Source organism: Pseudomonas sp. NPDC088429 (assembly GCF_044753305.1).
Taxonomy (GTDB): Bacteria; Pseudomonadota; Gammaproteobacteria; order Pseudomonadales; family Pseudomonadaceae; genus Aquipseudomonas; species Aquipseudomonas rustica.
The window spans coordinates 1-57,671 of sequence record NZ_JBIVMX010000021.1; the positions used below are offsets into that span (position 1 = coordinate 1).

At 54.0% G+C, this 57,671-nt stretch carries 47 protein-coding genes and 1 pseudogene (1 of these 48 running past the window's edge); 24 read left to right on the forward strand and 24 right to left on the reverse strand.

Features of this window, described 5'->3' with window-relative positions; translation table 11 throughout:
- The coding region (locus tag ACIP66_RS13220; protein WP_400648613.1) for an OmpA family protein at positions 1–809 on the forward strand (809 nt) is incomplete at its 5' end.
- Positions 810–905: 96 nt separating this feature from the next.
- On the opposite strand, the gene cobA is transcribed toward ACIP66_RS13220, so the two are convergent.
- The 8 genes from cobA to ACIP66_RS13260 form a co-directional block, all read right to left on the reverse strand.
- Complete coding sequence (gene cobA, locus ACIP66_RS13225) at positions 906–1,661, reverse strand: uroporphyrinogen-III C-methyltransferase (RefSeq protein ID WP_400648615.1); 756 nt, start codon at positions 1,659–1,661, stop codon at positions 906–908.
- A 14-nt stretch (positions 1,662–1,675) separates the two neighbouring features.
- Positions 1,676–4,390: a molybdopterin-dependent oxidoreductase gene (locus ACIP66_RS13230; RefSeq protein WP_400648617.1), complete on the reverse strand. Its 2,715-nt coding sequence runs from the start codon at positions 4,388–4,390 to the stop codon at positions 1,676–1,678.
- Positions 4,390–4,707: a nitrite reductase small subunit NirD gene (gene nirD / locus ACIP66_RS13235; RefSeq protein ID WP_053118721.1), complete on the reverse strand. Its 318-nt coding sequence runs from the start codon at positions 4,705–4,707 to the stop codon at positions 4,390–4,392. The genes ACIP66_RS13230 and nirD overlap by 1 nt, the downstream gene beginning before the upstream one ends.
- A complete protein-coding gene (gene nirB / locus ACIP66_RS13240) occupies positions 4,704–7,157 on the reverse strand; it encodes a nitrite reductase large subunit NirB (RefSeq protein ID WP_400648619.1) in 2,454 nt (817 codons plus the stop codon). The genes nirD and nirB overlap by 4 nt, the downstream gene beginning before the upstream one ends.
- A gap of 418 nt (positions 7,158–7,575) precedes the next feature.
- The gene (locus tag ACIP66_RS13245) at positions 7,576–9,246 is read right to left on the reverse strand and encodes a protein kinase (RefSeq protein WP_400648620.1); all 1,671 of its coding nucleotides are present in this window, start codon (positions 9,244–9,246) and stop codon (positions 7,576–7,578) included.
- Between the two features lie 7 nt (positions 9,247–9,253).
- Entirely contained in the window at positions 9,254–10,465 is a 1,212-nt protein-coding gene (locus ACIP66_RS13250; protein ID WP_053118728.1) for a NarK/NasA family nitrate transporter, read from the reverse strand.
- Between the two features lie 431 nt (positions 10,466–10,896).
- Positions 10,897–11,472, reverse strand: a complete 576-nt coding sequence (locus tag ACIP66_RS13255; RefSeq protein WP_007916390.1) for an ANTAR domain-containing response regulator — start codon at positions 11,470–11,472, stop codon at positions 10,897–10,899.
- Between the two features lie 14 nt (positions 11,473–11,486).
- Positions 11,487–12,698, reverse strand: a complete 1,212-nt coding sequence (locus tag ACIP66_RS13260; protein WP_400648622.1) for a CmpA/NrtA family ABC transporter substrate-binding protein — start codon at positions 12,696–12,698, stop codon at positions 11,487–11,489.
- 222 nt (positions 12,699–12,920) lie between these two features.
- Between ACIP66_RS13260 and ACIP66_RS13265 the strand changes: the two genes are divergently transcribed.
- Positions 12,921–13,943, forward strand: coding sequence for a quinone-dependent dihydroorotate dehydrogenase (locus ACIP66_RS13265; protein ID WP_400648624.1), 1,023 nt, complete (start codon positions 12,921–12,923; stop codon positions 13,941–13,943).
- A 265-nt stretch (positions 13,944–14,208) separates the two neighbouring features.
- On the opposite strand, the gene rmf is transcribed toward ACIP66_RS13265, so the two are convergent.
- Positions 14,209–14,424, reverse strand: coding sequence for a ribosome modulation factor (rmf, locus tag ACIP66_RS13270; protein ID WP_003223300.1), 216 nt, complete (start codon positions 14,422–14,424; stop codon positions 14,209–14,211).
- A gap of 532 nt (positions 14,425–14,956) precedes the next feature.
- Here rmf and rlmKL point away from each other — a divergent pair.
- Positions 14,957–17,227 (forward strand): bifunctional 23S rRNA (guanine(2069)-N(7))-methyltransferase RlmK/23S rRNA (guanine(2445)-N(2))-methyltransferase RlmL, encoded by a 2,271-nt coding sequence (rlmKL, locus tag ACIP66_RS13275; RefSeq protein ID WP_159815720.1) that lies wholly within the window; start codon positions 14,957–14,959, stop codon positions 17,225–17,227.
- A 145-nt stretch (positions 17,228–17,372) separates the two neighbouring features.
- On the forward strand, positions 17,373–19,754 hold the full coding sequence (locus ACIP66_RS13280) for a diguanylate cyclase (RefSeq protein ID WP_400648627.1): 2,382 nt from the start codon (positions 17,373–17,375) through the stop codon (positions 19,752–19,754).
- 191 nt (positions 19,755–19,945) lie between these two features.
- Here the strand turns inward: ACIP66_RS13280 and dacB are convergent, their stop codons facing one another.
- The 3 genes from dacB to ACIP66_RS13295 form a co-directional block, all read right to left on the reverse strand.
- Complete coding sequence (gene dacB, locus ACIP66_RS13285) at positions 19,946–21,406, reverse strand: D-alanyl-D-alanine carboxypeptidase/D-alanyl-D-alanine-endopeptidase (protein WP_053118738.1); 1,461 nt, start codon at positions 21,404–21,406, stop codon at positions 19,946–19,948.
- An 839-nt stretch (positions 21,407–22,245) separates the two neighbouring features.
- A complete protein-coding gene (locus tag ACIP66_RS13290; protein ID WP_400648628.1) occupies positions 22,246–22,590 on the reverse strand; it encodes a YggL family protein in 345 nt (114 codons plus the stop codon).
- 109 nt (positions 22,591–22,699) lie between these two features.
- Positions 22,700–23,167: a resolvase gene (locus tag ACIP66_RS13295; protein ID WP_400648630.1), complete on the reverse strand. Its 468-nt coding sequence runs from the start codon at positions 23,165–23,167 to the stop codon at positions 22,700–22,702.
- Positions 23,168–23,485: 318 nt separating this feature from the next.
- Here ACIP66_RS13295 and ACIP66_RS13300 point away from each other — a divergent pair, with 318 nt between their 5' ends.
- Genes ACIP66_RS13300 through ACIP66_RS13310 form a run of 3 tightly spaced genes read left to right on the forward strand, consistent with a single transcriptional unit; the run spans position 23,486 to position 24,779 of the window.
- On the forward strand, positions 23,486–23,944 hold the full coding sequence (locus ACIP66_RS13300) for a hypothetical protein (RefSeq protein WP_400648632.1): 459 nt from the start codon (positions 23,486–23,488) through the stop codon (positions 23,942–23,944).
- A gap of 25 nt (positions 23,945–23,969) precedes the next feature.
- Positions 23,970–24,374 carry a DUF6957 family protein gene (locus tag ACIP66_RS13305; protein WP_400648633.1) on the forward strand — a complete coding sequence of 135 codons (405 nt, stop codon included), beginning with the start codon at positions 23,970–23,972 and terminating at the stop codon, positions 24,372–24,374.
- Positions 24,375–24,422: 48 nt separating this feature from the next.
- Complete coding sequence (locus ACIP66_RS13310) at positions 24,423–24,779, forward strand: hypothetical protein (RefSeq protein ID WP_400648635.1); 357 nt, start codon at positions 24,423–24,425, stop codon at positions 24,777–24,779.
- A 745-nt stretch (positions 24,780–25,524) separates the two neighbouring features.
- Here the strand turns inward: ACIP66_RS13310 and ACIP66_RS13315 are convergent.
- The gene (locus ACIP66_RS13315; RefSeq protein ID WP_400648707.1) at positions 25,525–25,608 is read right to left on the reverse strand and encodes a type II toxin-antitoxin system CcdA family antitoxin; all 84 of its coding nucleotides are present in this window, start codon (positions 25,606–25,608) and stop codon (positions 25,525–25,527) included.
- A 112-nt stretch (positions 25,609–25,720) separates the two neighbouring features.
- On the opposite strand from ACIP66_RS13315, the gene ACIP66_RS13320 reads away from it, so the two are divergent.
- The 4 genes and pseudogenes from ACIP66_RS13320 (at position 25,721) to ACIP66_RS13335 (ending at position 28,555) form a co-directional block, all read left to right on the forward strand.
- A complete protein-coding gene (locus ACIP66_RS13320) occupies positions 25,721–26,074 on the forward strand; it encodes a hypothetical protein (protein WP_400648636.1) in 354 nt (117 codons plus the stop codon).
- Between the two features lie 80 nt (positions 26,075–26,154).
- Positions 26,155–26,256 (forward strand): annotated as a pseudogene (locus ACIP66_RS13325) (DUF4113 domain-containing protein); the annotation flags it as partial.
- Positions 26,257–26,466: 210 nt separating this feature from the next.
- The gene (locus ACIP66_RS13330; RefSeq protein WP_400648709.1) at positions 26,467–27,828 is read left to right on the forward strand and encodes an AAA family ATPase; all 1,362 of its coding nucleotides are present in this window, start codon (positions 26,467–26,469) and stop codon (positions 27,826–27,828) included.
- Positions 27,821–28,555 (forward strand): hypothetical protein, encoded by a 735-nt coding sequence (locus tag ACIP66_RS13335; RefSeq protein ID WP_400648637.1) that lies wholly within the window; start codon positions 27,821–27,823, stop codon positions 28,553–28,555. Before ACIP66_RS13330 ends, ACIP66_RS13335 begins: the two co-directional genes overlap by 8 nt.
- 188 nt (positions 28,556–28,743) lie before the next feature.
- On the opposite strand, the gene herA is transcribed toward ACIP66_RS13335, so the two are convergent.
- Together herA and ACIP66_RS13345 are read right to left on the reverse strand one after the other, a co-directional pair.
- On the reverse strand, positions 28,744–30,510 hold the full coding sequence (herA, locus tag ACIP66_RS13340; protein WP_400648638.1) for an anti-phage-associated helicase HerA: 1,767 nt from the start codon (positions 30,508–30,510) through the stop codon (positions 28,744–28,746).
- A complete protein-coding gene (locus tag ACIP66_RS13345; RefSeq protein ID WP_400648640.1) occupies positions 30,507–31,754 on the reverse strand; it encodes a DUF4297 family anti-phage-associated protein in 1,248 nt (415 codons plus the stop codon). Before ACIP66_RS13345 ends, herA begins: the two co-directional genes overlap by 4 nt.
- 634 nt (positions 31,755–32,388) lie before the next feature.
- Between ACIP66_RS13345 and ACIP66_RS13350 the strand changes: the two genes are divergently transcribed.
- The 4 genes from ACIP66_RS13350 to ACIP66_RS13365 all read left to right on the forward strand — a co-directional run bounded on the left by ACIP66_RS13350 (position 32,389) and on the right by ACIP66_RS13365 (position 34,846).
- Positions 32,389–32,739, forward strand: coding sequence for a hypothetical protein (locus tag ACIP66_RS13350; protein WP_400648642.1), 351 nt, complete (start codon positions 32,389–32,391; stop codon positions 32,737–32,739).
- A 10-nt stretch (positions 32,740–32,749) separates the two neighbouring features.
- A complete protein-coding gene (locus tag ACIP66_RS13355) occupies positions 32,750–33,703 on the forward strand; it encodes a hypothetical protein (RefSeq protein WP_400648644.1) in 954 nt (317 codons plus the stop codon).
- Entirely contained in the window at positions 33,700–34,371 is a 672-nt protein-coding gene (locus ACIP66_RS13360; protein WP_400648646.1) for a hypothetical protein, read from the forward strand. Before ACIP66_RS13355 ends, ACIP66_RS13360 begins: the two co-directional genes overlap by 4 nt.
- A gap of 109 nt (positions 34,372–34,480) precedes the next feature.
- Positions 34,481–34,846: a histone-like nucleoid-structuring protein, MvaT/MvaU family gene (locus ACIP66_RS13365; protein ID WP_400648647.1), complete on the forward strand. Its 366-nt coding sequence runs from the start codon at positions 34,481–34,483 to the stop codon at positions 34,844–34,846.
- Between the two features lie 52 nt (positions 34,847–34,898).
- On the opposite strand, the gene ACIP66_RS13370 is transcribed toward ACIP66_RS13365, so the two are convergent.
- Genes ACIP66_RS13370 through glcD form a run of 5 tightly spaced genes read right to left on the reverse strand, consistent with a single transcriptional unit; the run spans position 34,899 to position 41,333 of the window.
- Positions 34,899–37,097 carry a malate synthase G gene (locus ACIP66_RS13370; protein ID WP_400648649.1) on the reverse strand — a complete coding sequence of 733 codons (2,199 nt, stop codon included), beginning with the start codon at positions 37,095–37,097 and terminating at the stop codon, positions 34,899–34,901.
- Positions 37,098–37,130: 33 nt separating this feature from the next.
- The gene (locus ACIP66_RS13375) at positions 37,131–37,532 is read right to left on the reverse strand and encodes a heme-binding protein (RefSeq protein WP_400648650.1); all 402 of its coding nucleotides are present in this window, start codon (positions 37,530–37,532) and stop codon (positions 37,131–37,133) included.
- A gap of 16 nt (positions 37,533–37,548) precedes the next feature.
- The gene (glcF, locus tag ACIP66_RS13380) at positions 37,549–38,766 is read right to left on the reverse strand and encodes a glycolate oxidase subunit GlcF (protein WP_400648652.1); all 1,218 of its coding nucleotides are present in this window, start codon (positions 38,764–38,766) and stop codon (positions 37,549–37,551) included.
- Between the two features lie 3 nt (positions 38,767–38,769).
- A complete protein-coding gene (glcE, locus tag ACIP66_RS13385) occupies positions 38,770–39,834 on the reverse strand; it encodes a glycolate oxidase subunit GlcE (protein ID WP_400648653.1) in 1,065 nt (354 codons plus the stop codon).
- On the reverse strand, positions 39,834–41,333 hold the full coding sequence (glcD, locus tag ACIP66_RS13390) for a glycolate oxidase subunit GlcD (protein WP_394507274.1): 1,500 nt from the start codon (positions 41,331–41,333) through the stop codon (positions 39,834–39,836). The genes glcE and glcD overlap by 1 nt, the downstream gene beginning before the upstream one ends.
- A gap of 234 nt (positions 41,334–41,567) precedes the next feature.
- Between glcD and glcC the strand changes: the two genes are divergently transcribed.
- The 3 genes from glcC (at position 41,568) to ACIP66_RS13405 (ending at position 44,818) form a co-directional block, all read left to right on the forward strand.
- On the forward strand, positions 41,568–42,335 hold the full coding sequence (gene glcC, locus ACIP66_RS13395; protein ID WP_394507273.1) for a transcriptional regulator GlcC: 768 nt from the start codon (positions 41,568–41,570) through the stop codon (positions 42,333–42,335).
- A 647-nt stretch (positions 42,336–42,982) separates the two neighbouring features.
- Positions 42,983–44,134 (forward strand): MFS transporter, encoded by a 1,152-nt coding sequence (locus tag ACIP66_RS13400; RefSeq protein WP_400648656.1) that lies wholly within the window; start codon positions 42,983–42,985, stop codon positions 44,132–44,134.
- Between the two features lie 141 nt (positions 44,135–44,275).
- Positions 44,276–44,818 carry a cupin domain-containing protein gene (locus ACIP66_RS13405; protein ID WP_400648657.1) on the forward strand — a complete coding sequence of 181 codons (543 nt, stop codon included), beginning with the start codon at positions 44,276–44,278 and terminating at the stop codon, positions 44,816–44,818.
- A gap of 60 nt (positions 44,819–44,878) precedes the next feature.
- Here ACIP66_RS13405 and ACIP66_RS13410 read toward each other — a convergent pair whose 3' ends face one another.
- On the reverse strand, positions 44,879–46,102 hold the full coding sequence (locus ACIP66_RS13410) for an MFS transporter (protein ID WP_400648659.1): 1,224 nt from the start codon (positions 46,100–46,102) through the stop codon (positions 44,879–44,881).
- Positions 46,103–46,647: 545 nt separating this feature from the next.
- On the opposite strand from ACIP66_RS13410, the gene ACIP66_RS13415 reads away from it, so the two are divergent.
- The 4 genes from ACIP66_RS13415 to ACIP66_RS13430 all read left to right on the forward strand — a co-directional run bounded on the left by ACIP66_RS13415 (position 46,648) and on the right by ACIP66_RS13430 (position 51,583).
- On the forward strand, positions 46,648–48,021 hold the full coding sequence (locus ACIP66_RS13415; protein ID WP_400648661.1) for a purine-cytosine permease family protein: 1,374 nt from the start codon (positions 46,648–46,650) through the stop codon (positions 48,019–48,021).
- 218 nt (positions 48,022–48,239) lie between these two features.
- Positions 48,240–48,992 carry an SDR family oxidoreductase gene (locus ACIP66_RS13420; RefSeq protein ID WP_400648662.1) on the forward strand — a complete coding sequence of 251 codons (753 nt, stop codon included), beginning with the start codon at positions 48,240–48,242 and terminating at the stop codon, positions 48,990–48,992.
- A gap of 404 nt (positions 48,993–49,396) precedes the next feature.
- Positions 49,397–50,593 (forward strand): MFS transporter, encoded by a 1,197-nt coding sequence (locus ACIP66_RS13425; RefSeq protein ID WP_400648663.1) that lies wholly within the window; start codon positions 49,397–49,399, stop codon positions 50,591–50,593.
- A 69-nt stretch (positions 50,594–50,662) separates the two neighbouring features.
- Entirely contained in the window at positions 50,663–51,583 is a 921-nt protein-coding gene (locus ACIP66_RS13430; RefSeq protein WP_400648665.1) for a LysR family transcriptional regulator, read from the forward strand.
- 22 nt (positions 51,584–51,605) lie between these two features.
- Here ACIP66_RS13430 and ACIP66_RS13435 read toward each other — a convergent pair whose 3' ends face one another.
- From ACIP66_RS13435 to ACIP66_RS13445, 3 genes are all read right to left on the reverse strand, one after another.
- Complete coding sequence (locus ACIP66_RS13435; RefSeq protein WP_400648666.1) at positions 51,606–52,547, reverse strand: AraC family ligand binding domain-containing protein; 942 nt, start codon at positions 52,545–52,547, stop codon at positions 51,606–51,608.
- A gap of 374 nt (positions 52,548–52,921) precedes the next feature.
- Positions 52,922–53,725, reverse strand: a complete 804-nt coding sequence (locus ACIP66_RS13440; RefSeq protein WP_400648668.1) for an alpha/beta hydrolase — start codon at positions 53,723–53,725, stop codon at positions 52,922–52,924.
- 298 nt (positions 53,726–54,023) lie between these two features.
- Positions 54,024–55,052: a LacI family DNA-binding transcriptional regulator gene (locus tag ACIP66_RS13445; protein WP_103395218.1), complete on the reverse strand. Its 1,029-nt coding sequence runs from the start codon at positions 55,050–55,052 to the stop codon at positions 54,024–54,026.
- Positions 55,053–55,312: 260 nt separating this feature from the next.
- Between ACIP66_RS13445 and treS the strand changes: the two genes are divergently transcribed.
- Positions 55,313–57,379 carry a maltose alpha-D-glucosyltransferase gene (treS, locus tag ACIP66_RS13450; RefSeq protein WP_400648670.1) on the forward strand — a complete coding sequence of 689 codons (2,067 nt, stop codon included), beginning with the start codon at positions 55,313–55,315 and terminating at the stop codon, positions 57,377–57,379.
- A gap of 284 nt (positions 57,380–57,663) precedes the next feature.
- Positions 57,664–57,671 carry the beginning of a choline dehydrogenase gene (locus ACIP66_RS13455; protein ID WP_400648672.1) on the forward strand. Its footprint extends 1,648 nt past the window's final position, so only the first 8 of its 1,656 coding nucleotides appear in the window; it begins with the start codon at positions 57,664–57,666; the stop codon falls past the right edge of the window.

Genomic DNA, 57,671 nt, shown 5'->3' on the forward strand with positions numbered 1-57,671 from the left:
ACAACGTGCGTTCCGACGACGGCAAGAACGTTAAAGGCGCTAACACCGCTCTGGACGCTCTGTACCACTTCAACAACCCAGGCGACATGCTGCGTCCATACGTCTCGGCCGGTTTCTCCGACCAGAGCATCGACCAGAACGGTTCGAACAGCCGTGACCGTTCGACCTTCGCTAACGTTGGTGGCGGCGCCAAGCTGTACTTCACTGACAACTTCTACGCCCGTGCTGGCGTTGAAGCTCAGTACAACATCGACAAAGGCGACACCGAGTGGGCTCCAAGCGTCGGTATCGGTGTGAACTTCGGTGGCGGCTCCAAGCCTGCTGCTGCTCCAGTTCCAGCACCAGCTGAAGTTTGCTCCGACAGCGACAACGATGGCGTTTGCGACAACGTTGACAAGTGCCCGGACACCCCAGCCAACGTAACTGTTGACGCTGACGGCTGCCCAGCAGTTGCTGAAGTTGTTCGTGTTGAGCTGGACGTTAAGTTCGATTTCGACAAATCTGTTGTTAAAACCAACAGCTACGGCGACATCAAGAACCTGGCTGACTTCATGAAGCAGTACCCATCCACCACCACTACTGTTGAAGGTCACACTGACTCCGTCGGTCCTGACGCTTACAACCAGAAACTGTCCGAGCGTCGTGCAAACGCCGTTAAGCAAGTTCTGACCAACCAGTACGGTGTTGAATCGTCCCGCGTTCAGTCTGTTGGCTACGGCGAATCCCGCCCAGTTGCTGACAACAAAACTGAAGCTGGCCGCGCTGTAAACCGTCGCGTAGAAGCGCAGGTTGAAGCTCAAGCTAAGTAATTAGCTGCCGCTCTGAGGAAAGCCCGGCTTAGGCCGGGCTTTTCTTTGTCTGCGATTTGAGTTTCAGGTTTTCAAGATCGCAGCCTTCGGCAGCTCCTACATTGAGACCGCGTGCGGTTCGCGTACTGCGATCATTTGATCCTCCGCGTACCCAGCTACTGCGCCGATGACCAGTATCGCAGGGCTCTTCAATTGAAATCTGTAGGCCGCTTCGCTCATTGCTGTCAGAACACTCCGGCATTCACGTTGATGAGGCAGAGAGGCGTTTTCGATCATCGCCACCGGCGTATCCGCTGCCATTCCTCCGGTCAATAGCTGATCACGAATCTCGTCGAGCTTGGCCACGCCCATGTACACCACCAGCGTCGTGCCGCCCTGCGCCAGCGCCTGCCAGTTCAACTCGCTGTCATCTTGCGTGTGCGCCGTCACCAGCGTCACGCCGCGCGCGACACCGCGCAGTGTCAGCGGGATGTCGCACTGCGTTGCGCCCGCCAGCCCGGCGGTGATGCCGTTAACCAATTCCACCTCAACACCACGCTCACGCAGCCACTGCGCTTCTTCGCCACCACGGCCGAAAATGCACGGATCGCCGCCCTTGAGTCGCACCACGCATTTGCCGTGACGGGCATAGCGCAGCATCAAGCGATGGATAAAGGCCTGCGGCGTGGAACGGCAGCCGCCGCGTTTCCCCACGGCGATAATTCTCGCGTGCGGGCAGTGTTCCAGCACCGCGTCATTGACCAGATCATCGATCAGCACCACATCGGCTTCGCGTAACGCGCGCACGGCTTTGAGGGTCAGCAATTCAGGATCGCCGGGGCCAGCGCCCACCAGCCAGACTTTTGCATTCATGGAATCTTTCCTCATCAGATGACCGCGACCGGCTGCACATTGGCAGCCAGCAGGCGTTTTATTTCCGGAACGCAGGAACCGCATTGCGTGCCGCACCCCAGTTGATTTTTCAAACCTTGCAGATCGAGACCTTGGCGAATGCCGGTGCACACTGCGTCGAGGCTGACGTTTTTGCAGTTACACACCGTTTTCGCCGTCATCATTGGTGCTCCGGCATTACCCGGTGGCGCACTCATCGGCGCCAGCAGCCAGCGACGCAGTTGCTCGTCGGCGCGGCCCTCCAGCCACAGGCCTTGCAACCAATGCTGGGCGAGGGTTTCGCCGGCCAGACGAATTGCGGTGATCCGGCCGTTCTCGATGCGCACGCGTTTGCCGATCGCGCGGCGTGGGTCGTCATAGGCCAGCACCGGGCCATCGATCAGCGACAGGCAGCGGTCGATTGCACCCAGCAACTGTGGATCAGGTGCCTCGCTGCTGGCAGCGCGTATCAGCAACGCCGATCGTTCACGTCCGACAAGGCTGAGACTCACGTAGGAAAACGCCTCACAGAGTGGTCGTAGCGTCTCGAAATGCTGTTGAACATTGCCTTCGATGAGTGCGAACAGCTGCCACGGCAGATCCACCGCTTCCAGGCGCACGCCGCTGTGTTTCAGTTCCGGTTGTTTCGACAAAGGATCGAACGCCGGCAAGGTCAGGCTGTTGACGCCGCCCTTGAGAAAACGATCGCCCCAGTGCATCGGCAGAAAGGCCTGGCCCGGACGCACACTGTCATCGCTGCCAACCGCGACGATCACCGCTCCGCGTCGGCTTTTCAGATTGACCAGATCACCCGGTTGCAAGCGATGCCGACGCAATTCGTCGGGGTGCAAACTCAACACCGCTTCGCTGACATGACCGAACAACTGCGCTGCCGTGCCGGTACGGCTCATGCCGTGCCACTGATCGCGCAGGCGCCCGGTGATCAGCGTCAAGGGGAAGCGTGCATCACGTTGTTCCTTGGCGGCGCGATACGGGTCGGCGATGAATTGCGCTCGACCATTTGCCGTAGGAAAAATACCGTCGACGTACAGCCGCGCTGTGCCTTGCTGCGCGCCTGTGGGGAAGGGCCATTGTTGCGGGCCGATCTGGTCGATCAAGGCATGACTGATTCCGGATAAATCCAGATCGCGGCCACGGGTCAGCCCTTTGAACTCATCGAACAACTGCGCAGGCTGTGTGAAGGCAAACAGGCTCGATGGTTGTGGGCGCAGACGTTTCTCCAGACGTTGTGCGAAATCCACCGTAATCGCCCAGTCCGGTCGTGCTTCACCGGGTGGGAGAATGGCTTTGCGTACGTGGGAAATGCGCCGTTCGGAGTTGGTAACCGAACCTTCCTTCTCTCCCCAACTGGCGGCCGGCAACAGCAGGTCGGCGAAAGCCGCCGTCTCGGTGGTGCGAAAAGCTTCTTGCAACACCACAAATGGGCATGCCTCAAGCGCTGCACGCACCGAGCTTTGATCGGGCATGGATTGCGCAGGGTTGGTGCAGGCAATCCACAACGCTTTGATCTTGCCGTTGCCTACCTGCTCGAACAGTTCGATGGCGCTGAGGCCGGTGCTGTCGGGCAATTGATCCACGCCCCAGTAAGCTGCCACTTCGGTGCGGTGTTCAGGGTTGGCGGCATCACGATGGCCGGGCAACAGATTGGACAGGCTGCCGGTTTCCCGTCCGCCCATGGCATTCGGCTGACCGGTCAGAGAGAAAGGCCCTGCACCCGGACGGCCGATTTGTCCGGTGGCCAGATGCAGATTGATCAGTGCGCTGTTCTTCGCGCTGCCGGCGGTGGACTGGTTCAAACCCATGCACCATAACGACAGAAAACTCGGCGACGTACCGACCCATTCCGCGCATTGCTGCAATTGCTCGACACCGATCCCGCACAGTTGCGAAACCATTTGCGGGGTGTAATCGCGCACCAGACTTTTCAGTTCGGCCAGGCCATCGGTGTGTGCCTTGATGAAGTCGCGGTCGATCCAGTCTTCCCACAACAACAGGTGCAAAATCCCATGGAATAAAGCGACATCGGTGCCCGGCAGAATCGCCAGGTGCAGATCCGCGAGGTCGCAGGTGTCGGTGCGCCGTGGATCGATGACGATGACTTTCATCTGTGGGCGCAGGGATTTCGCCTCTTCCAGTCGACGGAAAAGTACTGGATGGGCGTAGGCCATATTACTGCCGACGATCATCACGCAATCGCTAAGCTCCAGATCTTCATAGCTGCACGGCGGCGCATCGGCGCCGAGGCTGCGCTTGTAGCCCACCACTGCTGAAGACATGCACAGCCGCGAATTGCTGTCGATGTTGTTGGTGCCGACCAAGGCCCGCGCCAGTTTGTTGAAGGCGTAGTAATCCTCGGTGAGCAATTGCCCGGAGATGTAGAACGCCACACTGTCCGGGCCGTGTTCGGCGATGGTCTCGGCAAAGACATTGGCGGCGTGTTCCAGCGCCGTGTCCCAATCGGTGCGGCTGCGCGCCAGACTTTTGCCCAGGCGTAATTCTGGATAAAGGGCACGGGCCGCGAGGTCGCCGGTCAGGTGCAGCGTCGAGCCTTTACTGCACAGTTTGCCGAAGTTGGCCGGATGCGCCGGATCGCCGCTGACGCCGAGGATGCGCTCGCCGTCATGCTCGATCAGCACGCCGCAGCCGACCCCGCAATAACAGCAGGTCGAGGCGGTCGTCTGGGGGCTCATCAGATGGCGTCCCGCAGAGCCAACTGCACGCGACCGTTTTCGACCCGCGCCGGGTGATGGTGCGCGCAGCCGATGTCTGGCGCTTGAGCTTCGCCGGATTCAAGGTCGATCTGCCAGTTGTGCAGCGGGCAGGCGACGCGTTTGCCGTAGATCAGGCCTTGCGAGAGTGGTCCGCCCTTGTGCGGGCAGCGGTCGTCGAGGGCGAAAACTTCGTCGTCGCTTGTGCGAAAAATCGCGATGTCACCTTTCGGCCCGGCAATGATCCGCGAACCGAGGGCGTTGATTTCTTCAAGGGCACAGATATCGAGCCAGTTCATGCTGGCACCTCCAGATTTTTCACCGAGATCACGTCGAATTCTTTCTTCAATTGCGGCTCGGCCAGACGTTCTTTCCACGGATCCTGTTCGAACGACAGGGAGAATTGCAGGCGCTCGTTCAGGGCTTTGCGGCGTTCCGGGTCTTCCAGCACGGCTTTCTTGATGTGCTCCATGCCGACCCGTTGCAGGTAGTGCACGGTGCGTTCGAGGTAGAAGGCTTCTTCGCGATACAGCTGCAGGAAGGCACCGTTGTATTCGCGGACTTCTTCGGCGGTTTTCAGCTTGACGAAGAACTCGGCGACCTCGGTTTTGATCCCGCCGTTGCCACCGATGTACATCTCCCAGCCCGAATCCACGCCGATAATTCCTACGTCCTTGATCCCCGCTTCCGAGCAGTTGCGTGGGCATCCGGAGACAGCCAGTTTCACTTTGTGCGGCGACCACATGTTGAACAGGTCATGCTCAAGCTCAATGCCCAGTTGCGTCGAATTCTGTGTACCGAAGCGGCAGAACTCACTGCCGACGCAGGTCTTCACCGTGCGAATGGATTTGCCGTAGGCATGGCCGGAAGGCATGTCGAGATCCTTCCAGACGCCGGGCAAATCCTGCTTTTTGATGCCGAGTAAATCGATGCGCTGCCCGCCGGTGACCTTGACCATCGGCACGTTGTACTTGTCGGCGACGTCGGCTATCCGCCGCAATTCCGAAGGATTGGTCACGCCGCCCCACATCCGTGGCACCACCGAATAGGTGCCGTCCTTCTGGATGTTGGCGTGCGCACGTTCGTTGATCAGGCGCGATTGCGGGTCGTCCTTGGCTTCGCCGGGCCAAGTGGAAATCAGGTAATAGTTGAGGGCAGGGCGGCAGGTGGCGCAGCCGTTCGGCGTGCGCCAGTTGAGGTAGCTCATGGTGCCGGCGATGGTCAGCAGATGTTCTTCGCGAATAGCTTGACGAATCTGTCCGTGGTTAAGGTCGCTGCAACCGCAGATGGCTTTTTCGCTTTTCGGTTTGACGTCTGCCGCGCCGCCGACGGTGTTGATCAGGATCTGCTCGACCAGTCCGGCGCAGGAGCCGCAGGAGCTGGCGGCTTTGGTGTGTTTCTTCACTTCATCGACGCTGAACAGGCCGTGTTCCTGAATCGCTTTGACGATGGTGCCTTTGCACACACCGTTGCAGCCGCAGACTTCGGCGGTGTCAGCCATGACCATGGCTTTGTCCTGGCCCTGATGTCCTACATCGCCTAACGCATTTTCGCCAAACATCAGGTGATCGCGGATCTCGCCGATGGCGTGATTCTCACGAATCTGTCGGAAATACCAACCGCCATCTGCCGTATCGCCGTACAGACACGCGCCGACCAGCACGTCATCCTTGATCACCAGTTTTTTGTACACACCGCCGATCGGGTCGGAGAGGGTGATGGTTTCCGTGCCTTCGCCGCCCATGAAGTCGCCGGCGGAAAACAGGTCGATGCCGGTGACTTTCAATTTGGTCGAAGTCACCGAGCCCTGATAACGGGCGAACCCCAGTTGTGCGAGGTGGTTGGCGCAGACCTTGGCCTGTTCGAACAGCGGCGCAACCAGGCCGTAAGCGATGCCGCGATGGCTGGCGCACTCGCCGATCGCGTAGATGCGCGGGTCGTAGGTTTGCAGGGTGTCGTTGACCAGGATCCCGCGATTGCACGGGATGCCGGCCTTTTCCGCGAGTTCGGTGTTGGGACGAATGCCCGCAGCCATCACCACCAGATCGGCGGGAATAATGTCGCCGTTCTTGAATTGCACCGAGCCGACCCGACCGTTGCCCGCGTCGTGCAGGGCTTGGGTTTGTTCGCACAGACGGAAATGCAGGCCACGTGATTCGAGGGCGCTTTGCAGTAAATGGCCACTGGTTTTGTCCAGTTGCCGTTCAAGCAGCCACTCACCGATGTGCACCACGGTGACGTGCATGCCGCGCAGCATCAAGCCGTTGGCGGCTTCGAGACCGAGTAAACCGCCACCGATGACGACCGCGTGCTTGTGGGTTTTTGCCGTGTTGATCATCGCCTGGGTATCGGCGATGTCGCGGTAACCGATCACGCCGTGCAGGGTGTTGCCCGGGATCGGCAAAATGAACGGCGTCGAGCCAGTGGCGATCAGCAGGCGATCGTATTCGGCCTCGGTGCCGTCGTCGGCGATCACTCGACGTTTGACTCGGTCGATCTCCACCACTTTGCGGTTGAGCAACAACTTGATGTGGTTTTCCAGGTACCAGTCGAGGTCGTTGAGGACGATCTCCTCGAAGGTCTGCTCACCGGCCAGCACCGGCGAGAGCAGGATGCGGTTGTAGTTGGTGTGCGGTTCGGCGCCGAAGACGGTGATGTCGTACAGCTCGTTGCTCAGTTTGAGCAGCTCTTCGAGGGTACGAACCCCGGCCATGCCATTGCCGATCATCACCAGTTTGAGTTTTTTCATCAGGTTCTCCGGGGAGCTGCGGCTGGCCTCTTGTGGGCAACAGGCCGTGCTCGAGAAATTTTGCGCAAACAAAAAAAGGCGTCCCGCTAGTTGCCTAGCGAGGACGCCTTTGTCCTGGTCCCGTTCTCTCGGGAAGCGCAGCCTTCGTCGTTGAAGGTTGGGCTTTATGTGTGTGTTGGGTGGGGTAATGCAGTGGTTGTGCCAACTACGGGAAGCGCGAATTCATTGGGTTCCGTCAGCGCTCATATCGGCTTTTATGCACTGTATCGAAGCGGGTTGATCGTTCGTGGGGCGTTCAGGCAGTTGAATTTGTGGTGATTGGGCGGGCACCTTCGCGAGCAAGCTCGCTCCCACAGGGATTTGTGAACGACACAGATCCCTGTGGGAGCGAGCTTGCTCGCGAATGGCGCGACGCGGTTCAACTGTGAAACAACAAAACCAGCAGCACCAGATTACCGAGCAATGCCAGCAACGCCATCGTCCGCCAGACCTTCAACGGCTCCCGCTCCAGCAACGGCCGAGGCCGCACGCTCAAACTGCGTCGCTCGCCCTGTTCCAACACCAACAACCATTCTTCCGCTGTTTCAAAGCGTTGCTGCGGATCAGCCGCCACGCCGCGCTGCAGACTCTGCGCCAGCCATTCCGGCAGATCCGGTCGATAACGCCCGGCACTCACCGCCAGCCCAAATCGCGGCCGCTGAAACGCTTCGATCTCGCCGTAAGGAAAATGCCCCGTAAGCAGGAAATACAAGGTCACGCCCACCGCATACAAGTCCTGCTGCGCACTCGGCGGATCACCGCGAAAGCCTTCCGGGGCGATATAACTCGGCGTCCCCGGCAACGTCGACGGTGCGTCTTCGGACAGTCCCGGGCAATACGCCAGGCCAAAATCCAGCAGCCGCAGCTCACCGTCATCCCCCCAATGCAGATTCTCCGGTTTGATGTCCCGATGCAGAATCTGCCGCCGATGCAGCAGCCCGACTGCACGCAGCAGGCGTTCGGCAATGTCTTGCCACTGCGCCAACGGTAACGCCCCGTTTTTTTGAAAAACCTGCGCCAGCGTCTTGCCGGAATATTCCCGCATTACGTAGTACAAATGCTGACGCTGATTGCACGGATGGACTTCAGGAAAATGCCGTCCGGCCACATGTTTCAGAAACCATTCCTCGGACAACAGCGCTTGCCCGGCACAGGAATCATCAGCGGAACGTGTGGGCAGGGTTTTCAACAGCCACGTCTGACCTTGGCTATCCAGCACGCGATACAGCAACGATTGCTGGCTCTGCGCGACGATGCCTTGCACCTGCCAGCCTTCAAACAACTGGCCAGGTTTCAGCGCTGGCGGCAGTGGCCATTGCTGCAAATGCATCAGCGCATCGCCAAAACTCGCCTCGCCAACCGCATCGACCCGCACCAGCAAAGCGCTGGCGTTGTCCTGACTGCCGGCCAGATGCGCGGCGTTGACCAATGTTTGCGCCGCGCTGTGCAGATCCGGCTGATCACGCAGGATCGCCGCAATCGCGGTATCGCCCAGGGTTGACCAGACGCCATCACTGAGCAGTAAAAAGCTTTCGCCATCACGCAATTCACCGTCGAGAAAATCCAGCACCAAATGTTGATCCAGCCCGAGCGCACGCTTGAGCACATGCTGCATGCCCGGCTGCTCCCAGACGTGATCCTCGCTGATGCGCTGCAACGCGTCGGCGTGCCAGCGGTATACCCGGCAATCTCCTACATGGGCGAGGGTAAAGCGCCGACCGCGCATCACCAAAGCACTGACAGTGGTGAGTAACGGTTGCCCACCGCCATTGGCCTGCAACCAGCGGTTTTGTGCGAGCAGCAAGCGGTCGAGGGCCTGCGCCACGCTCCAGGTTTCCGGGGTGGCGTAATAGTCGAGCGCCAAGGCCTGCAAGGTCGAGCGCGCGGCGAGGCCGCCATCGGCGCATTGGCTGACGCCGTCGGCGATGGCGAACAGATAACCCTTGCTCGCCGCCAGCGCCGGGGCCGGGGTGACCAGGCGCACAGCGTCCTGATTCTCCGTGCGCGGCCCGGTGGCGCTGGCTTCGGCGAAACTCAGTTGCAAGGCCATCGACGCTTCAAACCCGCGCCGCCGTCACCGCTGCCGAACCCCATGTGGTTCTCCAGCGACGCTTGACGCCGTGCAGGCCAAACCACGCCAGCACACCAAGGCTGGCGAACAACCACAGCGCCAGTTGATAACTGCCGGTGCTCTGCTTGATCGCACCCATGCCCGCCGCTAAGGCGAAACCACCAATGCCGCCGGCCATGCCGATCAGCCCGGTCATTACGCCGATTTCCAGACGAAAACGCTGCGGCACCAGTTGGAAAACCGCACCGTTGCCTGCCCCCAAACCGAGCATGGTGCAGACGAAAAGGGCCAGCGCCGCGTAGGAACTTGGCAGGTTGAACCCGACGGCTGCGATGCAGATGGCGGCAACGGTGTACATCGCCAACAGAGTGCGGATGCCGCCGAAACGGTCAGCCAGTGCGCCACCCAATGGGCGCATCAAACTGCCGCCGAACACGCAAGCGGCGGTGTAGTAACCGGCGGTCACCGGGCTCAAACCGTATTGATCGTTGAAATAGCCGGGCAGGGCGCTGGCCAAGCCGATAAAGCCGCCGAAGGTGACGCTGTAGAAGAACATGAACCACCAACTGTCGCGGTCGCCGAGGGCTTTGAAGTAGTCGGTCATGGCTTTGGCTTTTGGCCGTTCCGGCGCGTTTTTCGCCAGCCAGGCGAACAGCACCAGCGTCAGGATCAGCGGAATCAAGGCGAAGCCGAAAACATTGCTCCAGCCGTAAGCGGCGGCGAGCACCGGGGCGAGCAGCGCGGCGAACACGGTGCCGGAGTTGCCCGCGCCAGCGATGCCCATGGCTTTGCCCTGATGTTGCGGCGGGTACCATTGCGAGGCCAGCGGCAGGGCGACGGCAAACGAAGCGCCGGCCATGCCGAGGAACAGGCCGAGGATCAGCGCTTGTTCGTAACTGTGGATGCCGATTTTCCAAGCCCCGAACAGTGCGCAGATGACGATGACCTGGCCAATCAGCCCGGCGGTTTTCGGCGACAGTCGATCGGCGAGCATGCCCATGATGAAGCGCAGAACGGCACCAGCAAGGATCGGCGTGGCGACGACGAGGCCGCGTTGTTGTGTGGTCAGGTGCAGGTCGGCGGCGATCTGCACCGCCAAAGGGCCGAGCAAGTACCAGACCATGAAGCTCAGGTCGAAATAGAGGAAGGCCGCGAACAATGTCGGGGTGTGGCCGGATTTCCAGAAGCTTGAATTCATCGCGCACCTCAGCTGAAAAGAGTCTCGGAAGGAGTCATGCAACAGCAGGTGGGGCGCCGCACGGCCGCACCACCGGCCCCGGTCTGTGGGGCCAAAACGCAAAAACGCCGCTACCTGCTGCGCCGGGTGGGGCGAACGGGTGAGCGACGTCTTTGTCGTGGGTGGGGCAACCGCCGTTGGTTACCTGAGGGAATGCTTAGCGAGATTTGTGCCAACAGCGGGAAATCAAAAGCCCCTCACCCTAGCCCTCTCCCGGAGGGAGAGGGGACTGACCGGGGGATGCTCGCGAAGTACGTCGACCTGTGATTTCTGTTGTGAATCCATAATCGACTCGGTCTTTCAGGTCGATGTTTGACGCCAGACACCTAGATCAGTCCCCTCTCCCTCCGGGAGAGGGCTAGGGTGAGGGGCTTTTCAGCGGTGAAAACACCTCAACCCAACAACTCACTCATGGCAATAATCTGCTCCGCCACTTGAATCAGCTTCTGCTGCCGGCTCATCGCCTGGCGCCGCATCAGCGTGTACGCCTCTTCCTCATTGCAGTCCTTCATCTTCATCAACAAGCCCTTGGCCAGTTCAATCCGCTTGCGCTCCGCCAGCTGTTGATCACGCGCCTGCAACTGCGCGCGCAACGCCTGATCACTCTCGAAACGCGCCATCGCCACATCGAGAATCGGCTGCAACCGCTGGGCGTGAATGCCTTCGACGATGTAGGCACTGACCCCGGATTTGATCGCCTGACGCATCACCCCCGGGTCATGTTCGTCGGTAAACATCACGATCGGCCGAGGCTGGTCGCGGCTGACCAGCACCACTTGTTCCATGACATCGCGGCTCGGTGACTCGGTATCGATCAGGATCACGTCCGGGCGCACCGTTTCGACGCGCGCGGGCAGGTCGATGGTCAGGCCGGATTCGTCGATGACTTCAAAACCGGCTTCGGTCAGCGCCGCTTTCAGACGTCCGACTTTTTTCGCGGTGTCGTTGATCAGCAGAATGCGCAACATGTTCGCGTCTCCTGTCAGCGGCGGGCGAGAAGGGCTGAGTCGTCGCTCATGGCGTGCAGTTTGAAGCTGCGCGCATAAGCGGCCGGGTCGCTGCCGTCCCAGATTTTGCCGTCGAGCAACTGGCTGCTGCGCATGTCGGTGCCCCACGCGGCGACGCCGACTGCGGTGGCAGCGTCGCGATACAGATCGAGTTGCTGAACCTGACGGGCGACGGCGAGGTAATCCGGATCCTCGCGCAGCAAACCCCAGCGGCGGAACTGGGTCATGAACCACATACCGTCGGACAAGTACGGCAAATTCACCTCGCCATGGCCGTGGAAACGCAGCGCATGAGGATCCTGCCAGCGGTTGCCGAGGCCATCGGCGTAATCACCGAGAAAACGCGGTTCGATGCACGCCACTGGCGCGTCGAGATATTCCGGCGCGCTGAGCAACTGCGCGGTGCTGCGGCGGTTTTCCGGGCTTTCTTCAATGAAACGGCTGGCTTCAAGTATCGCCATCACCAACGCGCGTGCGGTGTTCGGGTATTGCTCGACGAATTCGCGGGTGCAGCCGAGGACTTTTTCCGGGTGATCGGGCCAGATGGTCTGGCTGGTGGCGAGGGTGAAGCCGAGATCCTGCTGCACCGCGCTGGCGGCCCACGGTTCGCCTACGCAAAAACCGTCGATGCGCCCGGCTTGCAAGTGCGCGACCATTTGCGGCGGCGGCACCACCACGCTGTCGACATCCTGCAGCGGATGAATGCCCTGACTCGCCAGCCAGTAATAAAGCCACATCGCGTGGGTGCCGGTGGGGAAGGTCTGGGCGAAGGTGAGTTTTGCGCGGCTTTGGTGCACGTGGCGATCCAGCGCGTCAGGACTGGTCACGCCGAGGTTCTGCAAACCGTGCGAAAGATTCAGGCTCTGGCCGTTTTGATTGAGGCTCATCAGCACCGCCATGTCGGTCGGCGCGACACCGCCGATGCCCAGGTGCACCGCGTAAATCAGCCCGTACAAACTGTGCGCGGCGTCGAGTTCGCCGCTGACCAGTTTGTCGCGCAATCCTGCCCAGGAGGTCTGGCGCTTGAGGTTCAGGGTCAATCCGTAAGGCTGAGCAAAGCCTTGCGTGGCCGCGACCACCACCGAGGCGCAATCGCTCAGGGCCATGAAGCCGAGGTTGATTGCACTCTTTTCCGGAGCATCGCTGCCGTTGACCCAGGCCAGCGGCCCTACCGAAGGTTCATTCATCCAACGCTACCTCGAAAAAAAACGCCGCCGCGGACTTTGCGCAGGCAAAACCCGGGACGACGCCATTGTCCTTGCCCGCACGCCGCCATTGGCCTGCAAGCTGATAACGATGCCGGTGCAAGGCATATGCCACTCGCCGCGATTTGCGCGTGCGCCTCGCGCGGTGGGGCGATGCCCGGCTATAATCGCCGCCTCTTTTCGCCGCCCGAGTCAAAGCCGCCCATGTACACCCTGGCCCGTCAGATGTTGTTCAAACTTTCCCCGGAAACCTCCCACGATCTGTCGCTGGATCTGATCGGCGCGGGCGGACGTTTGGTCCTCAACGGCTTGCTGTGCAAGGCGCCGGCAAAAGTCCCGGTGACCGTCATGGGCCTGGAATTCCCCAACCCGGTGGGTTTGGCGGCCGGTCTGGACAAGAACGGCGCAGCCATCGATGGCTTCGCGCAACTGGGTTTCGGTTTTGTCGAAATCGGTACCGTGACCCCGCGTCCACAGCCGGGCAACCCGAAACCACGGATTTTCCGTCTGCCGGAAGCCGAGGCGATCATCAATCGCATGGGGTTCAACAACCTCGGTGTCGATAATCTGTTGGCGCGCGTGGCGGCGGCGAAATACAAGGGCGTGCTGGGCATCAACATCGGCAAGAATTTCGACACGCCGGTTGAGCGTGCAGTCGATGATTACCTGATCTGCCTGGACAAGGTTTACGCCCACGCCAGCTACGTGACCGTCAACGTCAGCTCGCCGAATACCCCGGGCCTGCGCAGTTTGCAGTTCGGTGATTCGCTCAAGCAGTTGCTCGCCGATCTGGCCACGCGCCGTGCCGAACTGGCGTTGCGTCATGGCAAGCATGTGCCGCTGGCGATCAAGATCGCGCCGGACATGACCGACGAAGAAACCGCGCAGGTGGCGCAGGCGCTGATCGACACCGGGATGGACGCGGTGATCGCGACCAACACCACCCTGAGCCGTGTCGGCGTTGAAGGCATGGAGCATGGCGACGAGGCGGGCGGTTTGTCTGGCGCTCCGGTGCGTGAGAAGAGCACCAATACGGTGAAAGTGCTGGCGGGCGAGTTGGCTGGGCGGTTGCCGATTATTGCTGCTGGCGGGATTACTGAAGGCAAGCATGCGGCGGAGAAGATTCTCGCGGGTGCGAGTCTGGTGCAGATTTACTCGGGCTTCATCTATAAGGGCCCGGCGCTGATCCGTGAATCCGTAGACGCAATCGCCGCCCTGCGCAAATAACCCGACCCGATACGGTCAATGTAGGAGCTGCCGAAGGCTGCGATCTTTTGATCTTGATTCTAAAAAACAAGATCAAAAGATCGCAGCCTTCGGCAGCTCCTACAGGGGTAGTTGCCCGCCGATCGAAAGGTGGGGGCCGTCGATTCTGCAGGCATAAAAAAGGGCTCCTCGAAGGAGCCCCTGGGCCGTAGCCCGCCGTCCGGGAAGGACGTGCATGGTAAGTCGTTACAAATTCAGATTGTCGTGTCGGAGTAAGTGCCCTGTGTCAGCCGACGGCGTGAAGTTCGTTGAGTCTATGGATTCCCGCAGTGCCGGTCATACCGTCCCAGTTGTCGCCGCGTCCTTCTCGCCAGCCGTTAATCCAGGCTTGACGTACCGACGGTAGAGTAAATGGGCAAAGCTCCCGGGATTTGCCACCAACGCCATATTGATATCCGCGCAAAAATGCTCTTTCCAACGGATCACGCTTAAGTCTTCTCATAGGGTGTTGCCCTCACTTGTTGACTGTTTGTGTCGCGTCGACCTCAATCGAGGTCTGGCAGAAAAAACTCTGCCGTGGTGCGGCTCGCTGCCGACGTGGCGAGCCAAGGTGTTGACGCCGTTGCGACGTCAACCTGTGGTCAGTTCTAACCAATGAGTCACACCGATGGAATGACCGTTTTGTCATAAGGACGTAACGAAAAGGGTGCTATAGCGATAAGTAACCGCGTATTTATTGAACGTTTATTGAGCAAACCCCGGTATGATCGGCCCCGCGCTGGATGATGGGCTTAATTCTTTAGTGAGAATGACCCACGTTTGCGCTGGGGTACTATTCGACGAAGGGTCGCTTTAAGACTTTTTGTTACTCCAACTTTTTTATCTGTCCTTGCATCTAAGCTCTTTTAACCCGAGCAGCGGGGATGGAACGGCACACCTTCGTGCCACGCGGGCGTTCTTTTAGAAAAGCGCCTGATTGAAAACCGGATCGGCAATGCGTTGCCGATTCACTAGCCAAAGGCTTTGGAAATACCATGTCCGACAGTTTCGAACTCTTCCTCACTTGCCCTAAAGGCCTTGAAGGCCTGCTCATCGAGGAAGCCGTCGGGCTTGGCCTTGAAGAAGCGCGCGAGCACACCTCCGCCGTGCGTGGCATGGCGACCATGGAAACCGCTTATCGCCTGTGCCTCTGGTCGCGTCTGGCCAACCGCGTGTTGCTGGTGCTCAAACGCTTCCCGATGAAGGACGCCGAAGACCTGTACCACGGCGTACTCGACGTCGAGTGGCAGGATCACATGCTTAGCGACGGCACTCTGGCCGTTGAATTCAGCGGCCACGGCTCGGGCATCGACAACACCCACTTCGGCGCGCTGAAGGTCAAAGATGCCATCGTCGACAAACTGCGCACGCCGCAGGGCGACCGTCCGTCGATCGACAAGCTCAATCCGGATCTGCGCATTCACCTGCGCCTTGATCGCGGCGAAGCGATTCTCTCCCTCGACCTCTCCGGCCACAGCCTGCACCAGCGCGGCTATCGCTTGCAGCAGGGCGCGGCGCCGCTGAAGGAAAACCTCGCGGCAGCGATCCTGATCCGTTCCGGCTGGCCACGCATTGCGGCCGAAGGCGGCGCGCTGGCTGACCCGATGTGCGGTGTCGGTACGTTCCTCGTCGAAGCCGGAATGATCGCCGCCGATATGGCGCCGAACCTGCGTCGTGAGCAGTGGGGTTTCACTGCCTGGCTCGGTCACGTGCCAGCGCTGTGGAAAAAACTGCATGAAGAAGCTGCTGAACGCGCCGCTGCCGGTCTGGCCAAGCCACCGCTGTGGATTCGCGGTTACGAAGCCGATCCACGCTTGATTCAACCGGGCCGCAACAACGTTGAGCGCGCCGGTCTGAGCGAGTGGATCAAGATCTATCAGGGCGAAGTCGCCACTTTCGAGCCGCGTCCGGATCAGAACCAGAAAGGTCTGGTCATCTGCAACCCGCCGTACGGCGAGCGTCTCGGTGACGAAGCCAGCCTGTTATACCTCTACCAGAACCTCGGCGAGCGTCTGCGTCAGGCTTGCCTGAACTGGGAAGCGGCGGTGTTCACCGGCGCGCCGGATCTCGGCAAGCGCATGGGCATCCGCAGCCACAAACAGTATTCGTTCTGGAACGGCGCGTTGCCGTGCAAGCTGTTGCTGATCAAGGTCACTCCGGATCAGTTCGTCACTGGCGAGCGTCGTACGCCGGAACAGCGTCAGGCCGAGCGTGAGCAAGCGGCTTACGATCAAACCCCGGATGAGCCGCAAGAGCGCAAGTTCAACAAGAACGGCAACCCGATCAAACCGACGCCAGCCCCGGCACCGGTGATCGAGCAGCCGCGCTTGAGCGAAGGCGGGCAGATGTTTGCCAACCGTCTGCAAAAAAATCTCAAGGCGATGAGCAAGTGGGTCAAGCGCGAAGGCATCGATTGCTACCGCGTCTACGATGCCGACATGCCTGAGTACGCGATGGCGATCGATCTGTATCACGACTGGGTGCACGTGCAGGAATACGCCGCGCCGAAGTCGATCGATCCGGAAAAAGCCTCGGCGCGCATGTTCGACGCACTGGCCGCGATTCCGCAGGCTCTGAACGTCGACAAGAGCCGTGTGGTGGTCAAACGCCGTGAGCGCCAGAGCGGCACCAAGCAATACGAGCGTCAGAGCGCGCAGGGCAAGTTCAATGAAGTGACCGAGGGCGGCGTGAAGTTGCTGGTCAACCTCACCGACTACCTCGACACCGGCCTGTTCCTTGATCACCGCCCAATCCGCATGCGCATTCAGAAAGAGGCCGAGGGCAAGCGTTTCCTCAATCTGTATTGCTACACCGCGACCGCCAGCGTGCACGCAGCCAAGGGCGGCGCGCGCAGCACCACCAGCGTCGACCTGTCGAAAACCTACCTCGACTGGGCGCGCCGCAACCTGTCGCTGAACGGCTTCTCGGACAAGAACCGTCTGGAGCAGGGCGATGTGATGGTCTGGCTGGAAAGCTGCCGTGAAGAGTACGACCTGATCTTCATCGATCCGCCGACCTTCTCCAACTCCAAGCGCATGGAAGGCATCTTCGACGTGCAGCGTGATCAGGTGCAGTTGATTGACCTGGCCATGGCGCGTCTGGCGCCGGGCGGCGTGTTGTACTTCTCCAACAACTTCCGCAAGTTCCAGTTGGAAGAGAACCTGACCGAGCGTTACGCGGTTGAGGAAATCAGCGCACAGACCATTGATCCGGATTTCGCCCGCAACACCAAGATCCACCGCGCCTGGAAAATAACGGCTCGTTGACGCTTCGCCAGACTGGATCCACAGAGCCTTGATTTTTAAAGGCTCTTGGATCCAGTCAGCGCTAGCCAAATTAATGGCTAATAGCTATAACTCAACCCATGGCCAAGGGGTTTTTCCCGGAACATTGGCGTAGTGAGTTGTCCTTATGTCGTTGCACCCCGTGCGCCCGAAGATACTGGGTTTTATCAGCGAAGAAGTCTCGGCCTGGCTGGTCGCGCTGCTGGTATTGCTCGCCGGCGGGATTCTCACGGGGCTGCTCGCCTGGGCCACCCTCAACGAATTTCATCAGCAATTGCGTCAGCGTTTCCAACTGCTGACCAATGAACGTTACAGCCGCATCGAAGAACGCTTTGAAGATCAAGAGCAACGCCTCGACGGTCTGCGCCGTTTCTTCTCCAATTCTGAATCGGTGTCCCGCGCCGAATTCGACGGTTACACCCAACCTCTGTTACTGCGTACTCAAGCCTATTCGTTCGCCCTCAAGGTCAGTGGCGCCGAGCGCGCGGCGTTTGAGCAGCGCGTGCGGGATGACGGCCTGGGCGATTTCACCATTCGCGAACTGAATGCCCATGGCGAGTTGCAACTGGCCGCGCCTCGCGATCAGTACGTGCCGGTGCTGTACAGCCAGACCCAGAGCAAGCTCGGCTCGCCGCTGGGTTACGACTTGCTCGCGCAACCGATGCGCCGTGACACGCTGATGCGTGCCGATCAGTTGAACAATCTGGCGGTGTCGCAACCGTTGCACCTGGTCAGCACCGAACCTTCCTACGCGCGCGGGGTGCTTTTGGTGGCTCCCGTGATCCATGAGGGTGAGCAGCAGTCGTTCGGTTATGTCGCGGCGGTGATCAGCATGCGCCAGCTGCTCGCCGACGGTTTGCCGGACGCGTTTCATGACTATCTGTCGGTGCGCATTCTTGATCTGTCGACCAATGATCAGCACGAAGTGTTGTTCGAATCGACCAATGAGCCGGCGCCGAGTGACTTGTCTGCGACTCGCCTGTTGCGAATGGCCGATCACGACTATCAGGTCGATATCCTGCCGAGCGAAGCGTTTATGCAGGCCAACCATTCGTCGGTTGGCAGCATCGTGATTCTCGGTGGACTGCTCAGCGTTTTGCTCAGTGCGCTGCTGTATGTGCTGGTTAGTCAGCGTCAGCGCGCGGTGCGCATGGTCGAGCAACGCACCGAGGAGCTGCACGCCAGCGAACAGGAATTGCGCGGCACCCATGGTCAGTTGCGCGGGGTGCTCAACGCGGCGACTCAAGTGGCAATCATCGCCACCGACCTGCGCGGCGTGATCAGCACGTTTAATCCCGGCGCCGAGCAAATGCTCGGTTACAGCAGCGTTGACGTTATCGGCCACATGACTCTGGAAAACCTGCATCTGCCGCGAGAACTCGCCACACGTTCGGCGGAGTTGAGCGCGCGTTACGGCAAAAGCATTCCGACTTGCCACGCGATGCTGGTTGAGGGCGGCGAAGTCGGTGGTCATGAAGCGCGCGAGTGGACGTTGGTGCGCAGCGATGGCAGTCATCTGCCAGTGAACATGCTCGCCACCCCGGTGCTCGACGAGCAGGGGCTTTGGGTCGGGCATCTGGCGATCTGCATCGACATCACCGAGCGCAAGCGTGTGCACGAGGCGCTGGCGGCGCGGGATGTGTTGCTGAAGAAACTCAGCGCCCACGTCCCCGGCGGCATTTACCAGTTCAAGATGGAATTCGACGGGCGCTTTAGCGTGATCTACGCCAGCGACGGCATTCGTGAGATCTACGAGCTGGAGCCGGATGTGTTGCTACTGAATGCCGAGGCGATCTTCACCCGCATTCATCCGCAGGACACCACGCGGGTGCGCGCTTCGATCCGTGAGTCGGCGGACAACCTCAGCCCGTGGCGCGAGGAATACCGCGTGCAACTGCCTGAGCGAGGTTTACGCTGGGTGCGCGGCGAGGCGACGCCGGAAGAGCTGCCGGGCGGTGGAGTGTTGTGGCATGGCTATATTTCCGACATTTCCGACCTCAAACGCGTCGAGGAAGAACTGCGTGCGCTGTCGGTGACGGACTCGCTGACCGGCATTCATAACCGTCGTTATTTCCAGGAACGCCTGACCACTGAAATGGCCCGGGTCGAGCGTGGCGGCGGCGAGTTGTCGGTGATCATGCTCGACATCGACCACTTCAAACGCATCAACGACCAGTACGGGCATGCCGTGGGCGATCGGGTGTTGCAAGCGGTGTGCGAGCGCATTGGCCACCGGTTGCGGCGTACTGATGTGTTCTGCCGTTTGGGCGGCGAGGAATTCATGGTGCTGTGCCCAGACATCGACGGCGAGCACGCGCACATGCTGGCGGTTGAGCTGTGGCAGGGCTTGCGGGGCGCGCCGGTGGATGTGGTCGGCGTGGTCACGGCGAGTTTCGGCATCGCCAGTTGGCGCACGGGAGAGGGCGCGGATGCGCTGCTGCTACGCGCGGATTCCGGCGTGTACGCGGCAAAACAGGGCGGCCGCGATCGCGTCGAACAGATGAGCTAACGGCTAAACCCTTGTAGGAGCAAGGCTCGCCCGCGAAAGCGTCGGTTCAGTCACCCACTTCATTGACTGATACGACGCCTTCGCGGGCAAGCCTTGCTCCTACAGAAGATCAAAAGATCGCAGCCTTCGGCAGCTCCTACATGTTCACCTGTAGGAGCTGCCGAAGGCTGCGATCTTTTGCTTTTTTGCTTTTAGAGGACTGACGCAGTCTGCGGTAGCTTCGGCTGGCGATACAGATCCAGCAGCACCTGATCCAGTACCGACGAGGCGCCAAACGGGGCTTTGTCGTTGAGGATCGCCACCACCGCCCAGGTATTGCCATTGACGTCACGGCTGAAGCCGGCAATCGCCCGCACGGTGTTCAAGGTGCCGGTCTTGACGTGCGCTTCGCCGCGCATCGCTGTGGTTTTCAGGCGTTTACGCATGGTGCCGTCGGTACCGGCGATCGGCAGCGAGCTGATGTATTCAGCGGCATACGGGCTGTGCCACGCGGCTTGTAGCATGTTCGCCATTTCACGGGCGCTGACGCGTTCAGCGCGGGACAGGCCGGAGCCGTTCTCCATCACCAGGTGCGGCGCGGTGATGCCTTTCTTCGCCAGCCACTGACGGACAACGCGTTGCCCAGCCTTGGCATCATCGCCGTCGGCGTCGTTGCGGAATTTCTGGCCGAGGCTCAGGAACAGCTGCTGGGCCATGGTGTTGTTACTGTATTTGTTGATGTCGCGAATGATCTCGGCCAGATCCGGCGAATAAGCGCGAGCCAGCAGTTTGGCGTTGCTTGGCGTGGTCGCCAGGCGATCGCGGCCCTGAATGCTGCCGCCCAGTTCTTTCCAGATCGCGCGCACGGCGCCGGCGGTGTAAGTCGCGTGGTCGAGCAGCGACAGATAAGTCTGCGAGCTGCAGCCTTCGCCCAACTGGCCGCCAACGGTCACGGTCACGCTGCCATCGGCTTGCGGCACCGGGTTGTAGCGCACGCCGCCGGTGCATTGCTTCGACGGCAGGGCTTTGACGGTGTTTTCGATGTGGATGCTGGCAATCGGCGGCTCGACCGAGATCAGTACGCGGCCACCGTCGTTGCGCGCGACAAAGCGCAGGGCTTTGAGGTTGACCAGCAGCGAGTCCGGCTTGACCAGGAACGGCTTGTTCTCGTCATTGCCGTCATCGTTGAATTCCGGCAGTTGCGGCTGGATAAAGAAGTTGCGGTCGAGCACCAGATCACCGGTGATCTGCGTCACGCCGTTGGCGCGCAGGTCGCGCATCAGCAGCCAGAGTTTTTCCATGTTCAACTTCGGATCGCCGCCACCCTTGAGGTAGAGGTTGCCGTTGAGAATGCCGCCGCTCAGTGTGCCGTCGGTGTAGAACTCGGTTTTCCACTGATGATTGGGGCCGAGCATTTCCAGCGCCGCGTAGGTGGTCACCAGTTTCATGGTCGAGGCCGGATTGACCGACACGTCGGCGTTGAAAACGGTCGCCGTGCCCGGCCCGTCGAGCGGCACCATCACCAGCGACAAGGCGCTAGGCTGCAATTTGCTCGCCTTGAGGGCTTTTTCGACATTCGGGGTGAGGGAAGTATTGATGGTGGCAGCGGAAACAGGCAGGGCCAGAGGCAGAAGAAGGCCGGCGAGAAACAGTGGACGCAACGATTTGATCATATGAAATAAAACCCTACAGCCGAGGGGAAAAAGACGAGGACATGGATGAAAAGGTCCTCAGTGGTCACGAAAGTGTCGGCATTATGCCCCAAGGTGTAACCGATTGTGGCTTCCTCGGGGTGGCGATTCGTTGATTTTTTTACAGGCGGTCGGCCTCTGTGTCCAGAGAGGCGGGCAAACGATTGCTGAAACTGGTAAAGTGCCCGCCGTATTTACTTAAGAGGATTGTTCCAATGGCGACTAACCGTTCCCAGCGTCTGCGCAAAAAACTGTGCGTTGATGAATTTCAAGTTTTGCTAATTAGCAAAAAATAGTTCGAATGTTGTCAAAAATGCCTTGTCGCTTCTCTCTCTCAAGTACCCACTCTTCCCTCAAATATCCAGCCGCTCTCAGCGGAGCACTCCCTCGGGGTGTGCCACGGTAGTCCAGCCACCACTGTCGCAACATCAGGCAACTTTCCAACCTCCAGTCAGCCAGTCATACCGTTTACTTCGACAAACGGAGATGGTCGTGTGTCTCAAAGGTAATCAACCACCGCCACAAAGCAGTTGAAACTCACTGTGATTAGAGCCCGTTGTGCCGCTATGAGGTTCGGAATTTCGTCATCCGTGGGATGCTCTATTGCGATTGCGCGAGCGTTGCTTCCTGCTGGTGATGTTTTGGACAGAACTGAGGAATGATCTGGTCAGATGTCAGGGCGAAGTTTCTGCGCTGGTGGCGGATAAACGAGGAGGGTGACAAATACGAGGAAACCCAGGGGGAGCTCAATTTGACTACGAAAGGCATTTATCCTGAGCCAGAAACAAAAAGGGCCATCACAATGGATGGCCCTTCGAGCATCACGCTACCGGATTAATTGGTTTTTCCGGATACCAGACGTCCAGCAGCGGGCTGACTTCAACGCTGGTCAGCTCGGTGCGACCTTTGAGCCAGGCTTCAACGGCAGCGCGCTGCTCCGCAGTGACCGAGCCCCGTTTCTGCAGGCAAACCAGACCGTAGTCATCACCGCCAACATAGCCAAGCCCATTGGCTTCCATGGCCTCTTTGAGGAATGCGTCGAGGAATGCATCGATTGCCTCGTCAGCCAAATCTTCCTTGAAGTCCAGGTTCAGCTCAAAGCCCAATTCCTGGAACTCATCTACACAGAGCTTTTTGCGCAGACGCTGGGAGCGGTTAGTGGCCATTGAAACAATCCTCTTAAGTAATAACGCCGCGCATCTTACCAGCTAAGTGACATGCCTGCCCGGATGAGTGAAATGCACCGACGAGGTGACCACCGGCATCTCCTAAGCCCTAAGCGTTCCAATGCCCATACACTGTAGATCTGGATAGCCCTAGCTTTTCCATCACATCTTTCCGGCTAAATCCTGCCGCCTTCAGTTCCCTAATAGCCTGAGCATTTTTAGATCCTTCCGGCTTTCCTCGTGAGCGCTGCACAAGCGTCTCGTCAACAATCTGTGTGGCCAGAAGATTCAAGCCTCCCTCTGCTCGGAAACTCTCAAGCTGGGCAATTGCTCGTTCCAAAGCGGCTTCTGGAGCCTCGCCATTACTCATGGAAATACTGATGGCCAAAAGCGCCACAGGATCAAAACTCATCGGGCCGGAAAGCTCGATCAATTTATCAACGGTGATGTTGATCTTTCCACGTTCGAGCGCACTGATGTTTGTGCGCGCTGTAACAGACGCCAAGTCTTCGTATGCCAGCCCTCGCACCGACCGGATTACCCGAATCGTTGCGGCAATCTCTTTCTTGAGCGACATGATTGCCCCTAAAAAGCGAGGATAGGGCCACATTCGAAGTGTTTAAATAAACGTCGATTGGTGTTATTATTCGGGATGACTTCTATTGAAAGCCTAGTGAGCTGCCGTTGCAGCTGCCTCTAGGCGTCCGATGGCGCCTCGCATTGACCTAATCGAGTTCGAAGGATCGTAAACGTATTAAATGTATTGACGCGTTCAAACCAGCAAATGTTGGTATTTCTTTCGGTCATGGAAGCGGCGAGCTGATTGTTAAATGGGCATGGAAGCGAAAATTCAAGTGGGTTGCTGCACGTGCGCACCTCAGACGGGTATCTAAAAATGTTTATTTCTGATGAGGCGTACTCAGTTCGTTTTCCAGGTTTTTTTGAAGACGGGCAGACCGGATGGAGAAAACTCGAGCGGCAATCGATGGATCCTTGGTATCAAGTCGTGCGGCGGATCTGTGAGGGATCAAGGCACCGCATTGAGAAATTGATATCAACAAATGCCTCTGTATTGGTCGATATCCTCGCGGAGAACAACCAAACCAAAATGGTTGAAGTAGTCCAGGTCATAACGCCGCCTTGGATGAACTCCACTTCGTTGGATCACATGGAGAAACTGGTCGAGTTGACCGCTGGGTACGATCAACGCGGCGAGTACGTTTTGCTTCACAAGGTCGAGAGTGGTGCCGTTTACAGCACCTCAATGAATGGCGCAGTCGACGCGAGTCTGCTCACCGACGTGAGGACGATCTATGAAGACATCACGTCAAGCGCATCCTCAGCCTGTGAATGATCACAACGTCGACTGAGGGCTCAAAATGGCAACGCTAGAAGAAATTGCACAGCTCTTTTACGGAGATGGAGCAGCAATTCCTGGCTGGGGCGGCTCTCAGGAAGACCTGATTGTTTTGGCAGCAAGGGTCTTCCCAGGCAAAGCATTCTGCATCGTTCGCCATTGGATTTTGATCGACCTCGCCGTGACACCTGGTGAAAAGGAAAAGCTCACGAACCTCGGCCTGCTTCCCATGACCCTATTCGCTCACGAGATAGTCCTGGATAGCAGAGGTCGTTTCCAGCCTGGCATGTGGGTGCGCAGCAATTTCGGCCTGTCTTTCAGCCAGGGCTGTATGTTTGAAACCAACAGTACCGTCTACCTCCTCTGGGGCCCAGGCCAGCGAAAAGAAGCGACTGTGGGGGCTGCTTTTTCGATGTCGGCCGGATAAGTGATCTGTGCGGACAAAACATTTGAATTCGTTTTGGAGCCTTTCGGGATGTCTGAAATCATCGAGGTCGAATTTCACAGCAAAGAGTTGACCGACTTTCAGCTGGATCGCCTAGAGCGAGCAAGCATTCGAAAATATTCGGCACCGGTCACTGGGTTCATCAGTGACGCCTTCATCGCAAATGACACATGCCTTGGCGTTTCTTTCGATCACGTTGGGCAGGATGACGCGTTTCGCCCATCAGATGGCGGCCTCATTCGAACAGGAAAAATTCAGAGGGCATGGAAAGAGGGAGGTTACTGGCTTCTCGAGACTCAAAATGGCAACTACGTCCTCTGCAGTTTCCTACGAGGCTTTGGGCGGCGTAGCTTTTGCGAGTTGCTTCGATCAGGTGAGCGTTGCTGAGAGGTCAATGCAGCAACGTTATGATGGGTTGATTGTTAAATCACTGTAGATTCGGCGGCTGTCACGCGTTTAATAAAACGGCTGTAACTAGCTTTTTGTGTTGCTGGCAACTGCCTCGCCTCCAAGAGATAAAACGCTCGATATTCGTAACAACTCGCTAATCGGCCCGCTCCACAGGCGGGAGATGAAACTGCTGATATTCGTCTGAGGCCCGCGTTTTCTGGCTCAAACGGCCATGGGGGAGCTGAGAGATGAAACTCGATATTCGCCTCAGCCATCTGATTAATCCCGCACGAGCTGGCGGGAGATGAAGCTCCTGATATTCATCCGAGCCCCGCGTTTCCTGGCTCAAACTGCGATGAAGAGTCGATTGATGAAACGCTCGGTATTCGTCTCGGGGAGCTGATTCGACCCGCTCCAGACGGTGGGAGATGAATCTGCTGATATTCGTCTGAGACCCGCGTTTGTTGGGTCAAACGGCCTTGGAGAGGTGAGAGATAAAACCCTCCAAATTCGTATTAGCCAGCTGATTCGGCACGCCGCTCCAGGTGGGAGATGAACCTACCGATATTCGTCCGAACCCCCATGTTGCGAGTCGCAGCAGCCTTGAAGCGGAAAGACAACTCGATGTTCGCATCAGTCAGGTAATTCGCCCCGTGTCACGTGGGGGGAGATGAAACCCTCAATATTCATCTGAGGCCCGTTGTCGCAGGCTAAAAAACAGCCACGTAACGAGAGATAGGCTTCAGAAGCTCCGTATGTCGTCGCTGAAAACGCTGTGAGTTTCTACGTCTTCGTTGTAGGCATCTACGGCTTCCCTGTTCTCTATTTCTCGCGCTGTATCGTATTCAGGGCCTCGGCCAGAGCCTCATTTTTTTAGTCCGTACTGCTAGCCGCTCGCGCGGAATAGCGATTGCTTTTCTTCCGGCGGCACAACGAAAATGTACAGCGCAAACATTACTTTCCAGCGGGTACATTTTGCCTTGGGGCTCGATATGGGACATCTCAGCTTGGAGGATATCTATCCCGGCGACGTAGCCGACTACGGCCATATGCGCGTGGGTATAACCGACCTTTACGTGAAAGAAAATCACGCCATTTATGGTTTGACTACGCTTGGTGAATACCGCGAGATGACTAGTCAGCTTTTGCGCGACGACGCGGTGCAAATGATCATCAGCGACAAACTGGCCGCATTACCCGAGGACTACGATCCATGGATCTGGCGGATCAACCGCCATCGAGCCTTACGCGCCAAGTACGGGGATAAATTCGATCCTTGGTCAGATGACTGACTGCCTTCAGACTTCCAATTCCAAACGCAAGGGCCTCAGCACTGCTGGCAACCGCTCCGCTGGCAGTTACTAAAGCAAATGCCCCATCAGCGCCAACAACTCCTTGGGGCATGCGCCGGGATATGATGAGCCAGAGCTTTACTACCAGAGTCGATCAGCTTTGGACTGTGTATTGCAGGTGAGGCGCGTTTCGTCACCGATAGCGTAATAGCCAGTTATGCCATACGAGAAGTGCCAAGCTAATTTTGTGTGTGGATTTCCTTCAAGTGAGACCGTACGCTCCACCGCAACATTAAGAATGTGGTATCAAAAGCCATCTGCAGGGAAGATCAGGATTGGAAATTCTTGGGGTAAAAGCGAATCGGGTCTGGCTTGAACTAGGTGAGGCTTCGATGTGGGGGCGCAATCGAATTGATCTCCTAACTGGCCCTAACGGGTCTGGAAAATCAGAGATTCTTAGCTTTCTCGCAAACACATTTAGAAGTCGAACATCAAAAAACCTCCAAGGAGTAATCAAATGGAGGTATGAAGATTCGTATTATAGATCTGACGTCATTGGGCAGGAAACTTTTGAGCCCGCGCGAGTAATCGCACAAACATATAGCCCCTTTAACAGATTTCCATCACCTGTAGGTCATAGTTCGTCATTGACCAGCATCTATTCTGAAGGTGATTTGTCGGACTCTATTTATGTTTGTGCTGGGCTACATAAGTCCACCCGTATAGTGAGCTCCAGTCTTTCGAAAAATACGCTAGAACAAGCTATATATCGCTTGAGCGAGTCGCCGGAAAGTGCTAGCGCCATATTACGAGTAATGAGTAATCTACATATTTCAGATCAGATTAGTTTTACCTATGAGGCAAGATCGGGACTTGGAGCCATTCTTGATGCAAGTAGAAGAGGAACTTTAGTTGAGCTGCTTGAGCAGCTTGAATCGAGGGCCCATGATCGTAAGTACTCCCGCTCAGGCCTAGATTTGGAGCTTAAGAAGGAAAATATTTATAAACTTTCCGAGCTGATAAACGAAGCATTACAAATTATAGGTGAGAAAATATATGAATCTAGGGTGTTTGAACACGAGATAGGTTCAATTAGATATAGCGATAGGTATGACTATGCCGCCTTTCAGTCTTTATCTCTACTTAGACGATTAGATTTGCTGACGCTGCGAAAGTGTGAGTTGACCAATAAAAATGGTGATAAGTTTGATGTTGCTAATGCAAGTTCAGGTCAGCAGCAAATGCTCTGTTCTGTAATTGGATTGGCTACGGCATTAAAACATAACAGTCTTGTATTGATTGACGAGCCGGAGTTAAGCTTGCATCCGAGCTGGCAGCAACTATATCTTGATAATCTTCAAGCAACGCTTGAACCTTTTTACGGATGTCATATATTAATTGCTACTCATTCGCCCTTAATCGTTCAACGCGGCCATGCTCTTGGTGCCGGTGTAACGCAGATTAAGCGTGAAGCAGTGTCAGAACCCATGGAGCAAGACTCAAAGTCTGTAGAGGCGACGTTACAGGAAGTATTCAATACTCCAGTATCCGGCAGTGTCCACCTGGCTAATGAAATATTCTCACTAATAACAAATGCCGAAACCGGAGACGGTATCGCCCACGCTCATTCTTTGGCCGAACTCCAGAAGTTGAGAAGTCTTTATACAGCGACAGGGGTTTCTGGCGATAAAACACTTGAGCTAATTGAGGATGCTATCGATCTGCTGAATACAGACGAGGGATATAATGCCTAATATTCGTGCAAGAGCAGATGTCCTGGAATCGTTCAAAAAAATTACTGCAGATCAACATGAGCAGCTTAAGCGTGATGGGGTAGCAGATAAAAATTATTGGAGCTTCAACGTTGGCGAGCATGGCAAGATAGTTGCTGTCTTTAAGAAAGAAGCAAAAACGCACTATTATTACCAACAAGGTCGTATGTGTTGTTATTGCAGTAAAGAGCTTGATTCCCACAATGGATCTTTTGATGCTGAACATATTTTGGATAAAGATACTTATCCACAATTCATGTTCCTGCTTGAAAATATTGCCGCTGTATGCAAAACCTGCAATGGTTCAAAAAGTAATAAGCATGTCTTGGTTCCAGGCATAGCAACTGTAGATATTCCCCCGGACTCTAATGATTACTTGCTGGTTCATCCTCATAAGGATGAATGGAATGATCACCTTGATTATGATGGCATAGGCCGCATAGTGGCAAAGCCAGAAAATTTAAAAGGGCGAGAAACGATCAATATTTGCGGAATACAATATCTAAACTCCGCCCGCTTGGCAGATCATTTCATTGATGCTGATAATGAACTGGCAGAAAAAGCGCTAGATGGTTTTTTTAGAGTGGCAAGTAGAACTTGGAAGCTGAAATATATTAGAGTTTTGAGAAAAATGGTCGAGGAGTACGATTTGTCCAGAGCTCGCGCGATTATCGATATTCTAGAGGCGGAAGTTGAAAAAATCAATTGATGAAATATGCGGTTTTTGATAAATATGAGATAAGTTTGGTGTTCAGCTACCATTACTGATCTTTAAATGTATTCGGGTATTAGGTTTAATCCTTAGAGTAGTTTTCGTTGAGCTGACTGTTGTGGCTATTGTTTCTAGAGGAAACCCCCGGTTGGGTCTAAGCGGATCAACCGAGGGCTGTATCTATATTATTTTAACCATTCGCTTTCAATCTGATCAAACGTTAGGACTTTCCATTCTTCTTTCCAAAGCTCCCAATAAGGGATGTCCGCTGATGAAGGCGCTGGATCGCATGGATCAATTTTTACTAATGACGGCATAACCAAGGCATCACCAATTAATAGTGCCTCGCCTGCGCCCAATGTTGGCATTTTATCGATTAGTTTTCCAAGGGTATCTGGTAGTAATCGTCTTACATAGTTTTGATCGCTTGGATTAGTAAGTCTCATAGCGATGAAGTTGTTGCATTGCGAAAATATTGTTTCGGAAATTTCAGATGGGCGCTGGCTGGATAGCAGCAGTGTTATTCCGTATTTACGACCTTCTTTTGCTATTCTCTCGATGGACTGTTTAGCTGCCCGATATTTGGAAAGCTCACTACTAGGTACATACTTATGAGCCTCTTCATATACAAGCAAAATGGGTGCGTCGTTATTGATTGTGTGTCCGGCTTTCGTTCGGTAAACTTTGTAATGGTAGCCATGCTCAAAAATAATTCTTGATATGAGGGATACAGTAATACTGAGTACCTCGAAAGGTATTCCGCTTAGATCAATTATCGTTACGTTTGAATTGTGACCGGTTTCATAGCCGATTAGTGAGCGAAGTGTACTCTCAAGTGTGGCGGTTTGTGCAGCTGTTCCGAAGAGAAATTGTAATCTTTCTTGCGCAATTTTTGATTCGAATCGAGTAAAGAATTTTTCTAAAGAACCGTCAGCGTAGTTGCCGTTTGATATGCTCTGCATTTTTGTTGGGAAAAAGTCTAATCGATCAGCGAAGTAACGATCTAACTTTTGACTTTCGTCAAGAGCTATGCCGTGAGTAGCATCAGCTTTACCCTCGGCGAGGAGAGAGTAGGTACCATCATCTATCATGTATTTGTGTTGGTTTTTTGCGTTTACAGTTTCATTTTTTAAGTTGGCAAGCGCGTTCAATACTTCATGTATATCAAAAGATACAGGACTGTCGTAAAATACTTTTGAAAATTGAGGGTTGTGCCTGCGCTTGTTTTCAGTGACTAAGTGTCTGAAAACGGATGACTGATTATAATTGTCTCTTTCCCCTGTATCTAGAAGCACCTCTTCGAGTTCCTCGCTATTCAAAAGCCAATAAGGCAGTTTCAGACTCGAAATGTCTATATGGTTAGATCCTGGGAAAGCAGTTCTGTATTCAGAATGGATGTCAAAGATAATCGCGTGGGAGTTATTTTTTTTACCGTCCTCTGTCGCCGCGATTGCCGTTTGAATAACTCGGCTTACGGTGTTCGATTTCCCGGCGCCGGTAGATCCAACAACAGCGACATGTTTGTTGAAGAATTTATTGCCATCCACTGGTACACGAATTTCTGCGTCACTTAGTAGTGATGAGAACTCTAGCTTTTTTTCGAAAGGAACAGAGTCTTCAAATATTTTTTTGATATCCTCCAAACGTGCCGGAGTGACGCCGGTAGGAGGTATGGTCAGTGCATCACCACCTCTGGTAAATTTGCCGTCTTTTATCACTCCGAGAGGTAGTGCTTCAATGACGTGGCGCCGACGATATTTTTCGTCCACCTCGATCATGAAGTTTTCAATAATCGCTATTAGCACGCAGTCTTCATTATCAGTAACTCTGAGATAAGACCCCACTCTTAACAGAGCATGGCCATGCGTAAAGCTGCCCAAATCATCAACGGAAATTCGAATTTTATCGGGATAAACGGCGATAACTTCTGCTTGAGGCATTGAATCGGTCATTTGATAATCTCCAGGATGTCTTCCATTGAATCCACTTTGATGCGTGCGAGAACTGTTTTCTCTGGTGCTGATAGTTCGGTTGCCGGTGTCAATTGATAGAATTCGAATACTTCCATAGAACGTCGATGGGTAGCTTGAATAGTAGTGACTAGATCGACCATGTCATCAATGATTTTAAGCTTTACAGAATGATTCTGGTTCGGTGTTCTTAAGATTGACTCTAGTGAGAAATCTGCCCCTTTATAGTCAAATCCATCAGTGAAAACGCAGCCTTCCGATGTTAACGCTCGCTTTATACTAACCAGTTCTGTGCTCGTGGCACCGAAAAGATGCACGTAGGGGCAAAATCTATCACTGTCGAGTGTACGGACACGATCAATGTTTGAGAATTTTTTGCTCAACTGATGTAGCGTTTTAATAATTATATTTAGCTCGAAGTTGTTCGAATTTACTGGAAGGACAAAGAAGCGGGTCTTGTTTTCTATAGAGGTTGAGCTCGTTTGACTAAAATATGTTTTCCGTACCAGTTCTGCGTATTGCTTGATGCCTTTGTATTCAAGGAGCCAGGCATTAAAAAGAAGTGATTTATTATTGATTCGTTCAATAAAAATCTTTTTTGTTATCCTTCTGTCATCAATGTTCCCGCTGATAGCGAGGCTCCTTACAATGTTTATCGAGGCGGGGTATAGCAGTGCCTCTACATCATTTTTCGTAGTCCTGGGAAATATTTTAAGAAGAGAAGCGCATATAGTTTCATATTGAGCCTCATAGCTTTGGGCATAGACGTCGACAGAAAGAAGATCTAAGAATTTAGTGATCTCTTCGTCGGTGATTTTAAGAATCAAATGTAGTTCTTCTAGCTCGCCATCCTTCTTGGTAGTGAGGAAATTTTGTTTAGTAAAGGCTACTGTAAGTTCTTCGCGTTTCGGGAATTTTTCTTGACCGCCTCCGTAATGCCCATAGAGCTTGTACTCAGGCGTTGGCTGCAAATTCTGACCATGCGATTTGAAGTGTGTAAGCATTGCCGCGATGGCTGGTTTGATCACTGAGTGATTGTATTGTGTGGCTGCGTAGTATTTGCACTGAATGTAGGATTCTTCGAGAACGCTAGAAATATCGACGTCTTCGACACCTTCAACAGTTATCGTTGCTACTTGATCGGTCGTGTTTAAAATGCGTAAGATTGCGTAATCGAATTGATAGAAATAGCCTTTAATTGTTGCGTTGGCTGCTCTATTTACCATGGTATACCTCGGCGGTGCCGCAAATGGAATACATTTGATGCGAAGTCGTTATGGCCACTATGGCGTTCGCTCATAGGCGGCGAAACGAATGTGGCATCGCGAAACAGGTGTGGGATGGGGGGATTTCAGTGTTTTTAAATACTGAAAAAAAGTCGGCAGTAACGCGCAAAGCTTCAAGAAAAAAAAGACAACGCGTGAATTGATCGACTTCTTTGAATTAATCCATGCCATCTACGTTTCGACCCTGAAAATTTGAGGCTGGCTTTTTGGCAGTATCCGACAATTTTTTAATGATTGGTAGCCGCAATGGTTGGCTATTGTCATGAGTTCCCATATGAAAAAATCAGGTGCAGCGAAGGTGTCACGCAGATTCCTTGATCTCTAATTGAAGCGCACGCGTGAAAGGCAGCGTCAAAAAAAGAGTGAGCTTTGAGATCGACGTCATGATTTCAAAGCAGTATCGTCGCCTCAAAGGTCGTAAAATTTTTCGTGCGCAGTCATCACCAGGGAGGGCAATAAATTGGGCGTAATGCAGAGAGAAACATCATCTGAGACTGTGCCATTTTTGGCCCGTTTCGCGATACCAAGGACAGGTGATGACCAACTGCCTGGTTACTACTCTACCGAGTTAGACATGTGGGTTGTTGATACCACGGATGGCCCAGCACCGGTCATCAACGAAGCGGCGTTGGCGCAGCTTGTGACGAAGACCAAAGTGAATGCCGAGCAGGATGATGAAGGCTTCTACGCGCTTCATGAGCTAAAGACATTTACTGACGTGAAGGCAGAAGGCACTGACTCATCCGATTGCATGAATCAGCTGCTGGAGCTGTCTAGCAAGAGCTTCATTAAAGTAGAGAGCGACGATGCTGGTGATCACTTCAATCATCTTCTTGAGTTGGTCACCAAGACAAATACTCAACAGGAAAGAGACGATAGCAGCGACCCAGTTTTAGGGTTGGACTCTCGCTATTTTGAATGCTAAGGGACTGACGATGATTCTGCTGGTGACCAATTGCCGCGATATCACAATGGATTATGTGGTAGCTGAACTGAGACGCCGAGAAATACCGTTTTACAGGCTGAACACCGAACTCCTCCCTCAAGCGATTTGCACGATGTCTGGGAAAGACCGTCGTTCATGGTCAATTTGCATTGATGGGAAAAAGGTTTCGGGTGAGGAGATTACAGCTGCTTATTTTCGTCGCCCAGGTGCTCCTATCGCCTCAGATAAGGTCGAAGGAGGCGGTGAGAAGCGCTACATCGAAGCCGAATGGGGCAGCTTTCTGAAAAGCCTGTACATGCGTCTGGATGGTGTCTGGTTGAGTGGCCCAACGCAGATTTTTTTGGCGGAGGACAAGCCTCGTCAGTTGATTCTCGCTCACGAACTTGGATTCGAGATCCCTGAAGTCACAATCACTAATGATTGGGCTTCGGTGAGGCGGATCACTGATCAATACCAAGCGATTGGAAAGCCGCTTCGCGAGGCTGTGCTTTCTGGTGAGGGGGAGCGAGTGATGTTTACCTCTCGCATCAACGATGCCAAAGAAAGCGATGCAGCATCTATCGCCCTAGCACCCTTTATCGCCCAAAGGGAAATACTGAAAAAGTACGATGTGCGAGTAACCGTCGTGGGCACGAAGACTTTTGCCACCGCTATCTGGTCACAAGCTAACGAAGAAACGGAGGTTGATTGGCGCCAGGGCAGCAGAACAGATTTGAAGCACGAGCGCATCCAGCTTGATCAATCCTTGCAGCAACGCTGTGTTGATCTAGTCAGTGCGTTCGGGCTGAAGTTTGGTGCCATCGATTTCATTTGCGACCAACAGGATAAGCTTTGGTTTTTGGAAATTAATCCGAATGGTCAGTGGGCATGGATTGAGAATCTGACTGGCTATCCCATCTCCAAAGCCATTGTTGACGAGTTGGAAGAGATCTCCCTGGGATGAAAAAAATTCGCGAGTTTCTTTGGCCTATTCTCGAGAGGCCGACTGCTGCCGAGGTTCAGAGGGAGGGGGCAGCGGCAAAAGAGCTTCACCTATCGATCCAACAGGGTGACTGGACTCTTGGCGCTGATGTTGCTCTTGAAGAGGGTCGTCGTTTGTATGACGCTGAAGCTGAGCGTCGTAGAAGCGCAGATACTAAAGCCGGGATCTATTTTGCGGCCATCACTGCACTTGTCCCAGTTCTGACCTCCCTCATTCCTAGTATTTGGAACGACAAGGCAAGCACTGTGTTCGCAGTCACGTCACTGCTCATCTTTGCGTTAGCTGTCTGTTATTTGGTCAAAGCCGGGCTGTGGGCTTTTCACACCCTCAAGGTCTCACGCTTTCACCAAGTCCACTCGAGTGATCTGGCGCGCATCGTAGGTAATTCAGAATCGCGAGTGGCGCTTGCCAAGGAAATCACGCAGGCGGTCACTGCAAACTATTCCCTGGTAAATGAGAAAGTCACTTGCATCAAGATGACCCACGAGTTTCTACTGCGCGCCTTTCTTACTTTTGCTCTATTGATGGTGGTGCAGTGCCTTTGGCCTCCCGTGACATCAGCAATCGATTGGGCCAAAAAGAAAGCTCAACCCAGCGCTCCTATTCCATTGATGATGTGCTACTCATAGGGAAAGCTTAGATCTGATGCTGCTTGAGTACATCGTTAGTGACGACTAACTGACCATCGCTTAGCATGAGGTATCTACTTTTCATCATTTCTATTTAGAGGGAAATCATATGTCTCGTCTGGCCGAATACCGCAAACTGGAGCAACAACTGGCTGCGCAGCTCGCAGAGCTCGAGTCGATGAAAAGCGATTCCGGCCTGAAAAAGGAGATGGAGTTTGAGAGCAAGCTGCGAGCATTGCTGGGGGAGTACGGCTACAGCCTTAAAGACGTGATCAACTTGCTGGATCCACAAGCGGGCCGTCGCGCTCCAGCCGTTGAGCCCAAAGCCGGTAGCCGCAAACCGCGCCAGGTCAAGGTCTACAAAAACCCTCACACCGGCGAAGTTGTCGAAACCAAAGGTGGCAATCACAAGACGCTGAAGGAGTGGAAAGCAGAACACGGCTCGGCCACCGTCGAGTCCTGGCTGACCAAGTGATTTGGTTTGAGTACAAAGGGCCTTTTGAGGGCCCTTTTTTGAGTGAGTCGATTCAAACCTTCAGTTGTTTAAATTTGAGCCGGAATTTATGCAGTAGAGGTTCGGTATAGCCGTTGGGTTGCGTTTGCCCTTTGAAGACCAGATCACGAGCGGCTTGAAACGCTAAGGACTTATCGAAATTTGGAGCCATCGGAGTGTAGTGTGGATCCCCCGCATTTTGCTCATCGACGACGTGGGCCATCCGTTGCAGGATTTCCAACGTCTGTTCCACAGTGATCACTCCATGCCGCAACCAATTAGCCATGTGTTGACTGGAAATGCGCAGGGTTGCGCGATCTTCCATCAAGCCCACGTTATGAATATCGGGAACCTTTGAACATCCAATGCCTTGTTCTACCCAGCGCACCACGTAACCCAACAAACCTTGCGCATTGTTTTCGACTTCCTGGCGTATCTCATCGGTCGACCATGATTTGTCGGTGACGACGGGTACGCTGAGCAATCCGTCCAAAAGGGACTGTCTGATTTCACTGAAGTCTGTGCCTTCAAGAGACTCTTGGACAGCTTTCACATTGATCTGATGGTAGTGAAGTGCGTGAATTGTGGCAGCGGTAGGAGACGGCACCCAAGCTGTGTTCGCACCAGCTTTCGGGTGACCGATTTTCTGTTTCAACATGTCAGCCATCCGATCCGGCATGGCCCACATACCTTTACCAATCTGAGCTCGGCCGCGCAGGTTGCAGTCAAGACCAACAAGTACGTTATTGAGTTCGTAAGCCTCGATCCATGGGGTATTTTTCATGTCACCTTTTAGCAGCATTGCACCCGCTTCCATAGAGGTGTGCATTTCGTCACCGGTACGATCCAGAAAGCCGGTATTGATAAACGCAACCCGTGAGGATGCTTCTGCAATGCAAGCTTTGAGGTTAATGCTAGTGCGCCGCTCTTCATCCATGATCCCAATTTTTAATGTATGGCGTGGCAGCCTAAGCAGATCCTCAATTCGGCAAAACAATTGATCAGCGAAAGCGACTTCGTCTGGGCCGTGCATTTTTGGTTTAACGATGTAGACGCTGCCGGCTCTCGAGTTGCCCCTACGCTGCAGATCGTGGAGGGCAATCAAGCTGGTGATAACGCCATCTAGAATTCCCTCTGGAATTTCCAGTCCGCCATTATCAAGAATGGCAGGGCACGTCATCAGATGCCCGACGTTGCGGATGAACAGCAACGAACGTCCCGGTAGTTTCAAGGTGGTGCCATTTGCCGCAATGTATTCCCGATCTGGATTCAAGCGTCGTGTGATGGTCGCACCATTTTTCTCCAGATTTTCCGAGAGATCGCCCTTCATCAAGCCTAGCCAGTTGCTGTAAACCTGCACCTTATCCTCTGCGTCTACTGCGGCCACGGAGTCTTCACAATCGATGATGGTGGAGAGTGCTGCCTCGATCAGTAGATCTTTAACACCAGCGTCATCGCCTTGGCCGATGATGCTTTGCCTGTCGATTTGTATCTCAATATGCAGATCGTTGTTTTTGAGCAATATGACTATTGGGGACGTAGGCTGGCCCTGATACCCAATGTACTGTGTGATGTTCGAGAGGCTTGTGTGGGTACCATCTTTCAAGGTGGCTCGCAGTGTCCCGCCTTCAATCTGATATTGAGCTACCTCGCTATGAGAACCGTTGCTCAGAGGAAATGCCTTATCAAGAAATGCACGCGCAAAAGCAATGACCTTGGCTCCCCGCACTGGGTTGTAAGTCCCGCTCGATAAAGCACCATCTTCTTGAGGGATTACATCTGTACCGTAGAGTGCGTCGTAGAGTGAACCCCAGCGTGCATTGGCGGCGTTCAGGGCATAGCGGGCATTAACGGCCGGGACGACGAGTTGCGGCCCGGCTTGCACGCTGACTTCTGTGTCAACGTTGCTAGTGGTGACTTTCACCTCACCAGGTTGTGGTTGCAGATATCCGATACCGGTTAAAAATTTTTGGTATGCAGGCATGTCTGCCACTGGCCCTGGATTCGTTCGGTGCCAAGTATCCAGCTCGAGTTGCAAACGATCACGCTCAGCCAATAACGCCCTGTTCATGGGGGCGAGCTCATGCACTAAGTTGGCAAAGCCACTCCAAAATTCTTGAGGGGAGAGTCCAGTACCTGGCAGTACCTGCGAATCCACAAAGCTTTGCAGGACAGGGGCGACCTTAAGGCCTTGGCAGTTCACAAAGTCGATCACTTTTTGCATCTCCATCATTCGATGTTCATTCGAGTATTTAAGGTGTTGCATTCAGCTCAAGCACTGCGCACCGGCTTTTGCTACTTGAGCATCTTGCTCGGCTTTTACCCCGGATACACCGACGGCTCCGACAACCTCGCCATCGACCACAATCGGCACTCCACCTTCCAGGGAGGTAAGCAATGGCGCTGACAAAAAGGCGTGTCGCCCACCGTTGACCATCTCTTCATAGCCTTTGGATTCACGTCGACCCAGTGCCGCTGTGCGCGCTTTTTCGGTGGCTATGTACGCGCTGATCGGGGCGCACCCGTCGAAGCGTTCGAGAGCCAAGGGGTGGCCCCCGTCATCGACTATTGCGATGGTCACTGCCCATTGGTTGTTTTGTGCTTCGGCGCCCGCAGCGCTAAGGATTTGGCCGATTTCGACCTGACTCAATACGGCTTTGCTTTTCATAGAAAATCTCCAGGGCTCAGGGCAACGAGGATTCGACCAGTTCGATCCAGTGCCGGACAGGGGTACGTCCCGCGCCATCTAGGTGGGTCTGACAGCCAATGTTTGCGGTGACAATGACTTCGGGATTTCCGCTTTCCAATGCGTTGAGTTTGTTGTCACGCAACTGCCGGGAAAGTTCGGGTTGGGTCAGTGAGTAGGTGCCCGCTGAGCCGCAGCACAAGTGGCTGTCGGGAACGGTCGTGAGATTGAATCCAAGGCGTCCCAGTAGCGCTTCAACCGCGCCACCGAGCTTTTGTGCGTGCTGCAAGGTGCATGGACAATGGAATGCTAGGCGTTGAGCGCTTTGTATTCCGAGCTGCTCCAGTGGCTCGTCGCGCAACACCTCAACCAAGTCCTTGGCTAGTGAGCTAACTATTTTGGCCTTGTAGGCATACGCTGGATCGGTACTGAGAAGGTGGGCATATTCTTTGATGAACGCGCCGCATCCGCTTGCGGTTTGCACAATCGCCTCGGCACCACTTTCAATGCTTGGCCACCAAGCATCAATATTTCGACGGGCACGATTGAGCCCGGATGCTTGTGCGTCTAAGTGATAGTCCACGGCTCCGCAGCAAACAGCCTGTTGGATTGAAGTGACGCTAATGCCTAGCTGATCAAGCACCCGGACGGCTGCGGCATTTGTGTTGGGCGAAAGGCTTGATTGAACACAACCTTCGAGGATTAGCATCTGTCTATCATGAATAGCAGTCGGACGTTGTTTAGCTGGACTGGCGTTTCTAGGTAATTTTGTTTCTAGGTTGCTCGGCAACAATGCTCGGAATATCTGACCGCTGCTTACAAGCCCTTTGAATAGACCAGGGTTGGGAGCAAGGGTGCGCAACCCCTTACGCAGTAGTCGCTGACTCAGAGGTCTCTGCACTGCCGCATCAACTACAGCTCGGCCAATGTCCAGCAGGTTGTGGTAGTCGACCCCCGAAGGGCAGGTGGTTTCACAGTTCCGGCACGATAAGCAACGATCCAGATGTTGCTGGGTCTTTTGCGTGACATCGTTACCTTCCAGTACCTGTTTGATCAAATAGATACGGCCCCGTGGCCCATCCAGTTCATCGCCGAGCAACTGGTAGGTTGGGCAGGTGGCGTTACAAAAACCGCAGTGCACACAACTACGCAGGATGCGCTCAGCTTCGGCGGCGCGAGGTAGCAGGCTTGCGAATTCACTCAGAGTGGTCTGCATGGATCAAAGCTCCTCGTACAGGCGTCCGGGATTGAAGATGCCCTTTGGATCGAGTTGTTTCTTCAGGTTCCTGTGGAGGCGCGACAGGGCATTTGGTAACGGCTGAAATGGGCTCTCAGCCAAACCATGGCTGTAGCAGGTGACATGCCCGCCAACTTCATCAATCACCTGGCGAATGAATGGATCTGGAGCATCGGATTTTAGCCAACGCTGGCTTCCGCCCCAATCGATCAGTTGCCTGCCGGGAAGTGATACCTTTGGTACGTTGTTAGGCAAAGATAGGCGCCAAAGCGGTTCATCCTGGCCGAAGAATTCCAGACGATGTTCGTTAAGGTCAGTCCAGTAGGAAGCGTCCAGCCGTTCGCCACCGAGGCGATCTTGGGCCGCCGCTACCGAACCCTCACCGCCTTCCAAGCGCAAATGAAGACGCTCACCGTCATGGCATGCAGCACTGATCGGCAACGGTTGCTGACCCCATTCCGCCAGGCGAAGCAAGGCGCGGTCGATGTCCATCTCCAGGCTGATGCTCAGGGATCTGCGGGGTTTTGGCAGCACTTTGAGCGAGACTTCGGTAATCAGCCCTAGGCAGCCGTAACTGCCGGCCATCAGGCGCGACAGGTCGTAGCCAGCAACGTTCTTCATCACCTCGCCACCGAAGCGCAGGTGCTTGCCATAGCCGGTGATTAACCGGGTTCCCAAGACGAAGTCACGTACTGATCCTGACCATGGGCGACGAGGCCCCGAAAGGCCAGCGGCAATCATCCCGCCGACAGTGGCGTCGTCTCCGAAGCCGGGCGGCTCACAGGGCAGCATCTGTTGTGAGGCGTCAAGCACTTGCGCCAGATCGGCCAACGGTGTGCCACAACGCACTGTGACCACCAGTTCGGTCGGATCGTAGCTGACGATGCCACGGTGCGATCGCGTATCGATCAATTCTCCTACTGTCGTGCGCCCAAGAAACGCTTTGCTATTTGAGCCCTGGATACGCAACGGCGTAGCGTTTTGCAGCGCCCGATTGACCTGCTCCAGTAGGGCGTCACTATTATCAGTATCGTGTGCACTGCGCATCAGAAACGCTCCAGTTCAGGGAAAGGCATCTGACCCATATGGACGTGCATAGCACCAAATTCGGCGCACCGGTGCAGCGTTGGAATGTTCTTGCCGGGATTGAGCAGACCACCAGGGTCGAACGCCGCCTTGACCGCATGGAACAGAGTCAGTTCGTCGCTGTTGAACTGCGCGCACATCTGGTTGATCTTCTCGCGGCCGACACCATGTTCCCCGGTGATGCTGCCTCCGACCTTTACGCATAACTCAAGAATTTTTCCGCCCAATGCTTCGGCGCGATCCAGTTCGCCGGGTTGATTGGCATCAAATAGAATCAGCGGATGCATATTGCCGTCACCCGCATGGAACACGTTGGCCACGCGCAGATCGTACTCGATCGACAGTTGCGCGATGGCCTGCAGCACGCCGGGTAGTTCGCGCCGCGGAATGGTGCCATCCATGCAGTAATAATCCGGGGACAAGCGACCTACCGCGGGGAAGGCGTTCTTACGCCCCGCCCAGAAACGCACGCGTTCGGCCTCATCCTTGGCTAGACGCACTTCGGTGGCACCGGCCAGTAAAAGCACCTGGCGTACACGGTCACAGTCGTCATGGACATCTGCTTCAACGCCGTCAAGCTCGCACAGCAGTATCGCTTCGGCCTCCACCGGGTAGCCGGCGTGAATGAAGTCTTCGGCTGCGCGAATGGCCAGGTTGTCCATCATCTCCAGGCCACCGGGGATGATGCCGGCGGCTATGATGTCGCCGACCGCGCGGCCGGCCTTTTCCACGGAGTCGAACGCTGCTAGCAGAACTTTGGCGGTCTGTGGTTTGGGCAACAACTTGACGGTCACTTCAGTTATCACCCCGAGCATGCCTTCCGAGCCGGTGAAAAGGGCTAGCAGATCAAGGCCGGGCGAATCGAGTGCGTTGGAGCCTAGCGTTAGGGATTCGCCGTCTACGGTAAGGATGTCGACCTTGAGGACGTTATGCACGGTCAGGCCGTACTTCAGGCAATGCACGCCTCCGGCGTTTTCGGCGACGTTGCCGCCGATGGAGCAGGCGATTTGCGAGGAGGGATCTGGCGCGTAGTAAAGGCCATGCGGCGCAGCAGCCTGGGATATCGCTAGATTGCGCACACCTGGCTGAACTCGTGCGGTACGAGCGGCGGGATCTATGTGCACAATTTGGTTGAAGCGTGCCATTACCAGCAACACACCTTTTTCCAAGGGCAAGGCTCCGCCTGATAAACCGGTTCCTGCGCCGCGGACGACTACTGGTACTTGCCTGTCGTGGCACACCCGCAGCACGCCTTGAACCTGGGCTAGTTCCCGTGGCAAAACTACCAGCATTGGTGTGGTGCGGTAGGCGGAGAGACCGTCGCATTCGTATGGCTTGAGCTCTTCCTGCTGATGCAGGATTTCCAGCTCGGGCATTTGCGTTTGCAGAGCTACCAATAGTGCATTTTTGTCGACGTCAGGTAGGACGCCGTCAAAGCGTTCATCGTAAAGAATATTCATAATCGGGTGACGACCCTCGTTTGTTTTTATTAGAGGTCTTTTTCCGGATACTGCTGGCTTGCATCATTGGCCTGAGGCGTTTTACTGTCTATGCGTTGTTTTACTGGTCGAACCAGTTTTTGAAATTAGATAATTCATTTTTTTTATAAAAATGAATTAAAAACATATAGATACGATGTTTTTTTTATCTATCTAGTTGTAATTTTTAGCTGGTAGTACCAGTTGGAGGCGCCGATGGGTAGCACAGATGTAACCCGAAACCCTCAGGTCGCTGACGTAGTTTGCGAACGGATAGAGCGTCTGATCGTGGACGGTGTATTCAAGACAGGGCAGTTGCTACCATCGGAGCGCCGCTTGGTAGAAAAACTCGGCGTTTCTCGAACTGCGCTTCGGGAGGGGTTAAAGCTGTTGCGTGCTCGCGGAATTATCGACACAGAGCATGGCAAAGGATCATTTGTGGCTGACCTTTCGAGCCATAGTGGTGGGTCTCCGTTGATGCATCTTTTTAGCTCACAACCACGGACGCTTTACGACTTGTTCGAGGTTCGTAGTCTGCTGGAAGGAGAGTCCGCACGGTTGGCTGCGTTGCGCGGAACTGAGGCCGATTTTGTACTTATTACCCGCAGCTATGAGGCGTTAGTTGATGCCCACACCCGTAGTCTGGATGCCAGAGAACATGCCAAGCTTGATCATGCATTTCATTTGGCAATTTGCGAGGCCTCTCATAACCCTGTGCTGGTGCAGACGTTGCGTTCGCTAACAGATTTGCTGCTCACCACGGTGTTTGCATCGGTGAACAATCTCTACCACCGAGAGCCGCAGAAGCGTCAAATCGACCGTCAGCATGCAAAGCTGTACAACGCAGTGACAGGTCGCATGCCAGATCAGGCGCGCAAAGCCGCCATCAAGCATATCCAGAGTATCTGTGAGAATCTCAAGGAGATTGAAGTCGAGGAGCAGCGCCTGGTACGTGCGACGTTGCGTCTTGAGGGGTGGGCGTGACATGGCTTGGTGGAGTCTACTTCGAATCGGATTAGAGTAGTGCTCAGTCGTACTGGTACGGGGGGGCGGTTTCGGTTCTTTAACTGTCGGGCTCTTACCGAAATAAAGATCATCACCTGCAGTACCTCGCCATCTCAGTGTGCGGTGTGTGCCCGAAGGTAACGCCTGTTCGAGCGCACTCCCATATCTTGCTTCTGCTCTACACATTTCCAATCTGCTGACTTTCAGTGCAACCGACTGAAAATACGAGACGCGATGCGCGCCAATGAGGAGCAGGCTATCGACATGATGCCTGCAGTTTCTCTATCCAATTCGCGCTGTTTTTTTTGCGTTGTACCCACTGGTTGCGGGCTGATGCCAGCCATGCCACAGCCGAACCCGTCAGGCATTTCGTCCTGGAGACGATATTTCCTGATGCCGGCGATTGAGTTAAGTGAGTGCATAAAAACCTCGAATGCGGGAGAATATGAAAAGGATTACAGAGATTGAAATGCAAAACCTTTGCCAAGACTTCACTTGACGATTTTCCAGCCCTGGCATCGACAGATCCCATCTCGTTCAATCGATAGATTAGAGAGGCTGTCCTTCGTCTGGTGCTCTCCCTCCGCATGAGCCCAATCCCAGGGCCCAGTGATTCAGGTTTTCAAATGTTATCTAGCGTCACCATCGACCAGTCCGCCTCAGAAAAAACTGCTCAATTTTCGACCCGTCTCGCATTTTTCATTTCCGGATTCTGCATGGCGTCTTGGGCGCCTCTAGTCCCATTGGTCAAAGACCGCGCTGGCATCGATGAGGGTGTCTTAGGACTTCTTTTGTTGTGTCTTGGGGTCGGGTCAATCACTGCAATGCCAATCTCTGGCTATCTGGTGGGACGCTATGGGTGCCGGCGTGTCATCGTGGTTGCGGCGTTACTCATGTGCCTCTCACTCCCGCTGCTGGCATGTCTTTCTAGCATTCCAACATTGGTCATCGCGATCATAGCTTTTGGTATTGGCATGGGAGCGATTGACTGTGCAATGAACATACAAGCAGTAATCGTAAATGACGCGAGCCAACGCCCAATAATGTCAAGCTTTCATGGGCTTTTTAGCCTGGGGGGGATTCTCGGTGCAGTGGGGATGACTGCGATGCTTGGGGTGGGGCTTTCCCCTGTGGGTGCTTCGTTGTGCGTGGTTGGGATTACCCTAGTTTCGCTCATCAAGGCATCTCCAAATTTATTGCCATTTGGAGGAGGGGGCGGAGCGCCCGTTTTCGTGCTCCCCAAGGGGAAGGTGCTCATTCTGGGCGTGATGTGTTTCATCGTTTTTATGGCAGAAGGGGCCATGCTTGATTGGAGCGGTGTGTTCCTTGTCTCGCTTCGCGGTATGGAGGCGGCGTATGGCGGGCTAGGATATGCAGCCTTTGCAGCCACCATGACCATTGCGAGGCTGACGGGTGATTCCGTGATCAGCCGCTTTGGAGCAATACGAGTATTAGCCGTAGGAAGCGTATTTGCTTCAGTTGGAATTGCGTTTTCGCTCTGTAGTTCTAGTTGGCTGTTGGCGCTGCTGGGTTATGCGATGGTGGGGGCGGGGTGCGCAAATATCGTTCCTGTCTTGTTTACGGCAGTGGCACGTCAAACCGATATGCCACAAGCCTCCGCTGTTCCTGCAATGACTACATTGGGCTATGCAGGCGTGTTGATCGGGCCGGCGTTTATTGGGTTTGTTGCCCATGCCAGTAGTCTTATCGTTGCCCTGGCATTTGTTGCAGTAGCTCTTCTTATCGTAGCCGCCTTATCGAGATCAATTCGCGTCTAGCTCAGCAGTTTTGAATGCTTGTCTGTCAGCCTTGTAAAGGTTTACAGTTGGTCTCCTAGCTGTCCTTGCAGCGCTCAACGTTTGGCCTGCGATGTAGTAGGCCTTGTGGGGCCATTGGCCTAACGCAATAGGAGCAAATCAATGTCGATACCTGGACAAGATACGGTTGAATATGGGGATATCCTGGTTCTAGGCCCGGACGAGGGTAAGGATTACTGGCAGCCTGTTCCAGCTAATGGATCCATCTCTGTAAGAATTGATCCTGAGATTCTGAAAATTCAAAGTCCTTTCAGTCTTGGTACGCAGACGCTTCCTCCGGCAAGCTACGTTCGTGAGCACTACCATCCTATCCATGATGAGGTTTTGCATTTCATTCGCGGGAAGGGCAAAGCTAGGATTGATGGTGTAGAGCATATTGTAGAGCCCGGTGTGACCATTTTCGTTGGTCGAAACCGTCGCCACATGTTTATCAATGACAGCGACAGCGAGCTGCACTGGCTATGGTTTATTCAGCCGAATGGACTGGAAATTTTCTTCAGGGACATCGGAATCGAAAAATACCCAGGGCAAACAGCGCCCGAGCCATTCCCTAGGCCGAAAAATGTTCTCGATATTGAGAAAAGCACGTCGTTCGGGCCTCCGCTTAAAGACCCCTACATACCGACGTTCGAACCTAAGAAATAGATTGTCATTGTGAGGCTCGTCGCGGTGAGCCTCTCACTCGCAATGCATTCCTGCATTTTTCTATCCGTTCGGAAATTCTGGCGAGGGCATCCGGGTAGCGAATTGCGCCTCGCGAATAGCTATGTAAGCCGCCATTGCGGCAAGTGCGAGAGCCAAGACGACTCCTAGCAGTATCGCCCCCGTGACATCGTAGTAATCAACTGCTAGCCCTCCTGTGAACGCTCCTACCGCAATAGAAACCTGACCAATGGATACGGAAATGGCGGCGATATTTTCCTTCTGATTGGGCGCTGCATTGAATACATAGAGTTGGGTAGTGATTGGCAGGGCTCCGAAAAACATACCCCAGCCAACGATACCAAGCAGGCTAATACCGTTCGAATTGCTGAACATTAGCGACGCCAACGAGAGAGTCATGCCAGTGGCTGCTATCGCGATCGCCTTAGTCAGATTTTTACCCGCGTACCATCCCCCGAGCCAATTGCCTGCAAACCCGGCGATTCCGTACGCTAGTAAGAAGGCGCTCAGCAGCGATCCAGTTATTGCGGCTGATTCTTCAAGGAAGGGGGCAACAAACGTGTATGCGGAGAAGTGGGCGACAAGCATCAACACGATATAGACAAGCCCGATTCGTAGCTTTGGTAAGCGAATCAGGCTCGAAATACCATTGACGGCAAGTCGAGGGAGGGGAGGAAGAGATGGAAGCGTGCGTACCAGGCCAACTAGCGCGAAAAAACCGAAAAGCCCCCATAGGCTAAATGTCGCGCGCCACCCTAACCAATCGCCCAGCAGTGTGCTTGCTGGAACACCGGCGACGGTACCCATCGAAATTCCAGAATAGATGATAGAGGTTGCACGCAAAGTTTGCTGCGATGGACGTAAGCGAGACCCTACTGACGTAGCGATCGTCCAAAAACCTCCGAGACTTACGCCCAGTAATGCTCGCGCGAGAAGGACAGGGAATATGCTGGTCGATATCGCCACGACGAAATTGGACAGCGATAGTGCTAAAAGCAGCCCGCACAGAATGAAGCGGCGATTGACCTTTCCAAATAGTGAAATGCTAATGGGTGCTGCAATAGCGGCCATAACACTTGGAAAGGTGATCAGTAAGCCTGCCTCGCCTTCGGTAATTTTCAGATCGTTTGCTATCTGCGGAAGCAAGCCTATGGGGGCGCATTCTGAGCTTACAAGCACGAATGCACCAAGCGATACTGCAACGACGGATGCCCAAGACCCCTCTGAAGGTACGGATTTTGGGGCGTTGAGCGAAGAAGATTGCATCTTGGTACTATTTGGTAAACGTTTACATTGACTATGATATAGCAGAGAAAGGGTCGTCGATGGTTAGCGCTGTGTTTTTATTCAAATTCCCGGAAACGCTGGGCATCGATGGAAATCACTTAGGTGCTTTCGAATGAGACAGGTAAAAATTTCTGCACCAAAATGATTCTCTTCATGTGAGAGCTTAGGAAACACAGGTGTTACCAAAGCAGACATGATGTATCGGATTACCCCTAATGTTTTCGGGCGTACATTAGGGCAGCAAAGGTCTAAAAGGCCCAGTCTCGACCTCTCCAGCAACGTTGTGAAATATTGGCACGAACGCTGCTTTGTAATCCTTTACAGAGGCCTGAATTTCAGCGCGTGGCCAGGGGAGATTCGAGGTTGCCGACGCGATAGCGTAGGTAGCGTGCTGAGAGGATGGCTTTTTTTTGCAGTTGCTTTGTAATCCTTTACATTGTAATTGCTCCATTGATCGTTCTCGGTAACGAGAGCCCCAACACAGCCGCAAGCCAATGCGCGGATGTGTGCCCAAAGAGAGGCCAATGATGGACGTCGAAAAAAGAAGCATTGAGTTTGTACCCCTGTCAGAGCGCTACGGTCATCCGCGGCGACTCTTCACCATCTGGTTCAGTGCCAACATGCAGGTGACAACGCTTGTTGTAGGTACCTTGGGTATCGTCGCTGGTTTGAGTCTGGCTTGGACGTGTATCGCGCTAATTTTGGGCTGTGTCATCGGAACGGTTTTCATGGCTGCCCACTCGACCCAAGGGCCACACTTGGGCATTCCTCAAATGATTCAAAGTCGTGCGCAATTCGGCGTCTTCGGGGCCGGATTTCCACTTTTGATTAACTACGTCGCCTTCATTTTGTTTACGGCCGCGAACGGCGTGGTGATGAGAGATGCGATCAAATCCTTTATAGATGTAGGGGATAACACCGCCATCATCCTGTTTGGGCTAGTGTCTTTTATCATTGGATTTATAGGCTACGAGTTAATTCATCGTCTTGGCGCGATCATGTCGGCGCTTTCCGGAATGATTTTTCTGGTGGTCGCAGTGCTCGCACTCCAGAATCCATTGCCTGTAGGTGCGATGGATCTTAACCAAGGTTTTGCACTGGCTGCATTTGCACTGACTGTGACTCAAGCCGCATCTTGGACGCTCGGTTTCGGCCCATATGTTGCTGATTACTCTCGATACCTACCTGCGAATATCTCAAGCAAGCAAACTTTCTGGTTTAGCTATTTAGGTAACCTATTAGGTGCTGGCTTGGTGATGTTGTTGGGTGCTGTCTTGGCCACGATGTTCACTGATGTTACCTCCAATCCTGGTAATGCAATCGCCAGCTTTTTTGGCCCTTGGAGCAAGGTAGCGATGGTGATCGTCGTGTTGGGTGTTCTGGAGATCAACTCACTTAATCTCTATAGTGCCTACATGTCTGCGATGACCATTTTTTCAGGTATGCGAGGAATGACGCGGATCAGCCGCAAGGTTAAATTCATCGCAATGGGTCTATCTGCTCTTGCCGCGACTCTCATCGCGATTGCTACTCAGTATGATTTCAACGCTTATTTCGCGGATATTTTGATCGCCCAGGTTTACTTCCTAGTACCTTGGAGCGCTGTCAATCTTGCGGATTATTACCTAGTAAAGAAGGGAAAATATGTCGTCGAGGACATGTATTGCGCCGACGGTATCTATGGCAAATACAATGTGTCCACCATGGTGATTTACCTGATTGGTGTGGCGTCGACAGTGCCCTTCATGGACATGTCGTTCTACCATAGCTATTTCGCCAAGATGATCGGGGCGGACGTTTCCTGGGTGCCAGCTCTGATTGTTCCAGCGGTGCTTTACGTTGGTTACGCTCGTTACAAAGCCAATCGTCCGTCTGCAGCATTTCGCCAACCGGCATAACGCCTTCCGATGAATCGTCACTAACAGGTGTCGCGAAGCAGAATGTTTTTTGGTATCGTCTGGCTTTCTATGTAATCGTTTACGGGCTTGCCAGAGATATCAGCTTCTATGCGTCACCGGCAGCGCTGAAACGTTGAGTTGATGAGTCGATCTGAGCATTGATGAGAGTTCCCAGCTCAAGTATTCAGGCATTTCGAGATTAATTTGAGGAACATGTGATGAAATTGAAAGACAAGGTAGCCCTGATTACTGGCGCAGGTGCTGGCATCGGTGAAGCAACTGCTCGACTGTTTGCGAGTGAGGGCGCACAGGTAGTGGTCGCGGATCGCAACATTGAGCTCGCGCTTGCGGTGGCAGAGTCAATCGGCCCACAAGCCTTTGCTGTGCAGGCTGATGTGGCGATTGCTGCGGAAGTGAAAGTGATGGTTGAAAAATGCGTATCGCATTTTGGCGGGCTGGATATTCTGGTTAACAACGCAGGTTTTGGAACGCTGGGAACAGTCGTTACCTTGGAGGAGGACACTTGGGATCAAGTTATCGACGTTAACCTCAAGGGTGTGTTCTTGTGTTCTAAATTCGCCATTCCAGAGATCGTACGTCGCGGTGGTGGGGCAGTAGTTAACCTGGCATCCACCATTTCGGTAGTCGGTATCAAAGATCGCGCTGCATATGTGGCCGCGAAGGGTGGTGTTGCGGCGCTAACGCGAGCCATGGCACTTGACCATGCGTTGGAAGGTGTACGTGTGAACAGCGTGGCGCCTGGTGTTATCGCTTCAAGCTACTACGATAAAATCTTTGAAAGCGTCCCAGATCCAGTTGAGTTCAAGAAAGGTCTCGAAGCGCGTTCCCCCCTCAACAAGATGGGTGAGCCGATCGATATCGCGAATATGATCCTGTTCCTTTCGTCTGATGACTCAAGCTTCGCGACAGGCGCGATGTTCACCGTTGACGGTGGTTACACAGCCTGGTGATTTTCTGCGAGCCACTACAGCGGTGGCTCGCTTCTCCAAACAATGCCTGTGACCAGGGTATTTTCAATTTCAGACTAGGTTCTGCTTGCGATTTTTGATGTAATCGATTACGTCTAGCCTAGTGTTCAACCCCTCTAGTAAAAACAATTCTCAGGGGAGAAAGCTGTGCCTGCTATTTTCGAAAGTCCTACCCCAGCTCTCATCGAGCGCCTCTTGATACCACCCTTTTTGACCAATGGTTAGATCTCTTGGAACAGAACGTGCTGTGTTATCGCATTTCTCGCTGAGCGCACCGCTCAAAGCCGAGATTGATGCCATTTTTCGCACCTGAATGACTTTCACAGTCACTGGTTAGGCAATGCTCTTTCTAGGCATTGCCGCGTATGGATACCTAAGAGGTAACGATGCTGAATTCCAAGCTTTTAGGGCGGGCAAGGGTAGCCACGTCTTTAATGTTCTTTGTCAACGGCATGGTGCTGGCGATATGGGCGACAAACATTCCAGGGATGAAACAGGCGTTAGCCCTCACAGATTCGGAGCTAGGTTTTGCTTTGAGCGCATTTGCAGCAGGCACCATGCTGACGATGTACTTAGCTGGGGTTCTAGTGACGCGCTTGGGTAGTCGCAAAACCCTTCTAATGGGCGGTCTTCTAGTGGCGTTGTCGCTCCCGCTTTGTGCTTTGGCAGAGTCGGCAATCGCTCTGGCAGCAACAATCTTTTTACTAGGCGTAACCAATAGCATTCTTGATGTTTCGATGAACACGCATGGGGCGGTGATCGAGGCGCAGAAAGGGCGCCCATTGATGTCTTCCTTTCATGCCGTATTCAGTATTGGTGGCTTGGCTGGAGCATCCACAGTCGCAACGTTATTGTCGGATAAGCTCGGTGTGATTCAGTGCCTTTCCATCGCCGGAGCGTTGATGGCAGTAGCGACATTGGTTGTTGCACGATCGCTTGGAAATCTCCAGCCAGAGGTGACGGTTGGTGAGAGGGGGGCGGTGCAAAAGAGCTTTGCCTGGCCAAACCGGCTGTTGCTATGCATTGCTGGTTTGACGTTTCTGGCATTGTTCATCGAGCGCACGGTAATTGATTGGAGTTCGCTCTACCTGACCGATGTGAGCCATAGCAGCACAAATATCGCTGCTTTCGCCTTTGGCGCTTTCAGTCTGGCAATGGCCATTGGGCGTCTGTCGGGTGATTTCATGATCCGCCGATTTGGCATTAATTGGGTGCTTACAGCGTCTGGTGCGGTAGGAGCTTTGGGTTTGGTGCTTGCCATGCTCATACCTCAACCCGGGACTTCAATCGTCGGCTTTATCCTGGTGGGGATTGGACTGTCGAATATGACTCCCCTGCTTTATAGCCAGGCGAGCCGCGCATATCCTGGAGCACCAGGGTTGGGTTTAGCCATGAACGGCACTTTGGGGTACGCTGGTTTCCTGCTGGCCCCACCCGTAATTGGCTTTATGTCGGACTCGGTGGGCCTAAAAATGGCTATGATAGTTCCTATGATTGCGTTCATGATGCTGATGAGCAGTCATCTGCGAAAGACCAGAATTGATCGTCGCGGCGCGCAGGCTCGGTTGCTGCGTTCGGATTGATTTCATTCGGTAGGTCGGCTTCATGCCTCGTTAGTCGAAGGCATCATTTCCGATTTTTAGGGGATGGTTTTGGATTATCTCGCGGCGCTAACGGCCTTTGTTGAAGCAGCCAATGGCAACAATTTTTCTCGAGCTGCGGAGCGGCTCGGGATAAAGGCATCCACGGTCTCGCGCTATATCAAGGATCTTGAGCAGGATCTCGGCATCGCCTTGTTCAATCGATCTACTCGCACTCTTCATTTGACCGAGGGTGGTCAGACGTTCCTTCATCACGCACGACGGGTGCTTACAGAGCTGGATAATGCCAAGGCGGCAACTTCAGCTCTTAATCAGCACCCTAGGGGCGTACTTAAGCTCAACGTGCCGCCTGCATTTGCCAGGCACCATTTGCTTCCAGTCCTTGGCATTTTTCTTAAAAAATTTCCTGAGATCAAAGTTGATCTGACGCTGGAAGACGCGCACGTGAATTTGATCAATGCGGGTGTCGATCTTGCTATCAGAATTGGCGTTCTTCCTGACTCTAATCTCAAGGCGCGGAGGATCGCGGAGGAGCAGATGGTGTTGTGCGTGAGCCCTTCATTTTCTGAGAGCCATGAGTCTCCTGTTACTCCAAATCATCTAGATGCGTATCCGCTGATTTGCGCAACGGCATCTTCTTTCGATGTTGTATTCGTTCGTGCGGATGAAAGGGTCGAAGTGATGCTAACGACAGAGTTGCGAATTAATGACCTGGACGCGCAGTTGATAGCTACGAAGAATGGGTTGGGGATGGCATTACTGCCTAGCTGGCTGGCGGCGGAGAGTCTGAAAGAGGGAAAATTAGTCCGATGGGTGCCCGAATGGAGCTGCCAGCTCGCTCCGACTCCTGCTTCACTGTGGTTTATTTATCCACCTAAGCGAATAGTTTCTTCGAAAGTCCGTTGTTTCATCGATTTTATCGTCGAGCTGATTGGTGATCCGCCCTATTGGCAACAATCGGCCCCAGCTTAGCAAGGCAAGCCGGGGCTTTTTGTTAGCTGAAACGGATGTCTAGGGAGCGCAAATGAGTCTGCAGCCCGGCGTCCTGAATTGGGATCAGATAAGCCTCAGTATCGGACTCATTGAAGTGAGCGTGCCAGTATCCGGGCGGTGTAACAAACGCCAGGCCAGGCGCCCAGTCAACTCGCGTTGGATTGCGGATTTGACCATTGCTGTCCAGGTCAGTCCCTACCAAGGTGTAGCAACCCTCTTGGCAGTCAATGATGAAATCCAAAGCTATGGACTGGTGTCGATGAGGTTTCTGAATAGAGCCCGCCGGCAGTATTCCGTACATAGCCCACAGTACATGGGTCACAGTTCGGGTCTGGGGGAAATTGCGATTACCCAGCAAAATACTGATGCGGCTTCGATCCTGAGCGCGGGGATCATCGGCTGCTTCACGCAGTTTTGCGTTTGCCACTTCCGCGGGATAAAGCGTCGCATTGAAGCGGTCTTCATTAACCTTTACACCCAAATAGCGAAGCAGCGGCTCATCATGCACGTAGTAAAAGCGAGCGTTCGACGATGCCTCGAGCTCGGTGGGGTGCATTCCGGGTAACGCTATAAAGCATCCTTTTGTCCAGTCGAAGTTTTGATCTCCATAACTCAGACTTCCGTTGCCATCTATCACGTACAACACTTGTGACGTCGCATTGGGAGCGAGGGTCAACGTATCGTTGGCGTTGAGCCTGATGAAGTTAGCGCACAGGCCAGGGCCAGTGGCGGGGCCTTCGCACCCCAAAGATTCACTGAGGTCGAGAGGTAGCAGTCGCGACGGGCCAGAGTCGTATAACGATGATGGAAAGCAGTGGTAAGGAATTCGACTGATCAGATTTGCACTGATTGGGTTTGCCGCCTTGCTGTACTCAAAATATTCGGCTTCAAGTTCGTGAGCAGCTAGCTCGACGCTTTGGGCGGGTTTAAATGCAGTGTTCATTTCGCTTCACTCGTAATTAGAAAGTCATCATTACGCCGGTGTTCCAGCGCATCACGGTGAGATCACTATACGAACGTCGCTAGGAGCCATTAAGAGCCGTAGCGGAACAGGTGTTGTGCCAAAATGGTGATTGCCATTGCGCCTAGCCTGTCCTTTCGAAGAGGAAAATGGTGTTAGGGTCAGCAAGAATAGGCATGGCGCAGTTGCTTCTTGTTAATCACCAACTTCAATTCGGCATTTACTTGGTGGTGATCAAGTCAAAGAGTTGCCACGCAAATCGACCGTCGTGATTCGGTTCGATGAGCATTGGGTAGCAGGAGGTCAAGGCGGGACGAGAGATGCCCGACCTGAAGGTCAGTACATGAGCAAAAGGTCTACGAAACAGCCGGGTGTGCGGGTACTCGAGTATTTTGGGACGTGGCTTGGGAAAGCCAGTTTTCTATCTCGGTGACCATGTATTTGATCACCTGCCGATGGGAAGAGTCGTTGGGGATATCGTGGTATCCGCCTGGTATTTCAATAGTAGTCGCCTTAGGCATCGTTTTGGCCCACGCTCGGGCTAATGCCGGCGGAGCAATTACATCGTGCTGACCATTGATTAGTAGAACTGGAACCCTTAACTGAGCCAAACCTGATTTCAGAGGTTTGGTCTTCGAGGAAATAGCCTCCCACATCGAGGGTTCTGCCGGGCCAGTGTCAAACTTGTACGGGTCATGTTGGAGCGCATCTAAGTAACCCGGATCTTGCGACATGATCAGTTCGATCTTATCGTCGATAACAGGTGGGCCTTCGAACGGAGTTCCTGTCAACACAATGCCGATGGGCTCGGGCTTCAGCTCAAGTGCAATACTTGCCGCGGTGATGCCGCCCAAGGAGTGTCCACAAATTACTAGCGGTAATCTTAGGTGCAAATGTCGAACAAGCCTTGCGAGGCTATTTGCATTTGCGGACAACTGATCAATGGAGTCGAAGCGACCAGATGCGCCACCTGTTAACCCATGTCCTACATGATCAAGTGCCCAGACATTAAAGCCTGAGTGTACCAGTGCTGCGGCGAATCGGTGATAGTGACCGCTGTGTTCGCCAAAGCCATGCAACAACAAAATAGCAGCGCGTGGTGTCTCACAGTCCCAATGTCGATAGTAAAAGCTACCGTCTGCATCGTGGTGAAATGGCATATTTTCAGACCTTCTTGTTCTGCGCTTGGCCCAAGTCATCAAAGCAGTTTGGCCATGTCAGCCACTCAACTGGAACGAGAGGGCTAGGGCGTGAGATTGGTTACAGATCGATGTAAACGATTTCAATGTTTTTAGCAGCTTGTTAAACAGCCCGTCAAGCGCCGATTTGCACAATCATTTTTGACGCAAAGAAGGATTAAATGGGCCGAGGGGGACAGATGACCTATCGGCTAGGCCATCGAATCCGCCGGCCAGGTTTGGCCGGCAGCGGAAAGAAGTTTTGGACTGATAAATTCTACTAGATTGAGTGGCTAGACTGACGGATCATCAGTTGTGTCCCGAGCAGTAACGGTTTGATTTCAGTGCCGTTTTTTAGATTCGCGATCAGTGCTTCTGCACTACGCAGCCCCATCTCCCCTGCGGGTATTGCTAGAGTCGTGAGCGGTGGCTCCAAATACTCGGCGAACTCTAGATTGTCATAGCCCACGACCGACATTTCCCGAGGCACATCTATACCCAGTTTTTTACAGGCTGATAGCACCCCAAAAGCGATGACGTCACTGTTGCAAATGATGGCAGTGACCTCCGGGCATTCCAGGCGGATTCGGCGAAGCGTCTTCTCTCCGAACTCGATGGTGTACCCGCCGGCACTTTCATAGGTGAAGTGAGTGCACTTGGATTTGTGTTCCTTGAGTGCATCCAAAAATGCGCTATGACGTGCTTGCTGGCGATCATTGCCTTGCATGGGGCCCGTTAGCATTGCCATATTTCGGTGCCCAAGTCCCAGCAAGTACTCGGTCAACTGCTTTGTTGCCTGATAATTGTCAAAACCAATGAATGGGAAAGACCTGTCCTCAAAATAGGAATATGTGCATACCACAGGCATGCGGTATTCCTTGAGGTAACGAGTCAGGTCAGGATCAGCAACATCGCCAACAATTAGCAGCGCCTCAGCTCCACGTTCCACTAGAAGCCTTACGCTCTCGTAAATCGAGTTTGAATCAAACCCGCAGCTCAGCACGTACACGACATACCCATACTCGGCGAGTTTGTCCTGGAAGCTTTTGACCATCGTTGCGTAGATCGAGTGATCGAGTGTAGGGATGATTGCCCCAATGACATTCGTCTTTTGTAGTCTCAGAGCCTTGGCGGCAGAGTTGGGTGTGTAACCCATTTTACTCGCTGTCTGTAGGACTTTTTCCCGAACATCGTCTCGAACATGATGGGGGAGGTTGAAGCTACGGGACACGGTAGCCACCGAAACACCTGCAGCTTTTGCCACATCAGTGACGTTCACACGTCCTGATGGTTTTCGCTTAATACTCACACATATTCCTCATGATGGCGCATGCAGCTGAAGACGCGGAGATTAGGACGGTAGTGATATCGTTTACCGCTCAACACTGCTATCCGCTCCTTGGAGCTTTTCCAAGGCTATATGATCCGATTTTGCGACATCCAGCCTTTTCACGCATCAAAAAAATGCGAACGATTACATTCGGCCCTCACTCTCAATTGCTAGGTGCTGTTTTACGCTCGGAGCATGGCTCCGTCATCGAGCAAATCGAAAAAGCGGGAGATTGTTGAATGACACAGCAAGACGAAAATTACACCGCATGGTTGGTGAGTCAATCCATGCTTCAGGCCGCCAAGGACAGGGCAAGGCTCTACTCCGGGCAAGGTCGGTTGTGGGCCCATCCATATGCCGAGGGCCGCCCTAGAGACGCAAGCGCTATTGCCTCTGTTTGGCTTACCGTCTATCCCGAGTCAATCATCGTTCCTGAAGGGGGCACGGTGCTTGGTGCGCTTGGTAACGATCAGCTTTGGCGGAGTCTCTCCGAAATCGGCGTTCAAGGCATTCACACTGGCCCTCTCAAGCGTGCAGGGGGTATCAAAGGTCGTCAGTTGACTCCAAGTGTCGATGGCAATTTCGACCGAATCAGCTTTGAGATAGATCCTCGCTATGGCAGTGAGGAACAGCTCATTCAAGTCAGTCGCGTTGCAGCTGCTCACAATGCTGTGACGATAGATGACTCGATTCCTTCGCACACCGGAAAGGGGGCTGACTTTCGGCTAGCTGAAATGGCCTACGGAGATTACCCAGGGATCTACCATATGGTGGAAATTCGTGAAGAAGACTGGGGGCTTTTGCCTGACGTCCCTAAGGGGCGCGATGCCGTGAATCTTACGCCCGCACTTTGCGATGAGCTTAAGGAGCGGCATTACATTGTTGGGCAATTGCAGCGAGTTATTTTTTTCGAGCCAGGCGTCAAGGAGACTGATTGGAGCGCGACTCCTCCCGTAAAAGGCGTTGATGGCAAGGTACGGCGCTGGGTCTATCTGCATTATTTCAAGGAGGGTCAGCCGTCATTGAATTGGTTAGATCCATCGTTCTCAGCCCAGCAATTGATCATTGGCGATGCCCTTCACGCAATCGATGTGTTGGGGGCGAGAGGGCTCCGACTCGACGCTAACGGTTTTCTAGGCGTTGAGCGCCGAGCTAATGATACGGCTTGGTCAGAAAGCCATCCTTTATCCGTCACCGGCAACCAATTGCTTGGAGGCATGATTCGAAAGGCTGGCGGTTTTAGTTTTCAAGAACTGAATCTGACGCTGGATGACATTGCCAATATGTCTAAAGGTGGTGCGGATTTATCGTATGACTTCATCACCCGACCCGCGTATCAACATGCGTTACTGACTGGAAACACTGAGTTTTTGCGATTAATGCTTCACCAGATGCACGATTTTAAAATCGATCCCGCATCACTTATCCATGCGCTTCAAAATCACGACGAGCTAACCCTTGAGCTTGTGCATTTTTGGACGCTCCATGCCCATGATATGTACCTCTACAAAGGGCAGACCTTTCCTGGAAACATCCTGCGAGAACACATTCGCGAAGAAATGTACGAGCGTCTCGCGGGGGAGCATGCACCCTACAATCTAAAGTTCGTCACGAATGGTGTTTCATGCACAACGGCAAGCATCATCACCGCTGCGTTAGGCATCCGTGATCTCGCCTTGATTACTGAAGTTGAAATCGATCTGATTCAAAAGATTCACCTTCTATTGGTCATGTACAACGCAATGCAGCCAGGCATCGTTGCTGTATCCGGATGGGATCTGGTGGGGGCCTTGCCGCTCGAAGCGGAACAGGTGCTGCATTTGATGCAAGACGGTGACACACGCTGGATTCATCGGGGTGGCTACGATTTGGTCGACCTGAATCCTGAGGCTGAGTTGTCTGCAGAAGGAATGCCGCGCGCCCGATCCCTATACGGCAGCCTCATTGATCAGCTTCAACGCCCAGAATCGTTCGCGTCCATGGTAAAAAAGATATTGGCAATCAGGCAGGCATACTCGATCGCCAGCAGCCGCCAGATTCTCATTCCTGACGTGGAAAACCCCTCACTCTTGTTGATGGTGCATGAGCTGCCAGCAGGGAAGGGTATTCAGGTTACGGCGTTGAATTTCGGCTCAGAACCTATCACCGAAGATGTCCATTTGCCCGGTATCAGCCCAGGGGTGGTAGTCGACATGATCAATGAGCGGGTGGAGGGCGACCTGACAGAGGCCGGACAGATGAGAATTAATCTTGACGGCTACGAAGGGCTTTCGCTGCGAATCGTAAACAGTACTCCGTCAATGTAATCCTTTGCAGAAAACGTTACCAAATTTCGCACAAATTGACTGCAGTAACACTTCTATGGCTAGCATTTTGGTGCGGTTTGGGTAGAGCTGCACCGTCTAAACGGCGCCCGACGCGATAGTTTTCTGCAGCTCTCTAATCAGGCATGCCATTTGCTTGTTAGGTTTCAACAGATGCAGAAAGCTGTGATGATCTTCCCGGGACGATTATTTTTGTTATTCTGTGCTTCAGTTTGTAAACGATTACAGCGGCGATGGCCGCGGTGAACCTACCTCCAGGTGAAAACATGCGTGA

What these genes read in the sequence shown, in the direction of transcription:
- ACIP66_RS13310 (WP_400648635.1), top strand. Translation starts at nt 24,423, where the DNA reads ATGTCTGAAATCATCGAGGTCGAATTTCACAGCAAAGAGTTGACCGAC.
- ACIP66_RS13330 (WP_400648709.1), top strand. Translation starts at nt 26,467, where the DNA reads ATGTGGGGGCGCAATCGAATTGATCTCCTAACTGGCCCTAACGGGTCT.
- ACIP66_RS13255 (WP_007916390.1), bottom strand. Translation starts at nt 11,472, where the DNA reads ATGTTGCGCATTCTGCTGATCAACGACACCGCGAAAAAAGTCGGACGT.
- ACIP66_RS13230 (WP_400648617.1), bottom strand. Translation starts at nt 4,390, where the DNA reads ATGAGCCCCCAGACGACCGCCTCGACCTGCTGTTATTGCGGGGTCGGC.
- ACIP66_RS13260 (WP_400648622.1), bottom strand. Translation starts at nt 12,698, where the DNA reads ATGAATGAACCTTCGGTAGGGCCGCTGGCCTGGGTCAACGGCAGCGAT.
- ACIP66_RS13365 (WP_400648647.1), top strand. Translation starts at nt 34,481, where the DNA reads ATGTCTCGTCTGGCCGAATACCGCAAACTGGAGCAACAACTGGCTGCG.
- ACIP66_RS13265 (WP_400648624.1), top strand. Translation starts at nt 12,921, where the DNA reads ATGTACACCCTGGCCCGTCAGATGTTGTTCAAACTTTCCCCGGAAACC.
- ACIP66_RS13355 (WP_400648644.1), top strand. Translation starts at nt 32,750, where the DNA reads ATGATTCTGCTGGTGACCAATTGCCGCGATATCACAATGGATTATGTG.
- glcC (WP_394507273.1), top strand. Translation starts at nt 41,568, where the DNA reads ATGGGTAGCACAGATGTAACCCGAAACCCTCAGGTCGCTGACGTAGTT.
- nirB (WP_400648619.1), bottom strand. Translation starts at nt 7,157, where the DNA reads ATGAAAAAACTCAAACTGGTGATGATCGGCAATGGCATGGCCGGGGTT.
- ACIP66_RS13300 (WP_400648632.1), top strand. Translation starts at nt 23,486, where the DNA reads ATGTTTATTTCTGATGAGGCGTACTCAGTTCGTTTTCCAGGTTTTTTT.
- rmf (WP_003223300.1), bottom strand. Translation starts at nt 14,424, where the DNA reads ATGAGAAGACTTAAGCGTGATCCGTTGGAAAGAGCATTTTTGCGCGGA.
- ACIP66_RS13440 (WP_400648668.1), bottom strand. Translation starts at nt 53,725, where the DNA reads ATGCCATTTCACCACGATGCAGACGGTAGCTTTTACTATCGACATTGG.
- nirD (WP_053118721.1), bottom strand. Translation starts at nt 4,707, where the DNA reads ATGAACTGGCTCGATATCTGTGCCCTTGAAGAAATCAACGCCCTCGGT.
- ACIP66_RS13435 (WP_400648666.1), bottom strand. Translation starts at nt 52,547, where the DNA reads ATGAACACTGCATTTAAACCCGCCCAAAGCGTCGAGCTAGCTGCTCAC.
- ACIP66_RS13305 (WP_400648633.1), top strand. Translation starts at nt 23,970, where the DNA reads ATGGCAACGCTAGAAGAAATTGCACAGCTCTTTTACGGAGATGGAGCA.
- ACIP66_RS13415 (WP_400648661.1), top strand. Translation starts at nt 46,648, where the DNA reads ATGATGGACGTCGAAAAAAGAAGCATTGAGTTTGTACCCCTGTCAGAG.
- ACIP66_RS13405 (WP_400648657.1), top strand. Translation starts at nt 44,276, where the DNA reads ATGTCGATACCTGGACAAGATACGGTTGAATATGGGGATATCCTGGTT.
- ACIP66_RS13410 (WP_400648659.1), bottom strand. Translation starts at nt 46,102, where the DNA reads ATGCAATCTTCTTCGCTCAACGCCCCAAAATCCGTACCTTCAGAGGGG.
- ACIP66_RS13420 (WP_400648662.1), top strand. Translation starts at nt 48,240, where the DNA reads ATGAAATTGAAAGACAAGGTAGCCCTGATTACTGGCGCAGGTGCTGGC.
- ACIP66_RS13280 (WP_400648627.1), top strand. Translation starts at nt 17,373, where the DNA reads ATGTCGTTGCACCCCGTGCGCCCGAAGATACTGGGTTTTATCAGCGAA.
- treS (WP_400648670.1), top strand. Translation starts at nt 55,313, where the DNA reads ATGACACAGCAAGACGAAAATTACACCGCATGGTTGGTGAGTCAATCC.
- ACIP66_RS13425 (WP_400648663.1), top strand. Translation starts at nt 49,397, where the DNA reads ATGCTGAATTCCAAGCTTTTAGGGCGGGCAAGGGTAGCCACGTCTTTA.
- ACIP66_RS13295 (WP_400648630.1), bottom strand. Translation starts at nt 23,167, where the DNA reads ATGTCGCTCAAGAAAGAGATTGCCGCAACGATTCGGGTAATCCGGTCG.
- glcF (WP_400648652.1), bottom strand. Translation starts at nt 38,766, where the DNA reads ATGCAGACCACTCTGAGTGAATTCGCAAGCCTGCTACCTCGCGCCGCC.
- glcE (WP_400648653.1), bottom strand. Translation starts at nt 39,834, where the DNA reads ATGCGCAGTGCACACGATACTGATAATAGTGACGCCCTACTGGAGCAG.
- herA (WP_400648638.1), bottom strand. Translation starts at nt 30,510, where the DNA reads ATGACCGATTCAATGCCTCAAGCAGAAGTTATCGCCGTTTATCCCGAT.
- ACIP66_RS13360 (WP_400648646.1), top strand. Translation starts at nt 33,700, where the DNA reads ATGAAAAAAATTCGCGAGTTTCTTTGGCCTATTCTCGAGAGGCCGACT.
- ACIP66_RS13335 (WP_400648637.1), top strand. Translation starts at nt 27,821, where the DNA reads ATGCCTAATATTCGTGCAAGAGCAGATGTCCTGGAATCGTTCAAAAAA.
- dacB (WP_053118738.1), bottom strand. Translation starts at nt 21,406, where the DNA reads ATGATCAAATCGTTGCGTCCACTGTTTCTCGCCGGCCTTCTTCTGCCT.
- ACIP66_RS13345 (WP_400648640.1), bottom strand. Translation starts at nt 31,754, where the DNA reads ATGGTAAATAGAGCAGCCAACGCAACAATTAAAGGCTATTTCTATCAA.
- ACIP66_RS13290 (WP_400648628.1), bottom strand. Translation starts at nt 22,590, where the DNA reads ATGGCCACTAACCGCTCCCAGCGTCTGCGCAAAAAGCTCTGTGTAGAT.
- ACIP66_RS13350 (WP_400648642.1), top strand. Translation starts at nt 32,389, where the DNA reads ATGTGGGTTGTTGATACCACGGATGGCCCAGCACCGGTCATCAACGAA.
- ACIP66_RS13320 (WP_400648636.1), top strand. Translation starts at nt 25,721, where the DNA reads ATGTACAGCGCAAACATTACTTTCCAGCGGGTACATTTTGCCTTGGGG.
- ACIP66_RS13370 (WP_400648649.1), bottom strand. Translation starts at nt 37,097, where the DNA reads ATGATGGAGATGCAAAAAGTGATCGACTTTGTGAACTGCCAAGGCCTT.
- cobA (WP_400648615.1), bottom strand. Translation starts at nt 1,661, where the DNA reads ATGAATGCAAAAGTCTGGCTGGTGGGCGCTGGCCCCGGCGATCCTGAA.
- glcD (WP_394507274.1), bottom strand. Translation starts at nt 41,333, where the DNA reads ATGAATATTCTTTACGATGAACGCTTTGACGGCGTCCTACCTGACGTC.
- ACIP66_RS13375 (WP_400648650.1), bottom strand. Translation starts at nt 37,532, where the DNA reads ATGAAAAGCAAAGCCGTATTGAGTCAGGTCGAAATCGGCCAAATCCTT.
- ACIP66_RS13400 (WP_400648656.1), top strand. Translation starts at nt 42,983, where the DNA reads ATGTTATCTAGCGTCACCATCGACCAGTCCGCCTCAGAAAAAACTGCT.
- ACIP66_RS13245 (WP_400648620.1), bottom strand. Translation starts at nt 9,246, where the DNA reads ATGGCCTTGCAACTGAGTTTCGCCGAAGCCAGCGCCACCGGGCCGCGC.
- rlmKL (WP_159815720.1), top strand. Translation starts at nt 14,957, where the DNA reads ATGTCCGACAGTTTCGAACTCTTCCTCACTTGCCCTAAAGGCCTTGAA.
- ACIP66_RS13250 (WP_053118728.1), bottom strand. Translation starts at nt 10,465, where the DNA reads ATGAATTCAAGCTTCTGGAAATCCGGCCACACCCCGACATTGTTCGCG.